34 protein-coding genes (1 of these 34 running past the window's edge) are annotated in these 57,671 nt (G+C 33.5%); 25 read left to right on the top strand and 9 right to left on the bottom strand.

The window, feature by feature from the left end; genetic code table 11:
* From CVD18_RS01110 to CVD18_RS01095, 4 genes are all read right to left on the bottom strand, one after another.
* Nucleotides 1–5,933, bottom strand: the 5' portion of a protein-coding gene (locus CVD18_RS01110) for a LysM peptidoglycan-binding domain-containing protein (protein WP_103863611.1). 6,019 nt of this gene lie to the left of the window's left edge; only the first 5,933 of its 11,952 coding nucleotides appear in the window; the start codon lies at nucleotides 5,931–5,933; its stop codon lies beyond the left edge, outside the window.
* A gap of 74 nt (nucleotides 5,934–6,007) precedes the next feature.
* Nucleotides 6,008–9,655 (bottom strand): hypothetical protein, encoded by a 3,648-nt coding sequence (locus CVD18_RS01105; RefSeq protein WP_146052672.1) that lies wholly within the window; start codon nucleotides 9,653–9,655, stop codon nucleotides 6,008–6,010.
* 227 nt (nucleotides 9,656–9,882) lie between these two features.
* The gene (locus CVD18_RS01100) at nucleotides 9,883–10,575 is read right to left on the bottom strand and encodes a hypothetical protein (RefSeq protein WP_103863609.1); all 693 of its coding nucleotides are present in this window, start codon (nucleotides 10,573–10,575) and stop codon (nucleotides 9,883–9,885) included.
* A gap of 42 nt (nucleotides 10,576–10,617) precedes the next feature.
* The gene (locus CVD18_RS01095) at nucleotides 10,618–11,295 is read right to left on the bottom strand and encodes a hypothetical protein (RefSeq protein WP_103863608.1); all 678 of its coding nucleotides are present in this window, start codon (nucleotides 11,293–11,295) and stop codon (nucleotides 10,618–10,620) included.
* A 747-nt stretch (nucleotides 11,296–12,042) separates the two neighbouring features.
* On the opposite strand from CVD18_RS01095, the gene CVD18_RS01090 reads away from it, so the two are divergent.
* From CVD18_RS01090 to CVD18_RS01050, 9 genes are all read left to right on the top strand, one after another.
* Complete coding sequence (locus CVD18_RS01090) at nucleotides 12,043–12,522, top strand: hypothetical protein (protein WP_103863607.1); 480 nt, start codon at nucleotides 12,043–12,045, stop codon at nucleotides 12,520–12,522.
* Between the two features lies 1 nt (nucleotide 12,523).
* Complete coding sequence (locus CVD18_RS01085) at nucleotides 12,524–13,444, top strand: hypothetical protein (protein ID WP_103863606.1); 921 nt, start codon at nucleotides 12,524–12,526, stop codon at nucleotides 13,442–13,444.
* Between the two features lie 133 nt (nucleotides 13,445–13,577).
* Nucleotides 13,578–15,899, top strand: coding sequence for a TonB-dependent receptor (locus tag CVD18_RS01080; RefSeq protein WP_158250363.1), 2,322 nt, complete (start codon nucleotides 13,578–13,580; stop codon nucleotides 15,897–15,899).
* A 10-nt stretch (nucleotides 15,900–15,909) separates the two neighbouring features.
* On the top strand, nucleotides 15,910–17,088 hold the full coding sequence (locus CVD18_RS01075; RefSeq protein WP_103863604.1) for a hypothetical protein: 1,179 nt from the start codon (nucleotides 15,910–15,912) through the stop codon (nucleotides 17,086–17,088).
* 3 nt (nucleotides 17,089–17,091) lie between these two features.
* Complete coding sequence (locus CVD18_RS01070) at nucleotides 17,092–17,793, top strand: ABC transporter ATP-binding protein (RefSeq protein ID WP_103863603.1); 702 nt, start codon at nucleotides 17,092–17,094, stop codon at nucleotides 17,791–17,793.
* Between the two features lie 4 nt (nucleotides 17,794–17,797).
* A complete protein-coding gene (locus CVD18_RS01065) occupies nucleotides 17,798–19,234 on the top strand; it encodes a DUF3526 domain-containing protein (protein ID WP_103863602.1) in 1,437 nt (478 codons plus the stop codon).
* A complete protein-coding gene (locus tag CVD18_RS01060; protein WP_103863601.1) occupies nucleotides 19,227–20,660 on the top strand; it encodes a DUF3526 domain-containing protein in 1,434 nt (477 codons plus the stop codon). The genes CVD18_RS01065 and CVD18_RS01060 overlap by 8 nt, the downstream gene beginning before the upstream one ends.
* Entirely contained in the window at nucleotides 20,657–22,861 is a 2,205-nt protein-coding gene (locus CVD18_RS01055; RefSeq protein ID WP_103863631.1) for a DUF5916 domain-containing protein, read from the top strand. The genes CVD18_RS01060 and CVD18_RS01055 overlap by 4 nt, the downstream gene beginning before the upstream one ends.
* A 3-nt stretch (nucleotides 22,862–22,864) precedes the next feature.
* Entirely contained in the window at nucleotides 22,865–24,229 is a 1,365-nt protein-coding gene (locus CVD18_RS01050; RefSeq protein WP_103863600.1) for an MATE family efflux transporter, read from the top strand.
* 17 nt (nucleotides 24,230–24,246) lie between these two features.
* Here the strand turns inward: CVD18_RS01050 and CVD18_RS01045 are convergent, their stop codons facing one another.
* From CVD18_RS01045 to CVD18_RS01035, 3 genes are all read right to left on the bottom strand, one after another.
* The gene (locus tag CVD18_RS01045; RefSeq protein WP_103863599.1) at nucleotides 24,247–24,855 is read right to left on the bottom strand and encodes a class I SAM-dependent methyltransferase; all 609 of its coding nucleotides are present in this window, start codon (nucleotides 24,853–24,855) and stop codon (nucleotides 24,247–24,249) included.
* A 10-nt stretch (nucleotides 24,856–24,865) separates the two neighbouring features.
* Complete coding sequence (locus CVD18_RS01040; protein WP_103863598.1) at nucleotides 24,866–25,294, bottom strand: Fur family transcriptional regulator; 429 nt, start codon at nucleotides 25,292–25,294, stop codon at nucleotides 24,866–24,868.
* 278 nt (nucleotides 25,295–25,572) lie between these two features.
* A complete protein-coding gene (locus tag CVD18_RS01035) occupies nucleotides 25,573–27,981 on the bottom strand; it encodes a TonB-dependent receptor (RefSeq protein ID WP_103863597.1) in 2,409 nt (802 codons plus the stop codon).
* Nucleotides 27,982–28,644: 663 nt separating this feature from the next.
* Between CVD18_RS01035 and CVD18_RS01030 the strand changes: the two genes are divergently transcribed.
* The 9 genes from CVD18_RS01030 to CVD18_RS00990 all read left to right on the top strand — a co-directional run bounded on the left by CVD18_RS01030 (nucleotide 28,645) and on the right by CVD18_RS00990 (nucleotide 41,317).
* Entirely contained in the window at nucleotides 28,645–29,280 is a 636-nt protein-coding gene (locus CVD18_RS01030) for a nitroreductase (protein WP_103863596.1), read from the top strand.
* Nucleotides 29,281–29,315: 35 nt separating this feature from the next.
* On the top strand, nucleotides 29,316–30,848 hold the full coding sequence (locus CVD18_RS01025; RefSeq protein ID WP_103863595.1) for an aspartate aminotransferase family protein: 1,533 nt from the start codon (nucleotides 29,316–29,318) through the stop codon (nucleotides 30,846–30,848).
* A complete protein-coding gene (locus CVD18_RS01020) occupies nucleotides 30,820–33,279 on the top strand; it encodes a GNAT family N-acetyltransferase (protein ID WP_103863594.1) in 2,460 nt (819 codons plus the stop codon). The genes CVD18_RS01025 and CVD18_RS01020 overlap by 29 nt, the downstream gene beginning before the upstream one ends.
* A gap of 18 nt (nucleotides 33,280–33,297) precedes the next feature.
* Entirely contained in the window at nucleotides 33,298–34,629 is a 1,332-nt protein-coding gene (locus CVD18_RS01015) for a lysine N(6)-hydroxylase/L-ornithine N(5)-oxygenase family protein (protein WP_103863593.1), read from the top strand.
* Between the two features lie 121 nt (nucleotides 34,630–34,750).
* Nucleotides 34,751–36,589 carry an IucA/IucC family siderophore biosynthesis protein gene (locus tag CVD18_RS01010; protein WP_103863592.1) on the top strand — a complete coding sequence of 613 codons (1,839 nt, stop codon included), beginning with the start codon at nucleotides 34,751–34,753 and terminating at the stop codon, nucleotides 36,587–36,589.
* Nucleotides 36,589–37,995 carry an MATE family efflux transporter gene (locus CVD18_RS01005; protein ID WP_103863591.1) on the top strand — a complete coding sequence of 469 codons (1,407 nt, stop codon included), beginning with the start codon at nucleotides 36,589–36,591 and terminating at the stop codon, nucleotides 37,993–37,995. The genes CVD18_RS01010 and CVD18_RS01005 overlap by 1 nt, the downstream gene beginning before the upstream one ends.
* A gap of 31 nt (nucleotides 37,996–38,026) precedes the next feature.
* Nucleotides 38,027–38,269, top strand: coding sequence for an acyl carrier protein (locus CVD18_RS01000; protein ID WP_103863590.1), 243 nt, complete (start codon nucleotides 38,027–38,029; stop codon nucleotides 38,267–38,269).
* A gap of 32 nt (nucleotides 38,270–38,301) precedes the next feature.
* A complete protein-coding gene (locus CVD18_RS00995) occupies nucleotides 38,302–39,693 on the top strand; it encodes an AMP-binding protein (protein ID WP_103863589.1) in 1,392 nt (463 codons plus the stop codon).
* 790 nt (nucleotides 39,694–40,483) lie between these two features.
* On the top strand, nucleotides 40,484–41,317 hold the full coding sequence (locus tag CVD18_RS00990) for a crotonase/enoyl-CoA hydratase family protein (RefSeq protein WP_103863588.1): 834 nt from the start codon (nucleotides 40,484–40,486) through the stop codon (nucleotides 41,315–41,317).
* A gap of 166 nt (nucleotides 41,318–41,483) precedes the next feature.
* Here the strand turns inward: CVD18_RS00990 and CVD18_RS00985 are convergent, their stop codons facing one another.
* A complete protein-coding gene (locus tag CVD18_RS00985) occupies nucleotides 41,484–42,035 on the bottom strand; it encodes a flavodoxin (RefSeq protein ID WP_103863587.1) in 552 nt (183 codons plus the stop codon).
* A 95-nt stretch (nucleotides 42,036–42,130) separates the two neighbouring features.
* Between CVD18_RS00985 and CVD18_RS00980 the strand changes: the two genes are divergently transcribed.
* Nucleotides 42,131–42,490: a hypothetical protein gene (locus CVD18_RS00980; protein WP_103863586.1), complete on the top strand. Its 360-nt coding sequence runs from the start codon at nucleotides 42,131–42,133 to the stop codon at nucleotides 42,488–42,490.
* A 58-nt stretch (nucleotides 42,491–42,548) separates the two neighbouring features.
* On the opposite strand, the gene CVD18_RS00975 is transcribed toward CVD18_RS00980, so the two are convergent.
* Nucleotides 42,549–43,562 (bottom strand): AraC family transcriptional regulator, encoded by a 1,014-nt coding sequence (locus CVD18_RS00975; RefSeq protein WP_103863585.1) that lies wholly within the window; start codon nucleotides 43,560–43,562, stop codon nucleotides 42,549–42,551.
* A 107-nt stretch (nucleotides 43,563–43,669) separates the two neighbouring features.
* Here CVD18_RS00975 and CVD18_RS00970 point away from each other — a divergent pair, with 107 nt between their 5' ends.
* The 6 genes from CVD18_RS00970 to CVD18_RS00945 form a co-directional block, all read left to right on the top strand.
* Nucleotides 43,670–46,018, top strand: a complete 2,349-nt coding sequence (locus tag CVD18_RS00970; RefSeq protein WP_103863584.1) for a TonB-dependent receptor — start codon at nucleotides 43,670–43,672, stop codon at nucleotides 46,016–46,018.
* Nucleotides 46,019–46,048: 30 nt separating this feature from the next.
* Nucleotides 46,049–47,383, top strand: a complete 1,335-nt coding sequence (locus tag CVD18_RS00965; RefSeq protein WP_103863583.1) for a DUF4374 domain-containing protein — start codon at nucleotides 46,049–46,051, stop codon at nucleotides 47,381–47,383.
* 256 nt (nucleotides 47,384–47,639) lie between these two features.
* Nucleotides 47,640–49,154, top strand: a complete 1,515-nt coding sequence (locus CVD18_RS00960) for a thrombospondin type 3 repeat-containing protein (protein WP_103863582.1) — start codon at nucleotides 47,640–47,642, stop codon at nucleotides 49,152–49,154.
* Between the two features lie 73 nt (nucleotides 49,155–49,227).
* Nucleotides 49,228–49,947, top strand: a complete 720-nt coding sequence (locus CVD18_RS00955; protein ID WP_158250362.1) for a DUF4198 domain-containing protein — start codon at nucleotides 49,228–49,230, stop codon at nucleotides 49,945–49,947.
* Nucleotides 49,948–49,965: 18 nt separating this feature from the next.
* Nucleotides 49,966–50,619 (top strand): class I SAM-dependent methyltransferase, encoded by a 654-nt coding sequence (locus CVD18_RS00950; protein ID WP_103863580.1) that lies wholly within the window; start codon nucleotides 49,966–49,968, stop codon nucleotides 50,617–50,619.
* Nucleotides 50,620–51,147: 528 nt separating this feature from the next.
* The coding region (locus tag CVD18_RS00945; protein WP_103863579.1) for a PKD-like domain-containing protein at nucleotides 51,148–57,671 on the top strand (6,524 nt) is incomplete at its 3' end.

Genomic DNA, 57,671 nt, shown 5'->3' with positions numbered 1-57,671 from the left:
ATATTTTGAGCATCTTTATTTAAGAGAGCTAAGCTGTTTCCATCAAAACTAGTAGCATACATAGGTTGATTTGCAATACTGTCAAAAGTATCTCCTTGTTGTACTGTATACGTACTATTTGGGATATATATTGTTTTCTTAACATTTAATGTAATACCAGAATTATCACTAAAAAGTTCATCAATGGTATATGCCATATTTCCAGAAAGATCTCCGTTGTCATTAATCCATTTTACAATATTATCAGGAGTATCTCCACTATTTGTATAATATTTAAAATCTTTTAAAGAATCTTGCGCTGTCTGAACCATCTGTTTGGCAATCAGTAAGAAATAGTCACTAAATACAAAATTACCAACAGAAATATCTTCTTCTCCTGCTAGAGTTGCAAAAGTAGCAGGATTCTCTTCCTGCATTTGAATTGCTAATTGATTGAAGTATTTTCTGAGGTCAGCAACATAGGTAGAAGAGATAGAGTTATAGTTTTCAAAATTATAAGAAACCCCTTTATAATCACTACCATAATCTGGAGTAGATAATTCTAATGACAATGCCATTGGGAAGAATGTAGCGTTCACATCTGTTTTTTCCTGTGGTTGTTCTTGAATAACAAGAGCAAATTGATCTGTCATAAACGAATCAATAGCCTCTGTAGGAATAGGGCTAGGATTTGTAGGGTCGCTAAAATAAGCTAGTAGTTGTGTTAGTTGCGAGGATGTAATAGGAGTGTTGTTTACTTGCTCACCAGTAACAGTATTACTTTGAATTGAAGCTACAACCCATCTGAATATTTCTTTACTCAACAATTCAAAAGAAGAATCTGTGGTCTCTGAGAATGCTTTTTGATATCCATCAGTACGTTCTTCTTGAGGGGATGCCATAGATTCTAAGAATAACATAGCTACATAACAAGCTTGTTGCTCACTTAATTGTGTAGCTCTGTCTCCTGCCATGGTAAGTCCTAATCCCAAATACCCTGTTAAAGAAACAAGCTCAGAAGCTTTTTCTAGATTAGACCAATTAGGTGTTACTTGAGTTAATGATACGGTGAGCGGGTTATGTAAAGCGATACGTAGTTGCTTGGTGTTTTGTAATCTATTTAGCGTATACGCTTTTAGCATTGTATCAGATGTAACTGTTTGCCAAGGCGGATTGCTTGCTATAGCCTTGATTGTAATACTTTGGCTGATACTTGCAGAGAAGCTGAAGTGCATTTTGATCTTAAATAACCCCAGATTGATGCTTACACTCAAAGAAACACTTACAGAGGCAGATAATTGAATTACAATAGGCTCATAAGGAGAGAACGTTAATTGCGCCAATAATCTGATGTCAATATTAAGATCAGCTTTGATAATAGCAAAATCAACAGTACCATATAATTTACCTATAACACCTACAGTACCTCTAAACCAGAAATAATATGCTTCTGCAACCTGTGCATCATTAGAAGCACTGGTAGTTGATAATTGATAAGGATTGAACTTTGCTAAAACTCCTTCTAGAATAGCTACTGCGGTAAGGCTAAATCCAGCTTTGAGAATACCAGCATCAAAATCATAACCAAACCCAAACTGCATACCAAACCCAAAGACCAATACAGGGTTGAATGTACCATTGGTAGCATCAGGTACTTTGTTGGTAGTAGCACTACTGAGTTTACCAAAATAAACCCCAGCAGATCCCATGACAGGAATAGGAATCCCTACAGGAGTCCAAATTAAAGTTTGAAAGGTAAAAGAGCGAGAAAAATCTTCTTTCCAAGGGAATCCAATATCTACTTGAAAATCACCATTGGTATATACTTCAATACCAAAAACAGGTAAGGTAAGATTAACCTGTCCTAATTGTATTTTTCGCATGACCGTAGGCAAAGCAATTTCTGCCTTATACATTCCTACAGTATCACTAATTTTTTTGTATAAAATCTGAAAATCTAATCCTTTAAAAATACGAGCTGGTTCTCCTTCAAGAGCTAGGCGTAGTGCATATAAATTAGGATCATTAAATACAATTTGCATCGTAATAAAATAACTATCAGTATCAGATTCTTTGGCTACCGCAACTGCTGAGGTAGATTTTTTATCACCTCCCAATTTCAACACTCCAAAATCCATTCCTACTAGCCAGTTACTAGTAGCATCCAATTGTACATCAGGAATTTCTCCTGGCTCTGTATTTGGTAGATTTGCCATAATTGCTATAGCATCCTGTACTTTTTCTACATTTTGAAAACCAGGGATAGTGACATGTTGCCCTAGAGCGAGCAGACGTAAATCCAAATATTTATTTCCTTGCCCAGAAGGAGACGGGGTGGTTTCGGGTTTGGCTGCATCCCACCCCAAAGGTTCGTTAGGGTTATCTTGCCATAAGAAACTACCTTCTAGCGTAACCATGACCCCATTATCTTCTGGTTTAGATTGATTAGATTTATAAGTGACCCCAATAGATTTGATAGTTGCAAATCCTAATGAGATAGGCCCTATATCCAAATTAAACCCTACCTGTTTTGAGGTAAAATCATAAGTTAAGCTGAGATTGTTAAGTGGTATTTTATTAAGGAGATCCCATGGGGCTGCAAGTCCAAATTGAGTTCCTGTTGCCCAAGACACCATTTTCTCTACCATACTACCAATTGTAGTAGATTCTGTAAAACTTAATTCTGCGGTATAATGAGGGTCTTTACTAGTCCCAATGTTTTTTACTTCACCTTTTAAGAATTCCCAGATGATACCAAAAGATTTTACATCAGGATTAAAATCATAGAAAGCTTGAAAATCAATTCCAAGCCAAGTTACATTAGCATTGATAGTACCGTAATATCCAACAGAGGTTTCTTCGTCTTTTTTACCATATGCTACCAAAGCATTTCCGTCAACTTGCAGGTCAAGAAAAGTGATGTCCCATTTCTCGGCAGTTTTACCACTAAATTCCCAATATTTGGTTTCTGTCTGAATTTTAAAACCAAGTCCATCAATGGCATAATTAAATCCATCATCGGGTTTCCAGTCGGGAGTGATATAGAAAGTAAGTAACTGGCCAATTTCTAGAGCGCCAGACGTTTGATTTCCTGTAAAAGTCCAGCCGTTTCCTGTAGCATAGGTAGATTGTAGAGATAATCCAATTTTCATGCTATCGGGTAGTACTACAAATTCACCACCGATACTAATTTCGTTTTTACCAGTGTTATGAATAACATTAAAAGTGAGTTTGTTGATGGTAAAAAGTGGCCCGATAACCAAAGGCTTATCAGTCTCTAGAATAGTATTTAACTGATAATACTTCTCATTAGGTTTTAAGTCAAAATCCAATAAAGTAACAGCAGTTTTCAAGTCTAATTTTGCACCAAATAATTTTAATAAATCGCTAAGTTGAATAACTCCTTCACTAAGTCCTCCATGCACTTTGAAATCTGGATATGTACCCAAAACACTTACAGTTCCTTCCCCAATAGGAAAATCACCAGTTACAGTAAATTCAATTTTTCTATTTGCTACATCTTGCACATTATAAATCTGTACATCTACACTGGGGTTGATCTCAAATTTAGGATCTTTAGATAATTCCCATGCGGTATCTGTACTCATGGAGTATGACATATAATCAAATGCATGCGTTTGATTATTATAATGTAGCTGCATATCTTTTAGTCCAAACCCTGCCATTCCATTCAGAGGAGGTTGTAATACTTGTACCAGATTAATACCTCCTGCCATTTGAAAAAAACTAGATACACTCAAGGGCGTATCAAATCCTCCTGTGATAAGCCAGGTATTATTTTCTTCTGGGTATTTTATTAGTGTTTCCAATAGTACAGGATCATTATTTTTATCCGTACCAGACCCAACAATGGTTCCTTTCATACCACCTTCTACGGCGCTTCCAGCTTCATTTATTTTTAGTTTGAAGCCTGGTTTCTCAAAACCTATCCAAGGGATTTCGTCAATACTCCACCGTTGATTAATTTCTGTTTCAATTTCGGTTACTACAGATTCTTCTGGGCTGGTAAAATTTAATGTGATATTAAAATCAGGTCCAAAAGCAGTAGTAGTTCCTTTTGATAATGTAACTTGAGTTACCGTATCTCCATCTTTTTCCTGAGTAATATCATTTTTGGCAACAGTAATAAAAAATAAGTTGCCTGTTACTAACTTGAAGAAGGAGGATAGATAAGTATTAGGTAGTGCATTTAGAATATTGACCCCATCATTACTATAATTATTGATAAGTTGATTATAGACTCCTTCTAAGGTGAGTGTTTCTTCTTCAAGCACCATAAGTCCGTTATTGGAACTAGCATGTGCGTGGGATTCTGAAAATTTTAATAAAGTAACAGCAGGAGAAACCAGTTTTACCCCTACCAATCCAAGCATTAATTTATCATGAATATCCTGCTGATAATAAGTGCCCAGACTTTTAAAATAGGTGTTTATACTGTTTGATGCGGTATATGCATTTATCATAAATGATCCAGAATCTACCAGTGCATTATAATACTCTTGAGGTTTTCCTGGATTTATTTTTTGTAAATAAGTGTCAAATGTTTGATTTCTAAAAGTTAAAGCAGTTGTTTTTGCAGTTTCTGCCACTGGAGCATAATTTACAGCAGATAGAGTAGAAGGGTAGTTGGCTCTGTCTTCTTCTCCTGTTTTAGGAATTTGTAAAAAAGGATGCCCCAAACTGATGGGGAGACTAGAGGAGCCTTGCCCTTCAAAAACTCCTGGTAACCCCGAATTAGCATAATAGAAATTATATATTTCCTGAGGAATAGGGCCTAAGGTAATGGCTACTATTTCTTTGTTGTTGGCTTCTTCAAGTATTGTTGTTAGGTCTTTTATCTCTACATAGTTTCCATTTTTGTATCCCTCTCTTATAGTCAACGTATATCCTACATCCATCAAGGGTTTTACTTGTTGCCCTAGATTAAGAATAAAATTATCCAGACTTGATTGAGAATATGCTCCCATGATATCTGTAGCAAGGTATACTTCTTTGATTGTTGCTTTTAGATGAGGTAAGGAGGTGTCTTTATTATCTAAGTCTTTGGCAAATGCAGCTACATAATCAAAAGGCATTTCCTGATATTTTTCCTCAATTTTGGCAATATCACTCAGAATAAAAAATGCAATAGGTTTCTGCATACTTTTTTGCGCAGTAAATGCAGAAAGAATAAGGTTCAAAGTCATTTCTGCGGGACTAGAAAATTGGTGTAACCCGTATATAGGCCAAAGACAAAGTTCTTTTTTTGCAGTGTATACATTGTAGATAGACTGCGCATTTATCGACCTTATTTTTAAAGCCTCATTATACGTTTGATCCTTAGCATACCATGACCATAAAGTATCTGAAACCGATGAAAGAGAGTCTGCAGAGAATTTAAAAGCTAGTTGGGCAAATGAGGCTGATTCTTTTGATAAATCATAAGGCTCTTTACCGTTACGTTCTATTTGATTAGGTGCTTTTTCCCATAAATAAGGTTGAAGTCTTAAAAAATAGTTGACACTAAAGAGCGTTGCGTAATTCGCTACGCTATTATCTGCTCCTCCAGTAAAGCCAAAATCAATTTGCTCGAGATCTGGTTTGGTATCTTTATATTCAAGAAAAGTAAGAGTAGCTTTACCATAGGTTATACTTGTAGTTGCTATATCATTTGGGTTAAGGCCAGTGAGTAATATAGCAAGCTTATTGGGAGTATTTGATCCCGAGTAGATGATGAGGATTTTTTTGGAATAGGTAGTAGCGTCGACTATTCTTTTCATCATATTTATAGTAGTAGCCTGATGTCCAAAATTGGGCGTATTATCTACATAAAATCGAAGTTCATCTTTACTCTGTATTAGAGCAAGCATATCTTGAATTGAAGTACTGGTAGCAGATTCACTAGCTTCCTGTCCTTGCATGAGTTTGTTTAAAAGATCATTGAAGTCGCCCATCTTACAATATTTTTATGATTTGTGTAATTCTTGTTAGAATTATAATATCTAGGTTATTTAGTATTGTCTATACACTATTCTACCAGTGTTGCTTCTTGTATACTTTCTGTTAAACTTTTTACTGTTTCTTGATCCTCTTTTTTATACATAGCATACCAGCCTAATCCAGATGATTTTCCTCCAGAATTTGGGTTGCCAAATAGATAAAATAAAGAAGAACCATTGGGAGGGATTTTCAGTAAGCCTAAAAATTTCAATGCTATTTCAGTAAACATAAGAAGGAACGACTTTTGACTATCATCAAAGGCCAATCGTATTTGTCCGATAGAGAGTTTAAGTACCGATTGTAAACTTATTAATTTAGCACCTCCACCTGTACCAGGTAGAGAGATACCTATATTAGCTTTATAATTATTTTCTCCCGTACTATCAGGAGTCCAACTCAATAAGAGGTATGAGTCCAGACTTACTTTGCCTGCCAATTCTCCAGGGGTTCCCATATTTAGTTTAAAATCCAGCCCATACCAGATAGAATTATCTACCCCAGATAACCTAACATCTGGAATGACGGTAAGAAAGCCTTTGTCTTGAGGGCTTTTATCACTATTTCCGATAATCAAACCTTTTAGATCTAATGCAAAATTGAGAAATAGGCTTTCGCTTCTGGCAGTACTGGTTGTGATATCAAAAGTGATTTCTCCTGCATCAAAATTTAGAGATTTATTTTGTTGTGGATTCTCAATTTCATAGATCATAGCAATACCCAGATTATTAAAACTAAGGCCAGTTCTTGGAGTAAGATTGGTATTATCTGAGCTTCCAAAAGAAAAGATATCAAAGTTGACAGGGTTACTTTTTGGGGCATTGCCTTTAGATGATTTACTTTTATTATTTGTATAGAATTTGTTGTCCTCTACCGCACCTTGAATAATTTTATAATCAATAAACCCTTGCATGCTAAACCAAGATTCATCATACCCTTCTTGAGGAGAATTACGAGTAGTTAATAGTACATTGGTGATTTCTATTTTGTTATAGATATTACTGTCAAATAGAAAGATAGTATCTGCTACACTTCCCATACTGTATACAGCATTTCCATTATTAATCTGGAAACTACCTTTGAGTAAAATATTTTTGAATGTGTTTTCGGGGTTTCCCATACTAGTTACATCACTGTCAAAAAGTTTATTGATTGTGAGTTGTGAGTAGCTTTCAAAGTCTTTTACTGTTGTGTTTTCAAATAAAACTTTTAGAGATAATAACCTATAATCATAGGTGTTTGCAGTAGTAGGCGAGATTGTTTTTGGAGGAGAGATTGTATCATCAAAATCAGGGTCTACATAATAAATCAAGCCAAACATAGTACTGGGTTGATCAACTACAGCACCACCATCTCCTTTGGTAACAGGGCTTATTTCTACTGCAAAATGATGTGCATTAAATGCTTCGGGATTGGTAATTCCTGCCATAATACCTTGTAGGTTTGTAGGAATATTTTTGATATCCATTCGTAAAATTAGGATTCCAGTCCAGTTTTCATCAGTAGCTATTTCATTGAATTTAGAGAAATATTCGTTATCAGATTGCTCAGATGCATTTTTAAAATAGGATTGCATCCATTGTGATACTATAATCAATTGATCAGGATCAGGCTCTTGTTGCACCCCTTCAGAATTAATTGTAGAAGGAGAACCAAAGCGATCCCGTTGTGTCCATTTTTTTGGATTGGCAATCAAACTTTCCTGAGCACTTATTTCTGTATCAGGGTTTGGGTCATATAACTTACCTTTTCGCCCCTTGATAATCATTATGTTTTTGTAGTTGTTATACTCACTTCCTTCTCCAACATTAGCTTGTAGTTCCCAACTATCAATACTTACAATATTATTGAATGCAGCAATCAAAGGGTCAGTACTATCCAGTGATCCCAAATATTTTGAATTGGCAGTTACCAAAAAAAGATCACTAGTTTGTGTAGCTTCTACCAGTTCATTTTCAGGGTTTATAAATTCTAGCTTATAATTTTTGTTTTGATCTGTATTCTGACCTAAGAAAATTTCATTCCAATGAGTTTGCGCTTCATTTTGTATGGTGGTAGCCAATAATCCAGAAGGAGTGGTTGAAGTAGCAGGAGATGCTTCGCTAATACTTGCTATCTGTTTTGCTGATAATAAAGAAGCTTTTGTACTTGCTTGACCAATAGTATCTCTACGGGTTTGACTTATAATCTGACTTTCAAAAGTTTCTGTGTCTGATTTAGAAAAAGACGTAACCCCATTACCTACCGTAAGTCCCAGATAAGGAACTATCGGAAAAAGCGTAGTTTCATCAGCTGTATATACAAAACCCAAATTATTGTGTACAAACAGATCCTGATATTTAAAAGAAGAAGTACCCTCTCCAAAAAGGGCAGAACCTTTGGGTTGAGATACATAAGTAACGGTGTTGCCAGAGGTATTGAGTATAGTTGCCCAAGCGGTTTCTTTAGAGTGATTTAATAAAGATGCTGTAGGAGATTCAGGAGCCTTTACAGAAGAAGCAGCTTCAAAAGGGAATTTTGGAGCAAATGCTCCATTTTTGGATATAAAACGAATAGTGTCTCCTTTTTGACTAAGGGTAAAAAACTCAGTTCCCTGAAGCCCACACATCATATAGTACTTACCTGTACTGATTTCTTTTTGAAATTCAATTTCAAAATCTCCCTCAGGGGTAAAATGAAAATCTTCTGCATTACTTTTTTCATTAATAGTGCCTTTAGAGATAACCAATCGTGCATTATATACGTTATCAGATTCTTGTTTTGGGGACAGAGTTATCTGGTTTCCATAATTAGAAGTAAAATAAGAATATAAAAGAGTGGCTCTTTGATTACTGTTTTTACCTGTAAAATCAAAATAAGTTCTTCGTGAGTTATAAGCTGTATTGATGTTACAAATAGCAGTAGTATCGTTTGAGCAAGGATTAAAAGTTTGATTAGTAACATCTGAAGGGTCAATAACGACAGAGAACCCTAGGTAATCTCCTGCGGGAATACTTTGTGCAAAAGGAAACCATTCTGATAATGAATCTTCATCTCCTTCTTCCTCGGGGAATAAATATTGAAACCCCCACTTTAAATCCTCTAAAAGAGAAAAACGGTTGATAAAATTAGAAAAACGAATACAACCTCGTAATGATCCTGAAAAGTTAATATACCCTATTTTGGAAGGAATCGTTTTTGGAGAAGAAGTACCAGAAAAATCAATCACCATATTGTTAGGATTGCCATTGAGAGTGATGGTATTGTTGGTATCTAATGTAATATCCATTCCATTTTGTACAGTAAGGTACAGACCAGTGGTAAGTGGAGTTTGTAGCCCAGTATTTATCCCTGATCCATTAGCTTTGAGTCCCATAAGAGAGCTGTTTGTGCTATTGATATCATTGATATTGATCTGTCTAAGCCATATCATTGCCCTATTTGCAGAGCTAGATGAGATCAACTCATTTATATTTTTTACAAAGATTTCAGCTTCTTCTTCATTTTCTATAGATAGAGTCTGTGCAGAGAACACAAAATTTCCATTATAATAGGAATTTTCCAGCGCATCTTTTAGGGCAATAGTGCTATTAGGAGGGTTAATCTCGTCTGGAGTAACAAAAGCAATAAAACCACGATCACCTGTTTCGTTTTCAGCAATATATAATTGACTGATAAATTTCTTAGAGAAAACTGTCATGTGTAAAAGATTAAGTTGAATGTGTGTAACTACTATTTTCTTTATATAAGGAAATAGGAGAGCATTACTTAGTTGTTTTGCAACAAAAAGCATTGATAAAACATGATATCTGATATCCAGATAAGCAAAAACCCGTAGATATAGGGTTTTTACTTATCTGAATACATAGATTAATTGCAATCTCTCATCATATCACAAAAAGAGGATTACTCAATCACTTAGGGGGATTAATTAGTAAACGTATAGGCAGCAGCCATTGTTTCCTGATTACTATTTCCTGTAGGGTTATAGCCACTAGTGAAAATAGCAATAGTATATGTAAGCCCTCTACCAATACTAATATCATTAAAAGCACCACCATTATTACTCGTTATCTGAACAGCAGATAATGGGCGTGCAAAGTAAGAAGGAGCTCCTGATTGCCAGATAGCTGCCCAAGATCCATTACCATTCAAATCGATTTGATTTGGGAAATTGCTTAAACCAAAAGAAACACTGGTTGTACCAGGTTTTACGTTTACAATTTCTCCTTCAAAATTATTAGAAGGTTCAGGCTGTCCTGCTGCAGGAATAAAGGATGATGAACAAATATTACCATAAGTTTGTGCTGGACTGTTTAATGTTGGCCCTACTGCATACCCAACAATGTAGCTATTGTTATTAAGGTCGAGACCAGCAAAATTAAGAGACCCTGCCTGAGTGTTACTAGGTATGATTTTGCTTTGTAAAGGTGGTGTGCCAAAAGGAATTTCATTACTATTCTGCCATAATACCACTTGATTACCAAAAGTGTTAGGTTGATTTCCAGGTAGAGTATCGTAATTGATATCTAGGGAATTAGCCGTGATAGAGGTAATTTCGATTTTAGTGGTTAATACGGTTGTTGCTTTTCCTTGTTGTTCTAATGTTGCTGTACTCATGATGTTTAGATTTAAATGTTATTAATAAGAGTTTAAAAAAAATTATTTCTCTGATGTCGGATCACTAGTATTAAATGTTAATATTGCAGCAGCTGTTGTATTGTCTGCCCCCATAAAGTATATTAAAGTATATTCTGTATCTCTGCCTAATGATAGGTTGTTAAGTCCAATAACCCCCTGATTGGCATAACTGTTTACTTCTTTCTTGATAAGAGCATCGGGAGGTAGATTATATGGTGAAACATACCCTTCCCATAATCCTATCCAATTCCCATTTTCTTTAGGAAGATATCCTGATAGTGTTTGATAATGTACAGATAGAGAAGTTTGCCCTAGATTTGCGATACCTATATTCACATATGATAGTGGCGCTTTGGTACCTCCAGCATTCAAAATAGCACTGGCACAAATATTTCCTACTCCAGAACCAACCCCATAGCCAACTATATAACTATTATAAGTAATAGTTAGGTTATCAATAGTAAGAGTTCCATCTTCTGTATTTACACCTATTTCTATGGTTCGTAAAGGAGTTACTGTCCAAGGAATAACAGATGCTTCCCAAATGGCAATAAAATTTTTATAGGTAGAGGGTTGATTAGCAGGAAGACCTGAAAAAGCTACTGTGATAGATTGGCCTGTATAACCAGTGATTTCGATTTTACAAGTATTGAGTTTTGCTGCACCTAAGGCTATTGCAAGAGGTAAATGTGTTTTCAAAGTAGGGATGTTGCTATTAGAAATAGAATTATGCGCGAATAGATGAGAAGATCGATTCGAAATACATAAGAAAAGTATAGTTATACTAATCGATATAATCTTCTTAATACAACTATCGTAAAGCCCCGATGTAAGGAAATATTTAAAATTCAGTACCATTTAATATATGATTTGTGTTGAAATTGATATTAACTATCTGAAGTACTCTTGAGACTAAGTTACCTTTAAATTAAGTTATTTCCTATAGGTATAAACCCTTGTTTTTTAATTAGTTATATTGTTGTTTTTGATGATTTTATAAAAGGTTTTACCATACTTTTAGTAGTTACTAAGACATGAAATTTAATACTTTAAAAATCATTATAATATAGAACTTTTAGAGGTGGTGTTGTTTTGTATATGACTGATATTTAAGTTTTTGTGATTTTTTTAAGTGAATTAAATGGTGTTTTAACATTTTTTTAGTTGCAACATAATTGCAGTTATATTTCATATGTTATACATTGCAACACTGTTGCAACAAAAAAGGAATAGCCGAAAACCTTTATAAACGAGTAGGCATAATCTTAAAACTATAATCATGAAAATTCACAAAGAATCATTAATTTCTCAAATCTTAGAAGAAAAATTAGCTAATCCAATAGGAGGTACACATTGTAGTAACTGTGGACATTGTCACAATACATTGTAGATTTCATTGCGGTAGCATGATGTATAATCATGTTGCCGTTTTTTAATTTTTGAAACATGAAAGTACTAGAAGAAAAACAATTAGCTGAGATTCTCAAATTTGAAAGTGAGGATGTCATTTCTAGATTTAAAGATATGTATCTTATTGAAGAGGATGAAATAAGAGATATTTTTAATGAAACGCTCAAGTTTCTTTATATAAGTCAGATTCCTGGAGTTTTTATACCAGATGATCTTTTGATTATAGATGAGATGTGGCATAATATGATTCTTTTTACACCTCAATACCACGAATTTAGTAAAGAATGTTTTGGTAAACCTTACTTTCATCATATTCCTGCTACCAAAAAAGAAAAGGAAGATCGTAAAAAAAGCATGGCAAAAGACCCAGAGAAAGCCAGAAAAGAATATCTAAAAAAATTAGAATTTTTATTGTCGGTAACATATGATTATCTGGGGGAAAAAACAGTAGAAAAGTGGTTCAGGAAATATCCACAAGAATATGGCAAAGAACAGCTGAAAGCACTAAGAAAATAAAATGAGTATTTTTCCTAAACGAGCCGTACCAGGTAAAACAGTTACTATACACTGGAATTTTAATATTTCATCATTAAAACACACACATATATTACCTTTTGTAAGAATAGGTGTCAAAGACCCAAAAGGTAAGGTAACAATGCTTTTTGAAGAGCATGTTCTTGGCTTACCTGATCCTGTTGCCAATGATAAATCAGATGAGCAACAATTAAAATACCTAAATAAAAACATTCCACTTCTGGTATTAGCAGATTATCTAAGTGGTCCTTGCAAAAGAGAAAAGCTAATAGAAATCCTTAAAAATATTCAGTCAGGAAGACATTACTATTTTACATATACGGTTCCAAATGATGCTCCTATAGGAAAATACACGTTGATATCAGAAGTTCACAATTCTGGAGAGATAAAGCACTCTAAAACTGCAATAGATGATTTTTTCTTGGTAGAGAAGCTTACCCTAGATAAGGTTGTTGAAGAAGGAGGGCAAAAAAAAGCAATAATTGTCAATCATTCTACAGAAAAAACACCAGTTAAAGTGGTGTATTGTTATGAGAATGAGTTGGGAGAATTAAATACTAAAGTACAAGTTTTTGAAATTGAGGCATCACAAGAAACAGAAATACAATTTTTTTCTGATAAAGACTTTCTTTTATATAATGAAGAACGAGAAGTAATCCCATTGACAGCTTTATCCACGTCATATCTACTACGTAATCAACAAGTACTAGAAATACAAAAAAATAATGAGTTCTCCTGTCTGTTAAAAAAAGATAAAGAAGAAGCCTATCGTTTAACAACAGAAACAAAACAGTTATGGGAAAAATCAAATGGATTATTTCATAAAGATACGATGTCAGAAAAAGAAAAAGCAATTTTTGAAGAAATGAACTCAGAAGGATTAATAGAAGAAATCCACCTTTAAGATATTTAAGATAAAAAAAATAGCGTTATAAAACATAAAACGATAAAATAAAGCATACCAAACAATTTGTCACTCTCCCATGCACTACAATTCATATTTTATAATTGTCTTTCTTTTTTTTTCAATAAGTTGTTTGAGTCAACAGGCTACCATCTCAGGGGTAGTAATCAACAGCAAGGGAGAGCCTTTGTCTGGAGCCCATATATATGAATCAAAAGCAAATAGGAGTGTAGTGACCGATATTTCTGGTGGCTTTGAGTTAGACAACTTATCATTAGGGCAACATGATTTAACCATATCTTATATTGGATATTATACAAAGCAAGAGAAAATACTGCTTAAAAAAGAACAGCCTAAAGTAAAACAAACAATTGTACTAACCCAACAATCTGATGAGTTGGATGAAGTAACATTAAAAGGAACATCAGAAGCTACCAAGATAAAGAACAGTACTACAACAGTATCTGTTATCAAAGCGCAAGCATTTCATACTAGATCTATAACCACCTCTGATCTTTTGGCTACAGCATCAGGAGTGCAGGTAAGACAAAGTGGAGGAGTAGGCAATAGCGCAGAGATTTCTATTCAAGGATTAAGTGGTAGACAAGTAAAACTATTTGTAGATGGTATTCCTATGGATTTTTTATTACCTGTAGAAGAATTAGGCGTAGGTCCTTCTTTGGCAATGCTACCTGTCAACCTTATCAAGCGTATGGAAATATACAAAGGAGCAGTGCCAGTAAGTATGGGGGTGGATGCATTAGGAGGAGCTATTAATATGGTCACAAGAAAAGAAAAATATGATTTTGTAGAGGCCTCAGCAGGATATAGTTCGTTTAATACATGGAGAACTACAATTAATGCCCGAAAAATACTAGCATCGGGATTCACAGCAGGATTGACAGGGTTTTATACCTCATCAGATAATAATTATAGATTACATGATGTCAATGTTATTAACGAACTAGGTAACCCAGAATCTATTTCTGCCAAAAAATTCCATGATAGATTTAGAAGCTATATGATTAAGGCAGATATAGGAATGATAGATCAGTCATGGGCAGATCGTATATTGCTTAGTTTTTCATATGCTGATTTATATGATGAAATTCAGCATAATTTTGAAATGAGACAACCTTATGGAGAAGCATTGAATAGAGTATCTACTTATAACAATGCATTGCAATACGAGAAAAAGGACCTTGTAAAAAACTTAGATGCAAACCTATATGTAGGATATAATAGGATCATTACAAATTTTGATGATGCTACACTAAATATTTATAATTGGAGAGGAGAAATTGTAGGACAAAGGACATCAGGAGGAGAAATTACAGCCTCACAAAATAAGCTAAAGCTTACAGGAGATAATATTACAGGAAGAATAAATTTACAATACAATGCTAATCCAGCAACTAAATTAATTTTTAACGGAGTAACTTCTTTTTTTAAACGATCAGGGGAAGATCCTGTAGCAGCAGATTTTTATGGAGAAGATCATTTTAAAAACCCTGTATCTATCAATAAAATTACCAGTGGTATTGGAATAGAAAGAGATTTTTTTAATAAAAGAGTAACGAGTAATAGCGCAGTAAAGGTATATCATTATACGGCAAAAGGTTTTGAAATAGGGGATAATGAGGCACAGATAGTCGAACAGCAGAAAACCGAATATGGAGCAAGTCAATCTTTCTCATGGAAAATGAATACCAATTTCCTAGCAAAACTATCCTATGAATATGCGACACGATTACCTGATAGAATCGAAATGCTAGGAGATTTTAGCGCTGCTGTTGCGGCAAATCCTAATTTAAGACCCGAAAGAAGCCATAATATCAACCTAGGAGGAACTTATAAAAAGAAAATATGGAGCGCAGAAGCTTATGGATTTTTTAGAGAGGTGGAAGATATTATCATACTTCAGGCCGTTCCCCCTCCTGTACTAAGTACCTATCAAAATTTATTAAAAACAAGAATCTTAGGGGTTGAAAGTGAGATTAAAATAACTCCAACACCATGGATAAGCTTGGTGTTAAATGGTACTTTTCAAGATCTGCGAAATCGATCTAAAAAAGAAAACTCAGGAGTTTCTAATGATCGCTATTTTGGAGCTAGACTTCCCAATAAGCCTTACTTGTTTGGAAACGGAGAAGTCCAGATTACTCAACGCAATCTTATGGATAAAGAAGATCGGTTGCAATTCTGGTGGTCTACAAGATATGTAAAAGACTTTTTTAGATACTGGGAGATAGATGGAAGAAAAGAAGATAAGCTCGTTATTCCTACCCAATGGCTACATAACTTAGGAATAGCTTATACAGATAAACAGAATAGATATACAATCACGCTAGAAACTAATAATATATTCAATCGACAAGCCTATGATAATTTTGGAGTTCAGAAACCAGGAAGATCATGGCATTTTAAACTAAAAACTTCACTTTTTAAATCTTAACATAACAGTCATGAACAAATTAAAATCAACAACATACATATATATCCTAGGACTATTAGTCGCATTTAATATGCTCTCTTGTGGGTCAGATGATGATGCAACTACTTCTGTAGAAGAACCAGTAGTCAAAATAAATCATGGGGTAGCAGTAGTATCTGGAGCAGGAGATGTAAAAACTACTTTTTTACAAGGACTTACAAATCTTAACACTACTTCTATAGATAATAAAAATAGTACAGAAGTAGGACAGTTTAGCTCTGTGTATTCTGATGGAAAAGCCATGTTTACTGCTGGCTTTGGATCACCAGCTACGATGAAAAAATTCGTATTTGATAAAGAAGGAAAAGCTGTTCTAGAGCAAGAAATTATAATTCCAGGATCTAATTCTTTTTCTTCTTTAGAAATTCTAAATGAGACTACAGGGTATGCAACTGTAGGAGGAGGGATATCCAAAGTTATTCAATTTGATCCTTCTACTATGAGAATTACAGGTGAAATAGATCTAAAAGATGTAGGAGATGGTATCTTCTATTCAGATATGGTAATAAAAGATACAAATTTATTTGTAGCACTAAATGATTTTGGTGGATCAGGAACAGCTAAGGTTGCTGTGGTAGATTTAAAGACCAATACCCTTAGTAAGATAATAACAGATGATCGTACCGCTACGCTGTTTAATACGTTAACCTCAGAGATTATGACTGTTGATGCTCAAGGAGATATTTACATTCAGGCTTCTGGCTTGTTTAGTGATAAGCCAAGTGGTGTTTTGAGAATTAAAAATGGACAGACAGATTTTGATACTACATATTTCTTTGATCTAGGTGCTGCGTTTGGTAAAACTTGCTTTGGGTTATATCACTTTGGTGAGGGGGCAACTTTTACTATAATTTCAGAAAATGATGATAATTTTTTCGGAACAGATGGAGCTAACCCTGTTTTTAGATATCAAAAAATTGACCTTGCTGGAACAAAAAAAGTAGGAGATTTAGAAACCTCTTTGCCTAATACTTTTGCGGCATCTCGTACATCATTTATGAAAAAAACATCAGATGATGAGGTTCTTTTTCCTATTTCAGGAACGGAAGAAGATGCTTTGTATAGTTATAAAATCAGCTCTGGTAGTGTAACTAAAAAAATGGTGAGTACCAGTGGGTATATTACTGGAATCATCACACTAAAGCAATAAAAAATGCTCGAAGCAATCGATTTGACAAAAAGATATGGTGATTTTACGGCACTACAATCTCTAAACTTAACCATAAACGAAGGTGAAATTTTTTGCCTTTTGGGAGCAAATGGGGCAGGAAAATCTACCACTATTAATTTGTTTCTCAATTTTATTGGAGCAACAAGTGGTAGTGCAAAGATTAATGATCTAGATGTTACAAAGCATGCAAGAGAAACCAAGCAGCTGTTATCATATATTCCTGAAAATCTGATGTTGTATAAAAACCTGACAGGATTGGAAAACTTACAGTTTTTTTGTGGACTGGGAGGAAAACATCAAAGTAAAGGAGAATTAGAAGAATTACTGGAACAATCAGGATTACAGACAGACTTTATCAATAGACGAGTAGATAATTACTCAAAAGGAATGCGTCAAAAAGTAGGTATTGCATTAGCCAGAGCAAGAGGATCAAAAGTATTACTACTAGACGAACCTACTTCTGGACTTGATCCTAAAGCCAGTAATGAGTTTTCTGAATTATTACTAAGCATGAAAGAAAAGGGAGTAGCCACATTGATGGCTACTCACGATCTTTTTAGGGCAAAAGATACGGGAACACATATCGGTATTATGAAAGAAGGAAGATTGCTAGAGAAATTTGAATCTCAAGAAGTCAGTTTTCGAGATCTGGAAAAATTATATTTAAAACATATGCATAATTAAAGCGATGAATTCAGTTTTCTTGATAGCCAAAAAAGAAATACTAATTGCCCTGCGTCAAAAGGTAATTCGTGCTCTTGCAATTGTGATAATGGTATTGCTAAGTGTTGCATTATATGCTGGATATGTAGCCTATGATCAACAAAAAGAAGTAATAGAAAATGCACGAAAAGAGAAAAGAGAAGAATGGCTTACACAAGGAGATAAACATCCTCATATAGCAGCGCATTATGGTACTTTTATATTTAAACCCAAAACCATTTTAAGTCTGTTTGATTTTGGATTGGATACCTTTACTGGTACTTCTGTATATCTAGAAGCACACTATCAACATGAGTTTATGTTTCGTCCTGCACAGGACCATAGTAGTATGATACGATTTGGTGAACTTAGTGCAGCACTTGTATTACAAATCTTGGTTCCTTTACTCCTTATTTTTTTAGCATTCCCTGCATTTACCAAAGAAAGAGAAAGTGGTACACTCAAATTATTAATTAGTCAGGGAGTCTCCTGTACTACTATCGTATGGGGGAAAATAGTAGCGTATTTAAGTATTCTTTTATCAATATTGGCTCCGTTTTTTGTAATAGCATTTATTTTATCTACCATGCTGGCAAATTCTGAGACCATACCAGATATAGCAGTTAGAGTAGTGTTATTGGTTATTATTTATGTAGTATACCTTCTTATTTTTGTTGCTTTTTCGGTATGGGTATCCATGCGATCATCTACAAGTAAAAACGCATTACTTACCTTATTGACATGCTGGATTCTGTTTATGATTATTATACCAAAAACAACAGCAAATTTTGGAGAAAGTATGTACCCATTACCTTCTATGAAAATCTATAGAGAAGCAATTCAAAAAGATATCAAAAGCGGGTTAGATGGTAAGGCTTCAACAAGTTTTAGACAGAACCAATTAAAAAAAGAATATCTGCAACAGTATGCGGTAGATTCAATTCATAAACTTCCTTTGAATTTTGAAGGAGTGCGTATGCAAGCAGGAGAAGATTATGGTAATAAAGTATATGATGTGCATTGGGCAAGACTCAAAAAAATATTTGATAATCAGAACCGTATTGCAAGCTTATCAAGTTTTATTACACCATATCTTGCTATACGCAATTTATCAATGGGACTTACCGCAACCGATTTGTATACTTCAATTCATTTTCAGAAAAAAACAGAAAACTATAGGAGAGAATTAGTACGAAAAATGAACAATGATATGGCTCAAAACTCTAGATATGGAGAGTTTTATGAATACAAAGCAGGTAAAAATTTATGGAATTCGATCAAAGAGTTTGAGTATACTACAATGTCTGTCTATGAGATAGTATCATTATACAAAACAGAATTAATATCTCTATGTTGCTGGGCGGTATTGATCTTTTCTCTTTTAGGGTATTCATCTCGTAAAATCAGACCTGTATATGAATAAGGTAATACTACTATTAATACGTTATGAATGGATTTCTTTTGTTAGAAATACTTTTCAATTGCTGATGTTGGGATGTACTTTTTTGTTAGGACTATATGCAATTTATTATGGACAGTCAGAAATAGAAGTACAACGAGAAACCATACAAGATGTAAAAGATATAGAAGAACATGAATTTCACCAATATCAAGCCAGTTTTAAAGAAGAACTAGGATCAGAAAGAAAAAAAATGCAAATAGCATCAGATCCTTCATATGCTTGGCATAGACATGGATATCATGCAGTATTACATCCTCATGATTATGCAGCACTAGCCATTGGTCAATGTGACCTACACCCATACTACTATAGACTTACAGGGATGAGTCTTCATTACCAACTTTTTGAAAATGAAATTGCCAATCCAGTAAAGTTATATGTAGGTAATTTTGATCTGTCATTTGTATTGATTTACCTTTTTCCATTATTAATTATAGCATTTACCTATAGTTTATACGCGGGAGAAAAAGAAACAGGAGTATTACCCTTGTTGCACATTCAATCCATAAGTATTAGAAAGATTCTAATGGTGCGATTAGGGTTTTATTTTTGCTTAATTACAGGGCTAGCATTATTTATTTCGATAATAGGTCTTGTTTCTTCTGGTAATATTTTTGCTCCAGAAAATAGGCTTGCAACCTTGTTTTGGATTGTTGGAGTTGTTGTATACTGCGCATTTTGGTTTGCAGTATTGTTTTGTATTGTTAGTTTTAAAATGAATTCTTCTTTTACTGCAATAAGTGCGGCAGGAATATGGCTTTTATTTCTTATTGTTATACCCGCAGTACTTAATGTATTAATGTCTTCACAGTATCCATTAAATAGTACATCTCTAGCTGAAATTACGCGTAGAACAAGTTTAGAAAATGAAGAAGATGAGAACGAAGCAAGAGAAGTCATACATGAGTTTTTAGATCATAACCCACATCTGAAAGGATCAGATACACTGATACATAATAATACACTAGCAAAAGCATATGCCGCATTAACCTCATTAAAAGATATGCATAGCAAAGAAGATGTAGATCATTATGTGAGTCAGGTATATAAAAGAAATCAATGGGCAGCAGGTTTACATTGGATCAATCCAGCAGTCAATATGCAAGGGATATTTGTACATATTGCCAAAACAGATCTCAATACCTATCATCAATTTCACTCTTCTATAGAGTCGTTTCATCGTGCTATTTCTGATTTTTATTTCAAGAAATTGTTTTGGGATAAACCAATACAGTTAGAGGATTACTCCAAGCTCCCTTCTTTTAAGATGAAAACAAATGAGGTAAAATGGAAAACTCATATTCTTTGGAGTATGGCAAAAGTGGGTATTACAATGGTGTTCTTTTTTGCGGTAGGTTTTATAAATATAGAAAAACAAAAAAAATGAAGAAATGGATTTGTAATATTCTTGTATTCGTGCAATATAATATGATTGCTCAACAAACGAATCAAAATTTTCCTCCTCCAGATACTCCTCCTCAGATTCATGCAAAACGAGTACAAGGTACTATAAAAATTGATGGGAAATTAACTGAGTCTGATTGGCAAAATGCGATACCAGTAGATGATTTTTTTAGAATGGAACCCAGACAAGGAGGAACCTATAAACATAAAACAGAAGTCAAAGTGTTATTTGATGAAAAGTATCTATATGTGGGAGTTTTTTGTGAGGATTCATTAGGACAAAAAGGAGTTCGTGTTCAAGATTTGAGGAGAGATTTTAGTGAAGGAGAAAATGATATTTTTAGTATACAATTAGACCCTCAGAATCTCAAACAGTATTGTGTTTCTTTTCAGACAACCCCCTATGGTAATCAACGAGATTTACAAAATTTTAATGATACAACAATAGATAATGATTGGAACGCTTTGTGGTCTGTGCGAACTCATAGAACGGATAAAGGTTATTTTGCAGAATTTGGGATACCTTTTGCTTCCCTTAGATATGACAATCAGGAAAAAGGAGAGGATGTTGCTTGGGGAATTACATTTAATCGATTGGCAAGAAGAGATTATGAGCGTACTGTTTTTCCTGCAATTCCACAATCCTTTTCTCAATATAGGATGACATATGCCGCTCAGATAAAAGGATTAGAACTTCCTGATTCTGGGGTTAACCTTAGGATAGAACCTTATTCTTTGTATAAATACACAACCACGGATATAGAAGGAGAAGAAAACTCAGAGAGTGATATAAAGTTCGGAGGGGATTTGAAATGGGCGATAAGTCCGCAATCTGTATTGGATGTAACAGTGAATACAGATTTCGCACAAGCAGATGTGGATAGGGCGGTTAATAACCTAGAGAGATTTAATATTTTTTTTCCAGAACGAAGGCAGTTTTTTTTAGAAAACTCAGGAATATGGGCTGGGGCATCCAGTGAATTGGTACGCCCTTTTTTTAGTAGAAAAATAGGATTAGAAGGAAGATTTAATGCAGTTCCCGCTCCAATTGATGTTGGAACACGGTTTACTGATAGAAATGATAAGCGCACACTTGCAGGGCTATATATTCATCAAAGAGAGACTGATAATTCCCCAGGAGCTAATTTTGGAGTATTTCGGTATTCACAGAATTATAGCAAAGAAAATAATATAGGAATAATGATTAATCATCGTCTGGATGAGAAAAACAATGTGTTGGCTGTTGACCAAAATAATAATACAACCACTACAATAGACGGATTGATCAGATTAAAAGATAAATGGACAATATCGTATCTAGCCTCGGCAACATATGACGAGCAAACTAGCAAATGGGGGCAGGCTGGAAGTATTTTTTCAGAATATAGTAGTAATAGGATGAAATGGGGCTGGTCTACAGATTTTGTGAGTAAAGAGTATGATTCCAAGACTGGTTTTGTTTTTCAAAACGATGTTATTAGACATAATCCTGGAGGGTATTTTATCCTAAGACCCAAGAAACTCCCTTGGATTAGACGGTGGGATCCTGGTTTTTTTGCCAGATATCAACATGATTTTCAGAACCCAGAAGAGTTTCAGCAGGCGAGCCTGTATCTTTTTCCAGTCTATATATTTTTTAAAGACAATAGTTTTGTAGAATATTCTGTAACTCCCTCTTGGCAAAATATAAATTTTGATTTTGAACCACTGGGATTATCTATCGAAAAAAAACGTTATTTCTATACAAGGCAATTTGTTAGGTATAATTCTGATCGATCTAGAAAATTATCTGCCTCAGCCAAATATGAATGGGGGGATTTTTATAATGGAAACAGAAAGACTGTTACTGCTGGTATACGATATGCTCCTTTGCCACACGTTGCTATAACGGGAGATTATGAGCATAATTCACTCAAAAATATTGGAGTGCAAAGAGAAGGTTTAAAAACAGACCTGTACTCTGCTAGCCTTAGATTGGCGCTCTCACCCAGAATGCAAGTATCTTCTTTTTATCAATACAATTCGTTTGATAAACGAGGAGGGTGGAACGCAAGGCTTAGTTGGGAGTATATGCCATTATCTTTTATTTATCTAGTATTTAATGACACTCAAATAAATTCGTTTGATCCAGTACAAAGAAACCAACAATTTATAAGTAAAATTACTTTTCTGAAACAATTTTAAAATGTGAAAAAACGACCTGACATACTCAAAGATAATCTCTGGAAATTAATGTGGAAACTTTCTTTACCTGGAATATTAGGAATGATGGTCATTTCTATTAATTCATTGGTAGATTCTATATATGTGAGTTATTTTATTGGGGCAGATGCTTTTGCTGGGGTTTCATTATTGTTTCCTCTTACATTGGTAATAACCAGTATAACCGTTTTTATCGCGGCAGGGTCATCTTCGGTTTTAAGTAGAGCTATTGGTTCTGATGATAAGAATACACAACAGAAAGTACTCCCTAATTTGATTGCACTCTCTATGATAAGCTCTATTATTATCATAGTAAGTGGTGTCTTGTTTTCTGAAGAACTGATTGCAGTAATGGGGGGTACAGATGCTATGTTTGAACATGGGGTTTCTTATTTTAAAGTATATATATTAGGGGCATTTTTTAATATTTATGGTCTTTCTGCAAATGGACTCATAAGATCAGAAGGGAAGATCAAACAGGCGATGACATTTACAGTGATGTCTGTGATAATGAATATTATGTTAACACCTTTGTTTATTCATACGTTCTCAATGAATATAGAAGGGGCTGCTTGGAGTAGTATTATATCAATGTTGTTATATGCAATAGCAACATCATTCTATTTTATAAAAGGAAAAGCTTCTTTTAGTACAGGCAAATTCAAAATAGGTATAGAAAAAGATATCATAAAAGATGTGATCAATATAGGAACTTCTGCTTTTGTTATGCAATTATCTAATGTGGTAAAACAGTTTTTTTTATTTAGAACATTGACGTGGTATGGAACATCTCATGACATTACTTTTTTCAGTGCGGCTTTTAGGTTGTTTTCATTTTTAGCAATACCTGTTTTAGGACTATTACAACCCATGCAACCAATTATTGGGATTAATTATGGAGCTTCTAATATACAAAGGTGTATAGAGACAGTAAAGATTTTCAGAATAGGAAGTATTTTATTCGTAGCAGTGTTAATGATTCCAGTATTACTCTTTCCAGAACACTGCATTGAATTACTTTTACCAGATATTGTTTTAAGTAGTGCTGATATTATTAATTTAAGAAGTATTCTAGCAGTATTACTTTTATTACCTATTGCATCTAGTGGTATCATACTTTTTCAAGCAACTGGTAAAGGCAAATTAGCAAGTTTATTACCAATAGGAAGACAGGTTGTATTGTTTTTACCCTTGATATTAATTTTGCCTAGATTGTATAATGTAGATGGAATATATTATGCTTTAATAATAGAAAATGTACTATACGCATTACTAGTATGGATTGTATCTAGAAATGAATTAAGAAAGTTTTCAAATGTAGTCTCTACAGAAGTAGCTTTAGGGAAATAGAGGTGTTTTTTGTATATTTATTTTTTTTGAGCTACTATATGAAACACATGCCAGTGTTTTGTTTTACCAGAAACTGTTGTTCCTTGTTTTTCTATTTCTTTATTAAAGTGAAGATGATATCCTTTGAACAATTCATTTATTTTTTTGGAAGTATGAAAAGTCATTTCAGGATTAGGGTTCCAAGAATCATTATGGCCAAATAAATGACCACTAAAAAAACCATTTTTAGGTATGGCAGAGGAAATTACATGCCATAATTTTTCAAAATGATCTGGATGACAAAAGGGTAAACTGAAAGTAGCATTTATAAGGTAAGCATCAGGAAGAGTGTCAATATTTTCAAAAGCACGCAAATCGAGTTGAAGCTGGTCTTTGTGCTCGGCAGGAATATTGCCTTTAATCCTCAATAAAGAATCATTTTGTTTATCGATAGCAAGTACATTCCACTGTTCTTGTAGCATAGCAAAAGTATCTATACCATTTCCACATCCCAGATCAATAGCTAGTTTGTTTTTTATATCGAGAGGTGTTTTTTTTAGAAATTCAAGAGTTTTGACCAACGTAGCAGCAGGAGGATACTTTTTTTGGTCAAAATTCTGATAGTGAGTGTTCCAAGAGTTATTCATTGGTTACATTTTAACTAGATAAACATCCATTACATATACCATTAATAGTATAGTTTATTTTTTGAGCAAGAAACTTTTCTAAAACCTTAATTTTGGGGATTTTTATATCCTCTAGACAATAGGTGTTTGAGCATTTTTCACAGATAAGGTGTACATGCTCATCGGTATGTACTTCTTCTGGGCATTCATGACTACATAATGCATATCGTATTCCATTACTATCCTCAGAAGCTTTATGTAAAATCCCATGTTTCTCAAAAGAATTCAGAGTTCTGTATATCGTTACTCTATCATGAGTTATTTTCATATGAGAAATTATTTCTTTGGCAGATAATGCATAAGAATGGTTTATAAAAATTTTAAGCATTTCAATTCGTGCAGAAGTCTTTTTTAATGCATGAGACTTTAATAATCCTTCTATATACTTTTGTGTATTCATGAATGATAAATATTCAATAAGGTTCAGTTTAAGGAGGTATAGCACCTCATTATTTATGATAGAACCTCTATTTTATTCCCTTTTTCAAAGATACTCATTATTTTATGAAGAATATTTATATATAGAGAGAACTGCATCAGGTGTTTTTTTATAAAACGCTGTAAAATAACAATGTAGTTGGGGGAGGTAATTGACTCTAATGGTTTTCGGTAAAAAACAAAAACGAATGGATTTCCATTCGTTTTTGCTAAATACTATAAGGTGCTTGGGTACACTTATTAGAATTTATAACTTATAGCCAATCGGCCATTAATTCCTTCACCAGCTGGGATTTGCCCTCTCAATGGGGACGCCCATTGTGATCTGGCAGGTAAGAAATCTTTATTGAATAGATTATTTATTCCTAGAGAGATAGAAATCTTTTCGGTTGCCTCATAGGTACTTGAGAAATTAACCAGTGCGTAATCATGTACTGGGACTTCTCTATATCTGAAAGAAAAAGTACCGTCTGTTTCTGTTGGGTTGAATCTTTTTCTACTCCCCACATGTACTACACGTATAGAGGTAGATAATTTACTGAAAGGTCTTACATTGATATATGCCGTTATTTTTGGAGGAGAAATAACATCCCCACCTATATATGTGAGATTCGTAGAATCATCAGGACTATGTTTTAACCCTTCTACATAAGAATATGAAGCTCCGAACTGTAAGTTATCACTTAAGAATGTAAAATCAGCTGATACCTCTGCACCGTAAATATTTTGTGGATTTTCTGATTGTTCAAATCGATTACTGTCATCATTAAAAACAAGGCCAAGACCAAGATTAGAAGTACTATAGTATCCAACTGCTTCAAATCTTACATGCTTGAATTTTGATAAGAAACCAAATTCATAATTATTGGTGATAATCGGACTAGGGTTTATGTCATCGACACTCTTAGCGGTTGCTCCTCTAATTACTCTTCCTATATCAGGCAATGAAAACCCTTGAGAGAAACTAAAATAAGGAATAAACTCATTATTTTTAATATATCGTATACCAGCGTTTATAGAGGTATTTCTAAAGCTAAGGTCACCTCCGCTTACATCAGCAGATTCTCTGAAATTACCATCACTTCTAGGTGAATATGGTAAAGTTGAAAAATCATCAATAGCTATTCTCATATCATCATGGCGTATTCCTGTTTTAAGTACCCAATCTTCTTTGTATTTGAATTTTGCTTGAACAAATGGAGCAATACTTAATAAATCTAAATCTGGAGTCCATATACGACCGTCAAGTAGTCCTTGGTTGGTTTTGTCCTTTAGTAAATCAAGGCCATATGTAAAAGACATTTTAACAGGGATATCCAGATGTAAATCAGTGTGTAAAATTGGTCGAAAACCAAATTTATCTGTATTTACCACAGTTTGCCCTCCGTTTTCAAAATATTCAGAATAAAAGAAGATGTTTTTTCCTTTTTGATAATATAGATCGGCATCAAGTTTTGTAGTACCATTAAATATTTCGTTTAAGGTATACTTTATTTGTGCATTGGTGGTTGTAACTCCAGTATCATCCCCTAATTTTGGGTTTTCGTCAGTAGGTAGTACTCCTATCACAGGGGTAATTCTACGATCGCCTGATGCATTAAAAACCTCTAACTCTCCTCTTGTAGCTACAAAAGGACTATCTTGTCTTGAATTATAATGATTTATCATAGCGTTAATAGTTTGATTATCATCAATTTGATAACCTATTTTTCCTAATACACTAAAGATTTTAGAATTATCTAAACCATATGTTGGAGATAATGGATCTCTATTTGCATCATATTTATTCCCCGTTTTTTCAAAACTTCCTGATACGTAATATGAAAATTTATCTAAATTACCAGTAAGTGATTGTTGAAGCCCCCATCCAAAGGCATCATCAGTTTTGGATAAGTTACTAGTTGTCCATGCGTTTGAGGTTCCCGTAATTAGAACATCTTTATTAGCTTTCTTTGTAATGTAATTTACAATACCACCATCGCCACCATTACCATAAATAGCAGCAGACCCTTTGATGACTTCAATTCGATCAATATCATAAGGTTGTACACTTTTTAAGTCAACCAATGAATTTCTTAAGGGAGTAGATTGCGGGATACCATCTACCAAAACTAATAATTGGCGACCACGCAGGGTTTGCCCCCAATTAGAATAGGTTCCAGAACTAGGAGCTAATCCTGGTACTGCAAATTCTAAAACATCATTAATATGTGTGGTATTTGTAGATAAGGTTTTTATTTGTGCTGAACTAACCACTGTAATAGATGCAGGAATTTCAGATAGTTTTTCTGGAGTTCTGCCGACAGAAGATACGATAACTTCATCTAATTGAGAGTTACTTTCCTCTAATACAAAATCAACTTTTATGTTTCCTCCAGTAATAACCATAACATTCTTTTTCGATGTCATATAAGACATATAAGAGGCTGTTAATGTATATTCACCATCTTCAACAGCAGCAAAGCTGTAATTTCCATTTACATCTGTTGTAGTTCCTTTTTGGGTATTACTTAATATAACATTTACATCTTCTAGAGGAGTGCCGTAGGGATCAGTAATTGTTCCTTCAATACTACCCGTTTGTGCAAAGCTATTTGCTATACAACATAGCATAATAATATATAGGTAAAATTTCTTGACTGTAATCATAAGTTATTATTTTTAATAAATCTAAATAAAAACAACAAAAATACACTCTTAATTTAGAAATGCAATCTTTTTTTGATTGATTGTCAGTTCACCTATATTATTTTATGAGATGAAATTGTAATTAAGATTTACTTTTTATCTGAAAGTAAAATAACGAGGCTTTTAGAATAAATTTTTATAAGGAATTTTTATTTATGAGGGGCTATTTTTAATATTTTTTTATAAGTTGAGTTTTCTTTGTTTATATAGATATAATGAATCTAAAAGGGGGTAGTGTGATTTATTGAAGATAAAAAACGAATTTATGTTTTTTTATAATTTCGATGAGTATAATTTAAGATTTCATATAAAAAAAGAAAAGATGTTTTTTGAGAAATTAATTAAACAAAAAAGAAACTTTTATTTTACTCTTTTCTATAAAACTCTATTATAATAAGAGGTGTCAAAGTAACAAAGTTTGATAATTCCCCATTTCTTTTTTATTGATTGAATTTGACTTCAAAATTTAAAGTATAAGATTTTTTAAGACTTCATTTTTTATTTAAAAAATCTCTAATAATTCATTCATTAATTCGTTTTATAATTTGTAGTTTTGTTATTCTTATTTAATCTAAATAAATTCTATTTTAATTTAAATAATTTATAACAATTCAAAAAAACAAGATGAATACTATTCGCAAATCGTCTAAAGATGAGTTGTTGTACAATACGAAGTCAGAAATGATAGTAACCAATATCATTAGAAATAGAAGAAGCATATATGCCAATGAATTTACGGGAGAAGATATTCCTGATGACATTTTACAAGAAATTTTGGTGAATGCAACATGGGCTCCTACTCACAAAATGACTGAGCCCTGGAGGTTTATTGTCTTTAAAGGAAAATATTTGGAAGAGTATGGACAATACGTATCTGAATATTACAAAGAATATTACAAGGATAAGTTGTCTCATGATGATTTTATAGCAAAATGTGATTTTCTTAGAGAGTATCCATTAAAAGCAGCATGTATGATAGGTGTTATTTTGGATAAACACCCCAAAGCTAATCTCCCAGAGTGGGAAGAAATAGCTGCTGTTTCCTCTGCCGTTCAGAATATGGCTCTTACTTGTACCGCATATAACATAGGTTCGTATTGGAGTACCCCAGATAGCGCAATAGATTTTGTGAAAAAATTTGGGTTGAAAGAAAACGAACAATCTTTAGGACTTGTTTTTTTAGGATGTTATGACCATGCCAATCATCATTCAAAAAAGAAAAGAAGCTCCATAGATGAAAAAGTTTCCTATATGGAGTAAACATATACACAAATTAACTTAAAACCTATAGTAACATGAATGACCAAATTTTGGTGGAAGCACCAAAAGTAGCTCCCATACAAGAGTTATTTGACAAAAATTTCTATAAAGATATTTTTCATGAAAACTCTGAAGAAGAGTATAGAAAAGTAATTGATATGGCTAGAGACTGTATCTCTGGTTTCTTACAAAACAATAAAACCCCTTTTAGTGGTGTAAAACCTGCAGATTTATTATCTGTCATTAATACCATTGATTTTGATACCCCATTAGAAAATTATGAAAGCCTTTTTCAAGAGGTAGAATCGTTGTATGTAAATCATGCGACCACATTTCATCTTCCCAATTATATAGCCCATTTAAATTGCCCAGTAGTTATCCCTGCATTGGCAGCAGAAGTTTTGATTAGTGCAATCAACCCATCTCAAGACACCTATGATCAAAGTGCTGGAGGAACTTTTATGGAACGAAAACTAATTGATTGGACTGGGGAACAGATAGGATTTGATGCTAATTGTGATGGAGTTTTTAATTCAGGGGGCTCTAATAGTAACCTTATGGGACTTTTATTGGCTAGAGATTATTATTCTCTAGAGAATTTAAAGCACAATATAAAACTAGACGGAAACCCACCAGAAGCCAGTAAGTTTAGAATTTTTGTTTCTGAAAAATCACATTTTAGCAATCAAAAAAATTCTTCTCTTATGGGGTTGGGAGAGCAAGCTGTTGTAAAAATAAAAACAGATGAGCGTTTTAGAATAATTCCTGAGAGCCTAGAAGAAGCTATTATAAAAGAAAAAGAACAAGGGAATATCCCAATTGCTATTATAGCAACTGCGGGAACCACTGATTTTGGAAATCTAGATCCTCTATATGCAATAGGAAAGATTGCCAAGGCTCATGAAATATGGTATCATATTGATGCAGCATATGGTTGTGGGTTATTACTTACTGATAAGTATAGATTTTTATTAAGCGGAATTGAATCGGCAGATTCTGTGACAGTAGATTATCACAAATCTTTTTTTCAGCCAGTAAGTAGTAGTGCGCTCATTGTTAAAAACAAATATCATCTTAATATTATCAAGCATCATGCAGATTATCTTAATCCTAATGATCAGGATTATGATGAGTTACCAGCGCAGGTAAATAAATCAGCAACTCAGACTACTCGTCGTTTTGATGCTCTCAAACTTTGGTGTACGCTACGATTAATGGGTAGAGAAAAACTTGGGCAATATACAGAAGTTATTATTGAGACCGCAAAAGAAACTGCAATGCTATTAGATGCTCAGAGTGATTTTGAACTATTAAACCATTCTGACTTAGGAGCATTAGTATTTCGCTATATACCCAAAAGTGAAAAAGAATATAGTGCTAGTGCAATGAATAATCATATCAAGAAGACCATGTTTTTTAAAGGAGAAATTTTGATAGCAGGAACCAAAGTTGATAATGAATTTTATTTAAAATTTACTATGCTTAACCCGCTCACTACACTGAATCACATAAAAAATATACTTAAAAATATAAGAAACCATGGACAAGAGTATTTACAAACCGTCTAAGATATATACAGAAGCAGAAGAAGTCAATTTTACAGCTTTATTAAATAGCTATTGTAGAGAATTTACTAATTGGAGTAAGTATTATGGAGTTCCAAAACATGACGATGCACTCAAAGAATATATAGGATCGATAGAGCATTTGCTCTATTTGAAAATTGATTTTTCTGAGATTGGATATGAAGTTTATGTTCCTCTCAAGTATTTTTCTGAGACAGGAATACATTCTTTCTCTTTTCCTGTAGTTGAAAGAAATCTGGAAAAAGATGTCATCAAAAAAATAGCATATTCTCGTTTTTTAGAATTAACTTCTTGGTATGCAAAATCTGAATTTCCTGCAATAGATAAAACATTTACACAGCAGTTAATGACGAATAGTATAGAGAACTTAGATACATTTCTTACTTCTTTTCAAGAATCAGGATTAATGGTTAATAGCCCTTATCTATCTTTTATAGATGCAGAACAGTCTTTGATTTTAGGACATAGTGTACACCCATTAACAAAAACTCGTGAAGGCTTTTCTGATGAAGATTTGTTAAAATATTCACCAGAAACCAAAGGGCGATTTCAACTCTATTATTTCTTAATTCACCCCGATAATGTAGATGAAAAAAATGCTGAAGGTGAATTGCCATCTCAATTTTTGAGAGAAGAAATACTTGCAGGAGATAATGATTATGCAAAAAAAGTGATAAGAGAAAACCCTGAATGGAAACTAGTTCCATCTCACCCTTGGGAAGCTACATATCTATTAAACCAACCCGAGGTAAGAGAAATGAAAGATATGGGGTTGTTAATTACTATTGGAGAATTAGGACCAAATTATACAGCAACATCTTCTGTAAGAACAGTCTATAATGAAGATAGTGATTGGATGTATAAGTTTTCTTTGCATGTTAAAATAACAAATTCTTATCGTGTAAACTATGCTCAAGAATTGTATAGGGGCTATGAAGGTAGTTGCCTTCTTAAAACAGCGTGGGGGGAAGGAATAAAAAAGGATTTCCCTGAAATGAATTTTATTACTGACCCAGGGTATATAACAGTTTCTCATAAAGGAAGGTTTATAGATGGCTTTAATACAAGTATTCGTAAAAATGATTTTAAACATACACAGGCTAAGAAAAATGTATCCCTATTGGCAGGAATATGCCAGAACGGAATATTAGGAAACCCTTCTCGTATAAAAACTATTATAGAAAAAGCTTCTGTAATACAAGGAACATCCCTAGAAGAAACTGCAAAAAATTGGTTCAAAAAATACTTTGATGTTGGGATAAGACCATTGATAGGGATTTTTAATAAATATGGATTTGGGAGTGAATATCACCAACAAAATGTATTATTAGAATTAGGAGAAGATTTCTTCCCTTCAGCTATTTATTTTAGAGATAATCAAGCTTTTTTCATTAGAGAAGAAAAAAAGGAAGAACTTTTAAAAATACTTCCTGAATTTGGTAAACAAGGAAAACCATTTATTCCACAATCTAGAATGCGTAGGTACTGGGATTATTATGTGATCTCTAATAACCTTTTTGGAGTAATAAATGCATTAGGTAAGAATGGATTGGCGGATGAGTTAGATTTGATACGCATTACTTATGACAGCTTTAAGGCTATCGAAAACCTTGATACAACAGGGTATGTCAATCATTTTCTTACGAGTCAAAGGCTAGGTATCAAAGGAAACCTTCTAACAAACCTTAATAAGATGGATGAAGCTACTGCATCTAGAGAAAATCCAGCAATATATCGCTCGTATTATAATCCATTGAATACTTATTTCTATTCAAAAACCTTATTATCTCCAGAATCCAAAGAAGTGGTTTATAGTCGTTATTTCTCTAAAGAAGATGTGACAATAAGTATTCGTCCTATAAATCTTGAAGAGGATTTAGAAATGCTACATGAGTGGTTTCATCGAGATCATGCTAAGAAAATATGGCAAATGGATTGGCCGATTCGTGAGTTGGAAGCTTATTATAGAAACCTGATCGCAAGTAATGTGATTTATAGTTATATAGGAGAAGTAGATGGGGTGCCAACATGCAATTTTGAGGTATATTGGCCTATTAGAGATATAGTAGGTGACTATTATGACGTATTACCTACTGATTACGGGACGCATCAATTTATAGCACCTACAGATCCAAAGAAAAAATTTGTATCTCTTTTTACCCAATGCATGATAGATTATGTTTTTGCACAACCAGAAGTTGGTAAGATGATTGGTGAAGGTGCAGTAAACTCGTTAGCTTCAATGATGAATAAAGCACATGTAGGATTCAAAATAGAAAAAGTTATAGAAATGCCTCATAAGAAAGCAAACCTTAATTTTTGCTATAGAGAGTGGTATTGGGCCAAGTTTCCACAAAATAAGGGAATCAAAATAAGCTCTGTCGCAGAAAGACCAACCGAAAATTTATTATAAACACAAAAAAAATATAACATGAGTAACACTAATAGATATTCTATTATAGGCATTGGGATAGGTCCTTTTAATATAGGTTTAGCAGCATTATTAGCCCCAGTAGAAGATGTCTCAGCCATTTTTTTTGATCAAGCAGATGGTTTTGATTGGCATCCTGGATTAATGTTTGATGACGCTACACTTCAAGTTCCATTTATGGCTGATTTGGTAACTATGGCAGACCCTACAAGTAAATACAGTTTCTTAAATTTCATGAAAGAAAGTGGAAGGATTTATCCATTCTACATCCGAGAGAATTTTTTCCTCTTTCGTAAAGAGTATAATGCATATTGTAAATGGGCATTATCTCAGCTATCAAGTTGTAAGTTCTCACATAAGGTAGTTTCTATAAAATATGATAATGATGTGTATGAAGTTGGAGTAATGAATACGAAAACCTCTGAGGTATCAGTTTACTATGCAGAGAAATTGGTTTTAGGAACAGGAACAACCCCGCATATCCCAAAATTTATTGATAAAAGCACTTTGCCAAAAGTTATTCATACTTCTGAGTACTTATATCGTAAATCAGATATTCTGAAAAATAAATCAGTAAGCATTATAGGGTCTGGGCAGAGTGCGGCAGAAATATTTGATGATATATTACCAGAAACACGAAAAGGTTTACAATTAAACTGGTTTACTAGGTCTTCGCACTTTTTTCCGCTAGATAATAATTCTAAACTGACACTAGAGCTTACCTCACCAGAATATGTAGATTATTTTCATGGATTACCATATGAAAAACGTAAACAGTTACTAAAAAGTCAAAGCGGACTTTATAAAGGGATTAATAAAGATTTGATCAATAAAATTTTTGATACTCTTTATGAAATGAGTGTAGAAAATACTTCATTAAATGTAGAATTGCGTTCTAATTTAGAATTGAATGAAGTAGCCATTGATAACAAGGGTACTCATAATTTACATTTCAATCAAACGGAACTTCAGCAACCATATCACAATCAAAGTGATTTTGTTATACTAGCCACAGGCTATAGCTATAAAGAACCTGATTTTCTAACAGGAATTGAGAATAAAATAGACCGTATAGATAATGGTCTGTTTAATGTACAGCGCAATTATGCTATTGATAAAAAAGGAGATGAGATTTTTGTTCAGAATGCAGAACTGCATACGCACGGATTGGTAACTCCAGATTTAGGAATGGGGGCATATCGTAATTCATATATTATCAATCAAATTGCAGGTAGAGAGGTATATAAGATAGAAGATAGAATTGCTTTCCAAGAGTTTGGTGTAGCTAGTAAAAAAGAGGCTAAACTTCCTGAAGAAGCATTAGCGATTTAACAGCCTGTATCTAGAAGTGTCATTTGGATTTTATATAAAACAGCATGAAATATGTCAAGTTTTTTATTGCCTAAATTCAAATGGCATAAATAGGTAGATAATAATAAAAAAAGATAATACAATGGTAACAACCACTAAAGATATATTTAAAGAAACCAAACATTTGGATGCAGATATTTGGGATAAAGTAAATCGAAATTTACTAGCCAAAAGCTTAGCAGAACTTATGCGAGAGGATGTGGCGAAACCACAAATCCTTAGTAAAAAAGAAGATGGCCTTACTGAATTTAGATTAGAGACAGACAAAGAACATATTTATTATACATTTTCAGCCTATCCAAGATACCTTAATCATTGGCATATAGAGAAAAAGAGTATACAAAAGCATGAAAACCAACAGGTACTAACAAGGATAGATGTTCCTAATTTCTTTATAGAAGTTCAACATACTTTTGGTATAAATTCCTTTACGCTAGCTCATTATGTAGAAGAGTTGATACATACATTGTATGCTGATGCTTATATTCATCATAAAGGGCGATTATCAGCAAAAGTATTAGCAGATTCAGATTTTCAGACTATAGAACATAATGTTATGGATGGTCATCCATGGGTAATTGTAAATAAGGGGCGTATTGGATTTGATTCAGAAGATTATGCAAGATTTGCACCAGAAACTGATCAAAAAATCCGTTTAGTTTGGGTTGCCGCTCATAAAAGTCGTGCTTCTTTACAGTTAATGAAAAATGCGAATCAGCAGGAGTTTTATGAAAAAGAATTAGGAAAAGAAAAAATAACATCATTCAAAAAAGTACTAACAGATGCTAATGTAGATTCAAACGATTATGTTTTTGCTCCTTTACATTCATGGCAATGGCAGAATAAAATAGCGATACAGTTTGCTCCCGATATTGCTGCAAAATATCTGATTCCGTTAGGAGAAGGTGATGATTTGTACAGCCCTCAACAAAGTATTCGAACATTGCTTAATCATAGCCATCCAGGTAAAAATTATGTAAAAACAGCAGTCTCTATTTTAAATACTAGTCACATAAGGGGGTTGTCGCCTAAACAGTTGTCAATTGCTCCGGGCTTAACCGCTTGGCTTAAAGAGATGTTAGAGAGTGATTTAGATTTGCAAGAAATGGGATTGGTTTTATTAGGAGAAATTGCCTCTATTAGCTATGTACATCCCAAATATGATAAAATCGAGGATACTCCATATCAATATAAAGAATATTTAGGAGCAATGTGGAGGGAAAGCCCTATAAACTCTTTAAAAGAGGGTGAAAAATTAATGACAATGGCTTCATTGTTATACATAGATGATAGTGGAAGGAGTCTTGTTCAGGAACTTATAGAAAAATCAAAGCTATCTATAGAAGAATGGTTACGATCCTATTTTACAGCCTATCTAAAGCCTGTGATGCAGATTTATTACAAGCACTCCATAGGAGTAGATCCGCATGGACAAAATGTTATACTTATTATGAAAGATTATGTTCCTACCCGAATAGCATTACAAGATTTTGTAGGAGATATATTGATCAATGAAGAAGCTAAAAAGAAGCTCCCAAAAGCTTTTTCAGAAAACATGTTTGTAACATCTCCTAATCCCGAAAATGCTCCTTTGGTTATTCTTATTGCAGTTTTCGATGCCTTTTTTAGATATTTGAGTGATGTATTACAAACAACTGCAAACTATCCAGAAGATTCCTTTTGGAAATGTGTGCATCAAATTATTATGGAATATCAAGAGGAACACCCTGAAATGAAGGAGAAGTTTGAAAAATTTGATATACATATACCACAATTCAAACGCCTAATTTTTAATAGTCGACGATTGTATAATGGATATGAAGAGACATCAGGGTTTCCACACATGAAAAAAAGCGGTAAAGTACCTAATCCTATGTATGACTTGATAGCATCTGAAGCAGTAGCACTAAATGACAATTAATGAGGACCGTTTTATATAAAACACGTTCTTTCTTTAGTCTTTTGTGGGATGCTCTGTTAGGTAAAGAAAGTAATTTTGTAAGTGGTAATATTAATAGAACTATAGTTTTATTATCTGCACCAATGGTTGCAGAATTATTTATGGAATCTTTATTCGTTTGTGCCAATCTGTTTTTTATAAGTAAAGCAGGAATGAATGCTATTTCTATTGCAGGGGCAACTACTTCTGTTATAACGTTATGTTATTCTGTTTCTATAGGGCTAAGTATTGCGGCTTCGGCAATAATTTCTAGAAGGATTGGAGAAAAGAATTTTGAAGGAGCTGGGCTTACTGCAATGCAAGTGATTTACCTTGCAGTGCCACTAGCATTACTTATAAGTGTTGTGTGTTTTATTTGGACCACTGATATATTACATCTTATAGGGCTTTCTCCTGCTATGATAGAGGAAGGAACTTCTTATTCTAGAGTAATGTTTGCCTGTAGTGGGTTTCTTATTCTACGTATTACAGTCAATGGAGTTTTTAGAGGAGCAGGTGATGCATCTACCGCGATGAGAACACAATGGTTGTCTAATGGACTTAATATAATATTATGCCCCATATTAATTTTTGGATGGGGCATAGTACCTGCTTATGGCCTACTTGGAGTAGCAATAGCTACCGGAGTTTCTAGAATGATAGGGGTATGTTACCAAGCATGGCATTTAGTAAAGGGTAAAACTGTGATGAAGATAGGTAGAGAGCAATTAATTTTCCATTTTGGGATTTTTAAGAAAGTACTGAATCTGGCGATGGGTGGTACCTTACAGTTTATTATACCTGCCTCTAGTTGGGTGTTTATGATAAAGATTATTTCATATTTTGGAGAGAATGCATTAGAAGGTTATATTTTGGCTCAACGAGTAGCCTCTATAGCTACGATGCCTGCTTGGGGAATTGCAAATGCAGCAGGGATACTTACTGGACAGAATCTAGGAGCTAATCAACCTGATCGTGCAGAAAAATCAGTATGGAGAGCAGGAATTATAAACATGGGATTCTTGATAATAATAGCCATTTTTTGGTTTTTCTTAGCAAGACCCGTTGTAGAAATATTTTCTAATGTCCCAGAGATCGTTAATCATAGTATTACATACATAAATTTTATTTCAATGGCATATGTGTTATTAGGGTATACTATGGTTATTTCTAGAGCTTTGAACTCTGCAGGGCAAGTAATGGTGGTTACGCTATTTTATATTCTTATGTTTTATGTAATACAGATTCCTCTTTCTCATACATTGGGAGTCACTTTTAATTTAGGACCGAATGGTGTTTTTATAGCCATATTGATTTCAGAAATTATTCTGGCTACAGCTTTTATTTTGATTTTTCGAAAAGGAAAATGGAAGAATAAAAAAGTATAACTGATATTAAATTAATTAAAAAATAAAAGAAATGAATACGAAAGAACAATTGCAGCAGGTATTCGCAAAAGCATTTGAAATACCTGCAGAAACAATAACCGATCAGCTCGAATATCAAGGTATTGCAGAGTGGGATTCTATGAGTCACCTGGTATTGGTAGAAGAAATAGAATCGGCTTATAAAGTTTCTATAGAGATGGAAGATGTTTTAGAGATGGGAAGTGTTATTAAGGTAAGAGATATGTTAAAAAAATATGGGATAGAAATTATTTAAAAGTATATACTATAACTATAAAACATAAAATAATGAGACTATATGATCTAATACAGCAAAATAAAAAATTAAAGTTTGTAGATCCTGATTCTGGAAAAACGGCTAATGTTGCAGAGTTTCATGAATCAATAGCAATAGATGATTTTCATGGATTATCACTTATATATAGTAACAATAAAATTGAGTCAATAGAAGTATTTTTAAACTTTTTACATAGCCAATTTACTATTTCTTTATTAAGTGTTCAATTGAATCTTCAATTCAAAGAAAATCTAGAAGAAATTTATCAACCATACTATATATATGATCCTTCAAGAAAAGAAATTGATGGGTATGAGATGGATTCGGTATCAGAAACGATTGGTTTGTTTAGGAGAAAAGCTAAGCCAATATATACTATTCATAAAGATGTTAAACTATTATTAAGTACATCTGGTACAACAGGAACTCCAAAATTTGTTAAACTATCAGACGATAACTTGGTTAAAAATGCAATGTCTATTATGGAATTTATGCCCATAAAAAGCGATGATGTTGTACCTCTTAATGTACCAATTATATTTGTATATGGTTTATCTATTTTTACAACAAATTGTATAAAAGGAGGAACGATTATCTGTACAGACAAGGATATTTTGCAAAAAGCATTTTGGGAAGATTTTAAAACTTATAAATTTTCTACTATTAATGGTGTGCCTTATGTGTATGAGATGTTAAATAGAATAGGTTTTTTTAGAAAAACATACGAATCCTTACGATATATAACACAAGGAGGAGGAGGACTTAATAGAACTTTGATTGATGCAATCGTTGAGTACTCAGAAAAACAAAAAATTCCTTTTTACGCTCAATATGGACAAACAGAAGCAGCGGGACGTATGGCTTATTTGCACCCAGATGATTTATCAGAAAAAGCACCTTGTATTGGTAAACCTATTAAAGGAGGAGAGTTTGAAATAGATAAAAAAACTAGAGAGTTGATTTATTATGGAGAAAATGTTTTTGGAGGTTATGCGCGAGAATTAGAAGATCTCAAGGTATATGACAAAACCAATAAATTATATACAGGAGATATTGCTAGAAAAGATGAGAATGGGTACTATTATATTATAGGAAGAATGAAGCGTTTCATGAAGTTATTTGGAACAAGGGTTAATCTAGATGAAATAGAATTAATCCTGAAAAATAACCTTGGAGGAGAAACCTTTATTTGTGTAGGAATTGAAGATAAATATTTATCTATTATGCACCTTGACGAGAGATTTACAGATAATGATATAAAAAAAGTGTTAAGGCACAAACTCAATATTCATGCAAGTGCAGTAAAAATTAGATATATAGAAAATGTTCCGTTAACACCAAATGGGAAAATAAATTATCGAGAAATAAAAGAACTTGCAAAGCTTTCAGAAATGAAGGTTTGACAATATAACTCATATAAAAATTTATAAAAGACTCTTTGATTGTAGTTGCCTTAATAGGAAACAGGTATCAGAGAGTTTTTTTATTGTTGGAGAAAGATATCAGAGACTTTTAATACTTATTATTTTGTCTATTAGAAAACTATATTATAGATCAAAATACAGTCTCGTTTTATCACGCCTTGAGCCTTTGACAACAAAGCTCTAATGCATAAAACGAGTTAAATCAAGAAGAGTAAAATTTCTATAATATTTCTATTTGTTTTTTGATTGATTGTAATAATAATTTAATAGATTTGTCTTATATTTATTTAGTCTAAATAATGATTTAAAAATAAAATAACAAGGAGTTCTTTGATTTGATTGTAATACTTGACCGATACTACTTTTGAAATTTACGAAGATAACCTTCATTATTCATAGAAGTCACCAATGGATTTGCGGAAAAACAAATAATATTTCTATGATTATAAAATATAGTAGCTGTAGTAACCAAGGAGGTACATGGGCTTCAATTAGGAGTAAGTTGCGTGGATTTATATGCTTAACCTGACCTGAGGTGCAAAATGGAATGCACATTTTGCGGTATTTCCTTGGTTTTTTATAGATATTATAGTGTTTTAAGAAATCTCTCATCTTAAAAATAACCAAGAATGATCAATACTATTTGTAAGTATTGATTTTGAAAACTATAAACATACTTTTATTAAACCAATATTTTATTACAAAACCCATAGGTCTGTTATGTCTTATAAAGAAGGGTAAGATAATAGAATACTTATAAGAATATAATATGAAGAATTTTGATTGTATTACTATAGAATACTTTAGAGAGCAGGAGCTCTTATTCTGGAAAATTAATGATAAAGGAAGAATTCCTGATTTTTGTCTAAAAAGGCTAGAAGAATTCAAAGAATTTACTTCTTGGGTAAAAGATTATTTTTCACACCCAGATAGACCAGTTAAGTTTATCGTTTCAACTTTAGGAGATAATGATCTTTATAGTATGAGAAATGACCTTTCTTTTGTCACAAATTCTATTATATCCAAAGATAAATCTGCACTTACTCTATATGGTTATCTTTCTGTAGAAGCAATGTATCAAATATATAACTCTTTTGGGTTAAAAGCACTTACAGTTGCTTTTGTAGAAGAAGATATTTTTGGAGGTGCTTTTGAATGTGCTTTGGCACATGATTTTATTGTAGCAGAGGAGCAAGTCGAGTTTAGTTTACCAGAAAATAAACTTTTTAATATGTTTCCAGGTATGGGGGCCTATAGTCTGTTATATAGGAAATTAAACACTAGAGATGCAGATGTTATTTTGACAGATAGAAGAGTTTATAAAGGCAGAGATTTGTATGATTTTGGTTGCATTAACAAGATTGTAGAAAAAAGTAGTTCGGTAAAAATGTTATTTTCCTACATAGAAAAAATTAAAGAACGATTTAATTTTGAATATTATCATACCCAATGCAAAAAAAGTGTTTTCTCTTTAACTAAAAAAGAATTACTCAACGTTACTGATTTATGGGTAGAAGCATATATGGATATACACCCTTCTGATCTTTATAGAATGGAGGTTATGGAAAACGAACAATCTAGAAAAGTAAAAGTAGAAATCTAAGTATGGATTCATATTATAGTAAGATTTAGAAAAATTAAGTATCAAGATTCTTAATTTTTCTAAATCTTATATCAAATAAACTCTAAAATTACGCTAAAAACGAACGAATATTTTTAGGGTTTTATTACTATAAAAAATGGATGGTTATTTATGTTAAAGAAAACATCTATATCTCGATATATTCTTCTTTAGAAAGTAAATGAGGTTTTAATTCAGATTTTACCTGATTAACCCATTTTTCTAAGCGAGCATCACTCAATTCAGATTCATTGTCATGATCTATAGCAAGACCATAGAAATGGTCATCTTTTTCTTCTATCACAGCAACAGAATCTGTAAAACGATACCCTTCTATAGGCCAATGGCCAACAATTGTACCTCCGTTTTCTAATATAACTTTAGCTAATATTCCAATTCCATCTACAAAATACTCTCCGTATCCTATTTGATCTCCAAGACCATATAAAGCGATAACTTTACCAGTAAAGTCTATTTCTTGAAAATCATCATAAAAAGCTTCCCAATCACTTTGTAAATCGCCATCATACCATGTTGATAACCCTAAAAGAAGCACTTTGAACTGGTCAAAATCTTCTTTGGATACATCATCTATCTCTCTAACATCCAATTGATCAGCTCCCCATAGGGATACAAGGTCTTTAGTAATATCATCCGTACATCCGGTGTCTGATCCGTAAAAAACACCAATTTTTTCCATAATAGTTATATTAAATATTTATACAAAAATAAATTATTTTTAATTATTCTAAATAAAAATAATGTAATAAATTTGAAAATTGAAATTTAAGAAGCATGTATACTTTAGATCCATTATATTATAACAGTACCGGAACGGCATATTCGATTAAAAATAGTGATTTTGAGCAAGAGGTAAAACAAAAAATACAATTGCAGATAGGAGATATAGCTATTTTAATGGATATCAAAGAAATAGAGGCATTTCTTACAGTTATACGTTCTGCTAGAAAAGGATGTCAATGTGGTAAGTGTAATGGTAAGAATTGTTACAAAACCATAAAATGCAATACTCCGCAAGCAGAAATTAATTTTAAATTAACTCCAGAAATTCTGGATGGGCTAGAAGAATTGGTGTTGGGTGTTTTATTTCATGAGGAGTACAACAATATTTTATTAAATAATGAGATAGGGTAATATCTTATGAGTGTATTGTTTAGACGTATATTTTTTTGATTTAGATATATAAATTATATTAAAATACTTTCTTCAAACTTTTTTCTCTATATCTTTTTGGAGTTACACCTTCTATTTTTTTAAAAGCTGCTGTAAAATGTGTAGAGTTTTTATACCCTACTAATTCAGAGATTTCATAAATAGCTTTCTTACCATATTTTAATAGTTTTTTGGCTTTTGTCATTCGTGCATTTATAGCATATTCAAAAATAGTCATATTAAAAACTCGCTTAAATTCTTTTTTTAGCATAAAATCATTAAGTCTTACTTTACGAGCTAATTCATGAACGGAATATTGAGTTGATAAATCAGAATTGATAATAAATTGAACTTCATATATTTTTTTGATAAGAGTATCTGAAGTAGCATTTTTTATAGGAGCATTAGGATCCAAATCTAGTTGAATAGATAGTAATTCTAATGCTTTAGATTCTAGAAATAAACGTTTTGATAATCCTTGTCGAGTATTTGTCAATAAATCAATAAGTATTTCCTGAGTTTGATTACATATGGGTTTGGTAAAATTTTTATTTAAATTTTCTAATGCGTATTTATTATGCATCAGATATTCTAAATTTAATTTATGTTTTTTAATAAAATGAGGAGACATTATTATTTTTACCTCTTTTACTTTTTTATCCTTACTATATTGGGTTGACCCAAGAGTTTGCGATATATAAACAAGATAACTCTCTTGGCTTCCATAAGTAAGATCATATATTTTTCCATCAACTTTAATAATTTGCTCACCATCTATGAGGTATGATAGCTTTAGAGTATTAGTGAAATAGCTACTATCAAGATTTAAATCTTTTTTTAATTGAGCATCAAAAAAGCCTATAGATAAACCATCAAAATAGTGATATTCTATAGAACCACACCCATATTCAGGCAAAAGCTCAAATTTTCTTGTACAGATTCCAGAACTTATGTAGGAGATAACATTCTTACTAACAGTGTTTAAGACGCATTCCTTTTTTTTATCAGAACCTACTTTTTTAGATGACCTCATATTACGTCTTTTTTTATCCATAATACGTCGTTTTTATCTTTCCCCAGATACTAATTTTGCACCTATATTTATTTAGATCAAATATATATAATATTATGGATTCTGAATAGGTTGTTAAATAAAATAGTATGTCAGTGTTTGTTTTAAGAAGAAATAGTTGTCTGTTTTTTCTGTTTTTATGTAGTATTGTTTGTAATGCTCAAACCAATATTACAGGTGTAGTAATTGATCAAAATTCTAATCCTGTCCCAGAAGCATCTATACAGGTTGTAGAACTCAAAAAGAAAGGTGTAGTAAGTGATTTTGAAGGCAGGTTTACTCTTGAAGTTCCTTCTGGATCTTATACCTTAAAAATAAGTTATGTAGGGTTTAAAACTTACTTACAGAAAGTAGATGTAGTCAGTTCAGAAACCACATCACTTACCATACGATTACAAGAAGACATTAATAAATTGAGTGATGTTATTGTAAAAGGAAGAACCAAGGCCCAAAAAACTCGTGAAAAAGCATTTGAAGTAGAAGTAATAGAGACCAAAGGATTAAAGAACATGAGTGTTGATGTAAATTCAGTTCTTATGACGATCCCAGGAGTTAATATCAGACAAAATGGAGGTTTGGGGTCAGGGTTTGATTTTTCATTAAACGGTTTATCAGGTAAGCAAGTAAAGTTTTTTATAGATGGAATCCCACAAGAAAACTTTGGGAGCTCATTATCACTCAATAATTTTCCAGCTACGTTGGTAGAAAGAGCAGAAGTGTTCAAAGGAGTTGTACCTATTTATTTGGGAGCAGATGCATTAGGAGGAGCTATAAATATAATCACCAATCAGCGTAAAAATGATTTTCTAGATGTATCCTATGATATCGGATCTTTTAATACCCATCGTGCAACATTAAATGGACAATATTACAGTGATAAGGGATTTGTAGCAAAAGTATCGTCATTTTATAACTACTCAGATAACGATTATAAAATAGATGGGATAGAAATAAGAGATGAGCTAGGTAATGACACAGGAGCTATACGCAATGGTGTAAGACGATTTCACGATGCTTATAATTCTCAAATGATTACTGTAAAAGCAGGGGTCGTAGACAAAAAAATAGCAGATCAACTATTAGTAGGAGTTACAGCATCTGCCAATAGAAATGAAATTCAACACCCAATTGATCCACAAAACCCATTTGGAGAAGTATTTGAAGAAAATAATGTAATTCAAGCTTCAATTACTTATGAAAAAAGAAACCTACTAAAAGAAAAATTAAACCTAAAATTATTTGCAGCTATAAGTGAGAATAATGATAAAAAGGTAGATACTTCTTCACGTAAATATGATTGGTTTGGAGGTTTTATAGAAAGATCGGATCAAGATAAAGGAGAATTTGAATTCAGTAAAACTCTATTTGAGTTTAAAGATAAAATGCATTTGCTTAATGCTTCTGCCAATTATAAAATAGGAGAACAAAGCACATTGAATTTTAATTATACAAAAAACTACCTCAAAAGACAAGGAGAAGACCCTGCAAGAGCGGGAAGGATAGCGTTTAATGATCCTCATATTTTAGATAAAAATATACTCGGGTTGTCCTATGATGTAAGTCTTTTTGAAGACTCTTGGAACACAACATTATTTACTAAAGCGTATCTGCTAAACTCTGAAGGTATAATTGAAGATGTTTATGCCAATGATGAAGATCGTTACACAAAATTCAAAAATAATTTTGAAGAATTAGGATATGGGGTAGCGTCTACTTATAAAATGTCAGACCGTATTCAGATCAAAGGTTCTTTTGAAAGAACTTTTAGAATACCCGAAGGATATGAAGCTTTTGGAGATGGGTTGTTGCTAAAAACAAATCCCAATTTATTACCAGAAGAAAGCTATAATGTAAATATTGGCTTTTTATTAAATAAACAATGGGATAAACTAAGAGTTAATTTTGACACCAATTTCTTTATTAGAGATACCAAAAACCTAATCGTATTATGGTCTGAAGGTATTAATTCTAGATATTTCAATACTGCAGATGCTAGTAGTATTGGCGTAGAAGGAGAAATAAAAGCTACATATAACGATAATTTTTTCCTAGCTGTAAACGCTACTTACCAAAAAATACAAGATGATGTGCTAAATGAGCGAATAGCCAATATACCATATCTTTTTGGGAATTTAAGGACTGGATATAACATACAAAATATCTTTTCTAATCACGATAAGATGTCCCTTTCTTTGGATTCTTATTTTGTGAATGAATTTCCATTTCAATCCTTTAGTCAGGGGGCACCAGAAGAAAGGTTTTTTATTCCCGAACAATTATCTCATAACATTCAACTAGGGTATTCTTTTAAGCAAGGAAAGTATAATATTTCTGTACAAGCACGAAATGTTACAGATGCGATAGTCAAAGATAACCTTGATATACAAAAGCCAGGAAGAGCTTTTTATCTAAAACTAAGATATTTTATATCAAACTAAATTTTACAATAATTACTAAAACACAAAACAATGAAAACAAAAAAAATAAATTTGATAAAAAGTATGTTGCTACTTTTTGTAATCTCTAGTGTTGCTCTTTCCTGCAATAGTGACGATGATACAACGATTACCTCTCCAGATCCAGAGCCAATTTCGATATCTAAATATGTAGTAGGCTTTCAGGCTAATCCAATAGGGCAAGCAACAGGAGTTGATTATGTTTTGGAGTTGCCATCTTTGGAGTCTCTTACAACAGGAGAAATCACAGTAGAAGGGCAAGGAATTCCATTAAAAGGATGGAGATTTTTTCATAGCGTAAACAATACTGTTTTTTCTTCAGGATATGGAGATGATGATAAATGTATTGCTTATCAATTGGATGAAGCTGGAAAATTAAAAGAAGCAGCAAACTTTACTTTTCAGTCAACATTAGATAACTATGCAGCTATTGATGATAAAACATTACTCGCTGTTGAATTAACGGGTGGTGTAGATGATTTTACCAAAAATATCCCTGATAGAAGTTTTTATATTGTTAATGCAGAAACAGGCTTGCTAGAAAAAGTAGTTACACATGCCATCGATAGTCGTGTTGGTAAAGGAACAGAAGAGAGCCCTGCTTATATTCCATGGGTTACAGGAATGGTGCTAAGAGATGGTAAATTATTTGTGTCTTACCATAAATTGTTACCAGATAATAGCTTTGCTCCTGTTGATGTAGATAAAGCATATGTAGCAGTATTTAAATATCCAGAATTTGAATTAGAGTCATTGATAGAAGACGAAAGAACAAGTTTTATAGGAATTAATGGACATAGTACAGGGATTGAAAAAACAGAAAATGGAGATATCTACTCATTCTCATCTTCTTCTGATGCTGCTGCTATTACAGGAGCAACTAAATCTTCTGGAATCCTTAGAATAAAAAATGGAGCAACAACTTTTGACCCAGATTACTTTTTTGATGTAGAAAACGCACCAAATGGTGGTAAATTATTTTGGATGGATTATGTAGGTAATGGAAAGGCTATCGGTAGAATTGTTTTGGATGATTCTTTAGGAACATGGAAAATATTTGCCGAGCAAGGAAGTTTTTTCAAAATGGTAGTTATCGATTTGATCAATCAAACAGTAACAGATGTACAAGGAATACCTGATCATGCCAATAGATATACTTCACCAATGTTTGTAGAAAATGGTAAAGCGTATTTAAGTAGTCGTGTAGGGGCATCACTAGTTTCTGGTGGAAAGATTGAAGATGGAGAAACTCATATCTATATAGTAGATCCGGAAACAGCAATGGCAACCAAAGGAGCCAAAGTAAAAGGGTTGACGCTTAAAGGGATCTTTAAAGTATCTAATTAACTCTTCTTTTCATCTTTGAGGAGAAAATAGCTTTTTATAAAGTGAAATTCGTGGTCAGGTAGGGCTTGTTGAATGTTGTAAAACACTTCTATATTCCACAATATCAACAGGCGCTACTTACCTATTGATTCTTTAAACTGTAGTTTTTAGCTTTTACAGAATTTATAGATGTTTTTTATGGGAAATGAGTGGGGTAATTTGGAATAGGAATACCAAATGATAAATTCAATTAAGTATAACTTAAAACCTTTTTACTATGAAAAAAGTACTTTTTATTTTTTTTGCATTTTTTAATATGTGCCTTTATGCACACGAAATTACCCTATCTGATCAAGTTTATAATACCAATGCTTGTATTGTTGAAAGCAAAATAACAGTAACATTAGATCATTTCAGTACATTTAAAAATTATAATTTACTTGAGTTATGGCACGGTAATAAAAGGGTGTACAAAAAACAAATAAAACATTCTAAGTTCCAAAATATACAAGGAAAACATGTTTATTCTTTTTATGCAAGTACATCTAGTCATCATAATAAATTTAGTGTTAGGGTAAGTGATGTTTTACCTATTGGACATGGGAGAGAAAGGTTATTGGTAGTTAAAGCATTTGATAAATGTATTGCTTTTGGCAACTTTAAAAATTACACTATTCGTAAAGTAGCTGTTAGTAATTCAGGATGTGTTACAGCAAAAGCAACGAATACGATCTCTACAAACTTTCTTTCTAGTTTAAATATAGTACCTAATCAAATTTATAGATTTTATGATGGAGGGCAACCAAACCCAATACCATCTATAAATTATTATAAAATTGAGAGTTCAGGCACTGCAGGTTCAAGTAGTGCATCGCTTTCAATTACTAGTATATTAAGTGGACCAATTACAGAGGTTTTATGTCTAGATTATGATCATGATGGTGTGCCAGATGATAGAGACAATTGCCCACAAAAGTATAACTCAGACCAAAAAGATAAAGACAATGATGGTATAGGAGATGTTTGCGATAATCAGGATAATAGAGATTCTGATGGGGATGGAGTACAAAATTATCAGGATGATTGCCCTAATGAAGCAGGCCCTGCATCTAATAATGGCTGTCCAGTTGTAGTTCGTAACTCGAATTTGGCAGTTGATTTAAGCGCGTCTATTGTGCATTCTCAATGTGTAGAATGTTATCCTGTTCTTGATGCCTTTTTTAATAATGGTGAGAGACATTTGGTACGAGACGGTACAGGATCTATAAGTTTTAATAGATTAGAAATTAGGAATATTGGTAATAAAGTATCTAATTCAGCAAGAATAGACTTTTACTTTTCTTTTGATAAGAAAATTGGTAGTAGTGATAAGTTAGTAGAACGAGTAACTATCCCTAGTCGTAATCCAAATAGTTCTTATGGAATAAAAACAAGTATTAATGGCTGGGATTTTAATAATAATTTGGCAAATGGAGACTATTTTATCCTTGTAGATATTGATGCAAATAATACAAACGATGAGGGAACCGAAGGAGAAAAAGATAATCTATTGGCAATACCAATACGTTATCAAGGATCAATTGGTAGAAACTCATCTATACTATTCCATTCTTTTGAAAAAGGAGGGAATATATTTCAAGAATTCTTACTATCTGTGTATAATATAAATGGAATATTGATAACACATAAAACAGTTACCACAAAAGAAGAAGAAACTGCTTTAATAAAAAGCCTTCCAAAAGGGATGTATATCATCAAAAACGGTGATAAAATTTATAAAGTAAATAATTGAATTAGAACTCATGAAAACACTCCTGAAAATAGAGGTTCAGGAGTGTTTTTTATATATGAAAACAACATACGAAATGAAAAAAACGATAGGAATAGTAGCACTTTTTTTGCTATGCACAACAAACACCTTTGCTCATTTCTTTTGGATAGAAACCAGTCCAACAGGAGCTATAGGAAAGGAACATGAAATACGGGTATATTTTGGTGAGTTTTCTAGCGGAACCTCAGAAAAAACAGATGGAAAGGTATTTGAAAATTCAAAACACTTTACCCTTTGGGTAGTAGATCAAAAAGGTAATAAAACTGAATTGAAAACTACTGCAGAGGATTTTTATCATGTAGCAAATTTTACACCCAAAACAGAAGGTACATATTCTGTTGTATTGGATAATAAAAAATATAAAGTCTTAGATTTTACAAAATATGATTATGGTATCTTTAGACCACAATATCATTCTGTTACCAAAGTAGTGGTGGGAACAAGCACGGTGCATCAAACAGCGGCAATTAACCCAGAGAGTATTACTATTGTAGATCGATCAACAACAGCTGATAAAGCACAGCTTCAAGTAATTTTTCAAGGAGAGCCGTTGGCAGAAACAGAAGTAACGATTTTTATGAAAGAAAATTGGTCAAAAAAAATGAAGACAGATAAAAATGGAATGATAATTTTTAATCTACCCTTTAAAACGCGTTATGTGATCGAAGCAACTCACGAGGATAAAAAACCAGGAGTATATAACGAAGAACCATATCAATTTACATGGCATTGTGCGGTATACACAATAAATTGATCTACAAATCAAAAAGTAATGACTGAAAAAGAATTAAAGGCAATAGCAGCACAATTAAGTCATCCTACAGGAGATGCTGGTTTGAAAATAGCAGAGAAAATGAATCAAACCAATTCAGGGATGATTTCTAATACCATTGGTCAGCTAAACCTAAAGCCAAATAATCATGTTCTAGAATTAGGGCACGGTAATGCAAGCCACCTTAAAGAAATATTTGCGAAGACAACAGATTTATTATATACAGGATTAGAGATCTCAGACTCTATGAAGGATGAATCAGAAAAACTTAATAAAGAATGGGTAGATCACAAGCAGGCAGAATTTGCATTGTATGATGGAACTACGCTTCCTTTTTCTGAAAACTGTTTTGATAAAATAATGACTGTAAACACTCTTTATTTTTGGGAAAATCCTGTAGAATTACTGAAAGAAATCTACAAAGTCTTAAAAATAGACGGAATGGCATGTATCACATTTGCAGATATGAATTTTATGAAAGCCCTACCTTTTGTAGATACAAGGTTTGAACTGTATGATGTAGAGAAATTCAAAAAATTAGCAAAAGAAATCCCTTTTAAGGAGATAGAAGCCATTGAAAAAAATGAAATAGTAGAGAGCAAAGCAGGTGATACGGTAAATAGAAAATATTTGATAATGAAGCTTACAAAATAATTTTAATGCTATTGTGAACAAAGCATAAAAACACCTTGTAAAAATGACCATAGCTACTACATCTGATGTCTAGTAATTACTGAACAAAAGAATACTTTTCTATTTTTAATATATTCAAATAATAAATGAATATAAGGTGTCATCAAATAAATAATAGCAAGCCGTTAAAAAATCAGAATAAGCAGTAGTTAATCAAAAGACATTTAATACAGTGATCTCTTTTCATTGTAACGAAATAACGAATTGATCTTTTCTGGTCAATTCGTTTCACTTTTCCAGAGATATTTCATAAGACACTTTAAGCCTCATATGTTTGAGGTTTTTCCATATATAGATACCGATGTTTTTAGATTAACTTTGATAGAACAGAGTAGGTATGCATTTTAATGAAAAATTATATTTTGTCTTTTTTTTATGTATTTGATCGATGATCGTTGAGTTTTCAAATATACCAGCAAAATTTTAATAAAGGAAGTAATTAAATTAGTTAGTACGTATTACCTGTTATTAATTGTTATTTCCCTCCATATGAAAAAACACTGTATTTTTCTTTTTATTACAATTTTCGGTATTCTTCATACTTATGGACAACTAAGTGATTTGCATTATTTACCACCACTAAAACAAGGTAATGGTGGCACAGGGTCGATAAACCAACAAAGGATTTATTTATCTACACCAGAGACAATACCTTTCAATGTAGATATTTACAGGGGAAACAATGCAGTTCCCATTGCAACAATAACAGGGTTGTCCAATATCAATTCTCAAACCTATAATCTGGCAAACGGAAACAATAACGTTACACTCATTAGTACAAATGGTGCAGGAATAGTATTAAGTAATTCAGGGTTGAAATTTGAATCAGCTGGTGGGCAGAAGTTTTATGTGAATTATAGAGGGAGGTCTAATTCTCAAGCAACCTCATTAACATCAAAAGGAAGACAAGCAATGGGAACCTCTTTTAAATGGGGAGGAAGACCAAATTATGGAAACGGACATAATACGCTGAATGCGGTAGTTGGAATTATGGCAACGGCAGACAATACTACAGTTACTATCTTTGGGTATGATACAGATTGCACATTTAGAAATACAAGTAACGCCTCAGGAATTACAGCAGATAATTTAACAATTACTTTGAATGAAGGACAATCATATGTACTGGAGGCCCCTAGAAATAATACGACAGCAAATATTGATGGATGGTTGGGAGCAACAATACAATCTAATAAAAATATAGTAATATCAAATGGAAACCTTAATGGAGCTCCCTCTGCCACAAGTAACAGTCGTGATGCTGGAATAGATCAACCTGTTCCAGAAAACGTATTAGGTAGAGAGTATGTATTTATTAGAACTAATGGGTCTAATGTAAACGAAACACCAATTATTATTGGTACGCAGAACGGAACAGATATTTTTGTAAATGGTTCAGTAACTCCAGTTGCTACAATTAATGATGGAGAATATTTTGTAATCCCTGCAACCAATTACTCCTCTACCTCTTTAGGAGGGAACATGTATGTAACTACGACCAAAGAAATATATGCATATCAAAATATAGCTGGATCCAGTGGTATACAAACAGGGGGATTAAATTTTATTGCTCCAGTAAACTGCTTACTGCCCCCCAAAATGGATAATATTCATGATATACGTAATGTAGCTGGAGCTAATTTTACAGGAGGAATTACAATTACAGCAGGATCAAGCACTCCAGATGCTAATATTGTAGTAACCGATAATACAGGAATTGTTACACTACCATCCTCTATTCCAGTTGCGGGAACTTCAGATTGGAAAACAATTACAGTTTCAGGCCTCACAGGAGATGTCAAAGTACAATCTACAGGGCCAATCGCAGTAGGTTTTTTTGGCGTAAGTGGCAATGCAGGAATAGCAGGCTATTTTTCAGGATTTGATACAGTACCAGTTGTTCAACTTGATGTAACAGGAGGAGGCTGTCTACCAGGATCTGATGTGTTTGAAATCTCTGCCAGTTTTGATGCATATCAATGGTTTGAAAACGGAGTTGAAATATCAGGGGCAACCACAAGTGCCTACACTCCTATTGGACCTGGAGACTTCTTTGTAAGAGTTACTAGAGGAACATGTACATATGATTCGGCAATTTTGTCTGTCTATAATTGTGCTCCAGAAATTGTACTTACAAAAACAGTAGACAATACTTCTGGAATCGAAGGGGACATAGTTACTTTTACAATAACAGTAGAACATCTTGGCGTTGACCCTGTAAGCAATTTAGTGATCAATGATATACTACCATCAGAGCTTAGTTTTGGAACAGCAATCCCAAGTTTTGGATCATGGACAGCCCCTAATTGGACTATCGGAGATATGTTTAGTGGAGAAGTACACACGCTGACAGTAGAAGCTACAATCAATGAGGTATCATCGGGAACCACAGTCACTAATACCATCGTTAATTCTCAAACAGAAGTAGAAGCAGATGTTTTACCCGATGATGATACCGAAGATATAACCATAATTAATAATGAACTAGCAATAACCAAAACAGATGGTGCTCCACCAGATGGCAGTTATGATACTGTAGGGGAAGTAATAACCTATGATTTTGTAGTGACAAATACGGGAGATCAAGTAATTCCATTAGTAACTATTGTTGACCCTAATATTGATTCAGGTAGTTTGATGCCAGCTTCTGTCAATAACCTTGCGGTAGGAGCGTCGGCCAATTTTACAGCAACTCATACCATTACGCAGGCAGATATAGAAGCAGATCAGGTTATAAATACAGCTACAGCACAAGGAACATTATCAAGTGGTTTTGTAATTTCAGATATATCCGATGATCCTGATGATCCTAATAATAATGAAGATGATCCCACGATTACACCCATGGATCAAAAAGGTGTTCTTGTTCTTCAAAAAATAGCACAGCCTGCACCAGATGGGTTGTATAATGCTATAGGTGAAGTTATAACGTATGAACTCACAGTTGTTAATACAGGGAATGTGAGTATTAATAATGTAACTATAACAGATCCAAACGCTGATCTAGGAAGTATAAGTCCGATATCTGTAGCAAACTTACCAGCAGGAGCCTCTACAATTTTCACAGCACAACATACTATTGTTCAAAATGATTTCGATAACGGAAATACAACTAATACAGCAACGGTAACAGGTACCGAAGTTATTGAAGGAGCAGTTATAAGCGATACATCAGATGATCCCACTACAATAACCCCAGATGATCCTACAGTAGTCAGTATTCCTCAATTCGGACAATTAGATGTGACCAAAGTCAGTAGTCCACCTGCCGATGGAGCATATGATACCGTTGGAGAGGTGATTACCTATACCATAATTGCCACTAGTATAGGAAATGTAACATTGACTAATATCAATGTAGTTGACCCCAATGCAGATACTATTGTACTGCAAAGCACAACAGGTACAGATACTGGGGGAGATAATATTGTAGATAGTATGCTGCCTACAGAAATCGCAATTTTTATTGCAACCCATACATTGACACAAGAAGATTTGGATGCAGCTCAAGTAATAAATACTGCAACAGTAGGAAGTGTTGATCCAGGGGGAGGAAGTGTTACAGATTTATCAGATGACCCCAATGATCCTAATAATACAGTAGATGATCCAACAGTAGTATCTACCATATCAACACCATCTATGACAGTAACAAAGGTTGCAGATGATGATAGTAATGTTACGATAGGGCAAACCGTTACATATACATACCAAATTACTAATACTGGTAATGTAACTTTTGATAACATTACCATTAATGATGCACATTCTGGTAGTGGAACATTAAGCACTCCCATGCTACAAAATACTACAGGAACAGATGATGGATTGGATACTAGTGTAGATGAGCTAGGACCAGGAGAAACCGCTACTTGGACATCTGAGTATGTGATTACAGCTACAGATATTACCAATCAAATAGATATTAATAATACAGTAACTGTTACTGCAAGTCCTAGAACAGGTAGTATTACAGCACCTACTGCCATAGAAACGATTTCTGTTAATCCTGTCGAAACTATATGCGGAGGCACTACGCTTTCTCATGATTTGACTGTAAATACAGATCCTTCTATCACATCTTTTAGTTGGTCTGCGGAAGATAACCCATTGATTAGTGGAGAAACCCTTACAACTACCACTACATCTGATATAACAGATACACTAATAAATTCAGGAACAGCAAACCAAGGTGTGGTTTATACGATTAATGCATTTGATGGCGGAGGGATGCTTCAGGATACTTATATCTATACAGTAACGGTACAGCCATTACCCACAGTATTAAATACTAGCATGACAACTTCACTATGTACCGAAGATTCTTTAAATCAAAATTTGATTGATCATATAGATAATTTTAATAGTGGAATTACCTTTAGTTGGTCTGCGGCAGATAATCCCAATATTACAGGAGAAACGACAACACTATCTTCTGACGCTACAATTACAGATACATTGATAAATACAGGAATAGTACCTCAAGATGTAGTGTATACGATTACACCGACCAGTGATGCTACAAGTTGTTTAGGTGTAGTTTATACTATTACAGTAACGGTAAATCCTAAACCTACTGCAATTGCTTCTCCAATAGATAGAATCTGTAGTGATGTAGCTTTGAGTCATGATCTTATGGGAGATGTAGACCTAAGCGGTTCAATTTTTAGCTGGTCTGCGGTAAATAATCCTAATATTACAGGAGAAACAACAGCCACCAGTACAGTTACTAGTATCACGGATGTATTGACTAATACCAGTGGCTCCGTTCAAACCGTAGTCTATAACATTACACCAACAAGTTCATATAATTGTGTTGGGGATTCCTATATGTATACAGTAACGGTAGACCCTGAACCTTTTGTAACCGCAGTACCTACCACAACGATCTGTAGTGGTGTAACTTTGAGTCATGATCTTACATCAGATGTAAATCTAAGTGGGGGCACCTTTAGCTGGTCTGCGGTAGATAATCCTAATATTACAGGAGAAACAACAGCTACCAGTACAGTCACTAGTATTACCGATGTATTAACTAACACCAGTGGCTCAGTTCAAACCGTAGTGTATACGATTACACCAACAAGTTCAGATAATTGTGTTGGGGATTCTTATACGTATACAGTAACAATAAATCCAGAACCTTTTGTAGCCACAGCACCAACCAGTATAGTTTGTAGTGATGTTGCTTTGAATCATGACCTTATATCAGATGTAAATGTAAGCAGTACTACATTTAGCTGGTCTGCGGCAGATAACCCGAATATTACAGGAGAAACAACAGCAACCAGTACAGCAACCAGTATTACTGATGTGCTGACCAATACAAGTGGTTCGGTTCAGACAGTTGTGTATACTATTGTCCCTACAAGTTCAGATAGTTGTGCTGGGGATTCTTATACGTATACAGTAACAATAAATCCAGAACCTTTTGTAGCCACAGCACCAACCAGTATAGTTTGTAGTGATGTTGCTTTGAATCATGACCTTACATCAGATGTAAATGTAAGCAGTACTACATTTAGCTGGTCTGCGGCAGACAATCCTAATATTACAGGAGAAACCACAGCTACCAGTACAGTTACTAGTATCACCGATGTGTTGACCAATACCAGTGGCTCCGTTCAGACAGTTGTGTATACGATTATACCAACAAGTTCAGACAATTGTGTTGGCGATTCCTATACGTATACAGTAACAATAAACCCAGAACCTTTTGTGGCTACAGCACCAACCGATACAGTTTGTAGTGATGTTGCCTTAGCTCATGATCTCACAGGAGATGTAAATCTAAGCGGAGCTACCTTTAGTTGGTCTGCGGCAGATAACCCGAATATTACAGGAGAAACAACAGCAACCAGTACAGCGACTAGTATCACTGATGTGTTGACCAATACCAGTGGCTCCGTTCAGACAGTTGTGTATACGATTATACCAACAAGTTCAGACAATTGTGTTGGCGATGCTTATACGTATACAGTAACAATAAACCCAGAACCTTTTGTGGCTACAGCACCAACCGATACAGTTTGTAGTGATGTTGCTTTGAATCATGACCTTACATCAGATGTAAATCTAAGCGGTTCAACCTATAGCTGGTCTGCAGCAGACAATCCGAATATTACAGGAGAAACAACGGCTACTAGCACAGCGACCAATATTACCGATGTATTGACTAATACGAGTGGCTCTGTTCAAACTGTGGTGTATACTATTACACCATCAAGTTCAGGTGGTTGTGCTGGGGATTCTTATATGTATACAGTAACAATAAACCCAGAGCCTTTTGTAGCCACAGCACCAACCGATACAGTTTGTAGTGATGTTGCCTTAGCTCATGATCTTACAGGAGATGTAAATCTAAGCGGTACTACTTATAGCTGGTCTGCAGCAGACAACCCGAATATTACAGGAGAAACAACGGCTACTAGCACAGCGACCAGTATTACCGATGTATTGACTAATACGAGTGGTTCGGTTCAGACAGTTGTGTATACTATTGTTCCTACAAGTTCAGCCAATTGTGTTGGCGATTCTTATATGTATACAGTAACAATAAACCCAGAGCCTTTTGTAGCCACAGCACCAACCGATACAGTTTGTAGTGATGTTGCCTTAGCTCATGATCTTACAGGAGATGTAAATCTAAGCGGTACTACCTATAGCTGGTCTGCAGCAGACAATCCGAATATTACAGGAGAAACAACGGTAACCAGTACAGCGACCAGTATTACTGATGTGTTGACTAATACGAGTGGTTCGGTTCAGACAGTTGTGTATACTATTGTTCCTACAAGTTCAGATAGTTGTGCTGGGGATTCTTATACGTATACAGTAACAATAAATCCAAAACCTTTTGTAGCTACAGCACCAACCGATATAGTTTGTAGTGATGTTGCCTTAGCTCATGATCTTACAGGAGATGTAAATCTAAGCGGAGTTACCTTTAGCTGGTCTGCGGCAGATAACCCGAATATTACAGGAGAAACAACAGCAACCAGTACAGCAACCAA

The organism is Aquimarina sp. I32.4, assembly GCF_002924285.1.
GTDB lineage: Bacteria > Bacteroidota > Bacteroidia > Flavobacteriales > Flavobacteriaceae > Aquimarina.
This window is presented reverse-complemented; position numbering and strand designations above follow the sequence as displayed.

Bases quoted from the DNA above. Each gene is read 5' to 3' on its own strand.
- CVD18_RS01105 (WP_146052672.1), bottom strand. From the start codon at position 9,655: ATGACAGTTTTCTCTAAGAAATTTATCAGTCAATTATATATTGCTGAA.
- CVD18_RS01100 (WP_103863609.1), bottom strand. From the start codon at position 10,575: ATGAGTACAGCAACATTAGAACAACAAGGAAAAGCAACAACCGTATTA.
- CVD18_RS01090 (WP_103863607.1), top strand. From the start codon at position 12,043: ATGAAAGTACTAGAAGAAAAACAATTAGCTGAGATTCTCAAATTTGAA.
- CVD18_RS01085 (WP_103863606.1), top strand. From the start codon at position 12,524: ATGAGTATTTTTCCTAAACGAGCCGTACCAGGTAAAACAGTTACTATA.
- CVD18_RS01075 (WP_103863604.1), top strand. From the start codon at position 15,910: ATGAACAAATTAAAATCAACAACATACATATATATCCTAGGACTATTA.
- CVD18_RS01070 (WP_103863603.1), top strand. From the start codon at position 17,092: ATGCTCGAAGCAATCGATTTGACAAAAAGATATGGTGATTTTACGGCA.
- CVD18_RS01065 (WP_103863602.1), top strand. From the start codon at position 17,798: ATGAATTCAGTTTTCTTGATAGCCAAAAAAGAAATACTAATTGCCCTG.
- CVD18_RS01060 (WP_103863601.1), top strand. From the start codon at position 19,227: ATGAATAAGGTAATACTACTATTAATACGTTATGAATGGATTTCTTTT.
- CVD18_RS01055 (WP_103863631.1), top strand. From the start codon at position 20,657: ATGAAGAAATGGATTTGTAATATTCTTGTATTCGTGCAATATAATATG.
- CVD18_RS01045 (WP_103863599.1), bottom strand. From the start codon at position 24,855: ATGAATAACTCTTGGAACACTCACTATCAGAATTTTGACCAAAAAAAG.
- CVD18_RS01040 (WP_103863598.1), bottom strand. From the start codon at position 25,294: ATGAATACACAAAAGTATATAGAAGGATTATTAAAGTCTCATGCATTA.
- CVD18_RS01035 (WP_103863597.1), bottom strand. From the start codon at position 27,981: ATGATTACAGTCAAGAAATTTTACCTATATATTATTATGCTATGTTGT.
- CVD18_RS01030 (WP_103863596.1), top strand. From the start codon at position 28,645: ATGAATACTATTCGCAAATCGTCTAAAGATGAGTTGTTGTACAATACG.
- CVD18_RS01025 (WP_103863595.1), top strand. From the start codon at position 29,316: ATGAATGACCAAATTTTGGTGGAAGCACCAAAAGTAGCTCCCATACAA.
- CVD18_RS01020 (WP_103863594.1), top strand. From the start codon at position 30,820: ATGGACAAGAGTATTTACAAACCGTCTAAGATATATACAGAAGCAGAA.
- CVD18_RS01015 (WP_103863593.1), top strand. From the start codon at position 33,298: ATGAGTAACACTAATAGATATTCTATTATAGGCATTGGGATAGGTCCT.
- CVD18_RS01010 (WP_103863592.1), top strand. From the start codon at position 34,751: ATGGTAACAACCACTAAAGATATATTTAAAGAAACCAAACATTTGGAT.
- CVD18_RS01005 (WP_103863591.1), top strand. From the start codon at position 36,589: ATGAGGACCGTTTTATATAAAACACGTTCTTTCTTTAGTCTTTTGTGG.
- CVD18_RS01000 (WP_103863590.1), top strand. From the start codon at position 38,027: ATGAATACGAAAGAACAATTGCAGCAGGTATTCGCAAAAGCATTTGAA.
- CVD18_RS00995 (WP_103863589.1), top strand. From the start codon at position 38,302: ATGAGACTATATGATCTAATACAGCAAAATAAAAAATTAAAGTTTGTA.
- CVD18_RS00990 (WP_103863588.1), top strand. From the start codon at position 40,484: ATGAAGAATTTTGATTGTATTACTATAGAATACTTTAGAGAGCAGGAG.
- CVD18_RS00985 (WP_103863587.1), bottom strand. From the start codon at position 42,035: ATGGAAAAAATTGGTGTTTTTTACGGATCAGACACCGGATGTACGGAT.
- CVD18_RS00980 (WP_103863586.1), top strand. From the start codon at position 42,131: ATGTATACTTTAGATCCATTATATTATAACAGTACCGGAACGGCATAT.
- CVD18_RS00975 (WP_103863585.1), bottom strand. From the start codon at position 43,562: ATGGATAAAAAAAGACGTAATATGAGGTCATCTAAAAAAGTAGGTTCT.
- CVD18_RS00970 (WP_103863584.1), top strand. From the start codon at position 43,670: ATGTCAGTGTTTGTTTTAAGAAGAAATAGTTGTCTGTTTTTTCTGTTT.
- CVD18_RS00965 (WP_103863583.1), top strand. From the start codon at position 46,049: ATGAAAACAAAAAAAATAAATTTGATAAAAAGTATGTTGCTACTTTTT.
- CVD18_RS00960 (WP_103863582.1), top strand. From the start codon at position 47,640: ATGAAAAAAGTACTTTTTATTTTTTTTGCATTTTTTAATATGTGCCTT.
- CVD18_RS00955 (WP_158250362.1), top strand. From the start codon at position 49,228: ATGAAAAAAACGATAGGAATAGTAGCACTTTTTTTGCTATGCACAACA.
- CVD18_RS00950 (WP_103863580.1), top strand. From the start codon at position 49,966: ATGACTGAAAAAGAATTAAAGGCAATAGCAGCACAATTAAGTCATCCT.